The sequence below is a fragment of the Arthrobacter sp. 18067 genome (assembly GCF_902706295.1).
Lineage (GTDB): Bacteria > Actinomycetota > Actinomycetes > Actinomycetales > Micrococcaceae > Arthrobacter.
In genome coordinates this window covers 114,352-165,906 of record NZ_CACSJJ010000011.1, presented here as the reverse complement: position 1 = coordinate 165,906, position 51,555 = coordinate 114,352, and the positions used below count along the sequence as shown (strand labels likewise).

Annotated in this window: 48 protein-coding genes and 1 pseudogene (1 of these 49 only partly in view); 20 read left to right on the top strand and 29 right to left on the bottom strand. The window is 63.9% G+C overall.

From position 1 onward, the window contains the following. Nucleotides 1-186: 186 nt before the first annotated feature. From GVL04_RS12860 to GVL04_RS12850, 3 genes are read right to left on the bottom strand one after another with little or no spacing between them, the layout of a single operon-like run. Nucleotides 187-600: a hypothetical protein gene (locus tag GVL04_RS12860; protein WP_159704937.1), complete on the bottom strand. Its 414-nt coding sequence runs from the start codon at nt 598-600 to the stop codon at nt 187-189. Continuing rightward, nucleotides 597-1,496, bottom strand: coding sequence for a TIGR01777 family oxidoreductase (locus GVL04_RS12855; protein WP_159704934.1), 900 nt, complete (start codon nt 1,494-1,496; stop codon nt 597-599). Before GVL04_RS12855 ends, GVL04_RS12860 begins: the two co-directional genes overlap by 4 nt. Continuing rightward, a complete protein-coding gene (locus GVL04_RS12850; protein ID WP_159704931.1) occupies nt 1,493-2,155 on the bottom strand; it encodes a TetR/AcrR family transcriptional regulator in 663 nt (220 codons plus the stop codon). Before GVL04_RS12850 ends, GVL04_RS12855 begins: the two co-directional genes overlap by 4 nt. A 302-nt stretch (nt 2,156-2,457) precedes the next feature. On the opposite strand from GVL04_RS12850, the gene GVL04_RS12845 reads away from it, so the two are divergent. After that, nucleotides 2,458-3,168 (top strand): queuosine precursor transporter, encoded by a 711-nt coding sequence (locus GVL04_RS12845; protein ID WP_159704928.1) that lies wholly within the window; start codon nt 2,458-2,460, stop codon nt 3,166-3,168. A 37-nt stretch (nt 3,169-3,205) separates the two neighbouring features. Here the strand turns inward: GVL04_RS12845 and tgt are convergent, their stop codons facing one another. From tgt to GVL04_RS12805, 8 genes are all read right to left on the bottom strand, one after another. After that, on the bottom strand, nt 3,206-4,516 hold the full coding sequence (gene tgt / locus GVL04_RS12840; protein ID WP_159704925.1) for a tRNA guanosine(34) transglycosylase Tgt: 1,311 nt from the start codon (nt 4,514-4,516) through the stop codon (nt 3,206-3,208). A gap of 47 nt (nt 4,517-4,563) precedes the next feature. Continuing rightward, nucleotides 4,564-5,274 carry an SRPBCC domain-containing protein gene (locus GVL04_RS12835; RefSeq protein ID WP_159704922.1) on the bottom strand — a complete coding sequence of 237 codons (711 nt, stop codon included), beginning with the start codon at nt 5,272-5,274 and terminating at the stop codon, nt 4,564-4,566. Nucleotides 5,275-5,324: 50 nt separating this feature from the next. Further along, nucleotides 5,325-6,341, bottom strand: a complete 1,017-nt coding sequence (locus GVL04_RS12830; protein WP_159704919.1) for a DUF6707 family protein — start codon at nt 6,339-6,341, stop codon at nt 5,325-5,327. Nucleotides 6,342-6,414: 73 nt separating this feature from the next. Then, nucleotides 6,415-6,954 carry an NUDIX hydrolase family protein gene (locus GVL04_RS12825; RefSeq protein ID WP_091465301.1) on the bottom strand — a complete coding sequence of 180 codons (540 nt, stop codon included), beginning with the start codon at nt 6,952-6,954 and terminating at the stop codon, nt 6,415-6,417. 77 nt (nt 6,955-7,031) lie between these two features. Further along, complete coding sequence (locus GVL04_RS12820; RefSeq protein WP_159704916.1) at nt 7,032-7,640, bottom strand: RraA family protein; 609 nt, start codon at nt 7,638-7,640, stop codon at nt 7,032-7,034. After that, nucleotides 7,637-8,059, bottom strand: coding sequence for a RidA family protein (locus GVL04_RS12815; RefSeq protein ID WP_159704913.1), 423 nt, complete (start codon nt 8,057-8,059; stop codon nt 7,637-7,639). Before GVL04_RS12815 ends, GVL04_RS12820 begins: the two co-directional genes overlap by 4 nt. Then, on the bottom strand, nt 8,056-9,423 hold the full coding sequence (locus GVL04_RS12810; RefSeq protein ID WP_200846839.1) for an MFS transporter: 1,368 nt from the start codon (nt 9,421-9,423) through the stop codon (nt 8,056-8,058). Before GVL04_RS12810 ends, GVL04_RS12815 begins: the two co-directional genes overlap by 4 nt. Before the next feature lie 155 nt (nt 9,424-9,578). Beyond that, the gene (locus GVL04_RS12805; protein ID WP_159704910.1) at nt 9,579-10,790 is read right to left on the bottom strand and encodes a CdaR family transcriptional regulator; all 1,212 of its coding nucleotides are present in this window, start codon (nt 10,788-10,790) and stop codon (nt 9,579-9,581) included. A 136-nt stretch (nt 10,791-10,926) separates the two neighbouring features. Here GVL04_RS12805 and GVL04_RS12800 point away from each other — a divergent pair, with 136 nt between their 5' ends. Genes GVL04_RS12800 through GVL04_RS12780 form a run of 5 tightly spaced genes read left to right on the top strand, consistent with a single transcriptional unit; the run spans nt 10,927 to nt 18,306 of the window. Next, complete coding sequence (locus GVL04_RS12800) at nt 10,927-12,258, top strand: MFS transporter (RefSeq protein ID WP_159704907.1); 1,332 nt, start codon at nt 10,927-10,929, stop codon at nt 12,256-12,258. Further along, nucleotides 12,255-13,877, top strand: coding sequence for a thiamine pyrophosphate-dependent enzyme (locus tag GVL04_RS12795; RefSeq protein ID WP_159704904.1), 1,623 nt, complete (start codon nt 12,255-12,257; stop codon nt 13,875-13,877). The genes GVL04_RS12800 and GVL04_RS12795 overlap by 4 nt, the downstream gene beginning before the upstream one ends. A 12-nt stretch (nt 13,878-13,889) precedes the next feature. Continuing rightward, nucleotides 13,890-15,296, top strand: coding sequence for a gamma-aminobutyraldehyde dehydrogenase (locus tag GVL04_RS12790; RefSeq protein WP_159704901.1), 1,407 nt, complete (start codon nt 13,890-13,892; stop codon nt 15,294-15,296). An 8-nt stretch (nt 15,297-15,304) separates the two neighbouring features. Next, a complete protein-coding gene (locus GVL04_RS12785) occupies nt 15,305-17,041 on the top strand; it encodes an amidohydrolase (RefSeq protein WP_159704898.1) in 1,737 nt (578 codons plus the stop codon). Nucleotides 17,042-17,049: 8 nt separating this feature from the next. Then, nucleotides 17,050-18,306, top strand: a complete 1,257-nt coding sequence (locus GVL04_RS12780; RefSeq protein ID WP_159704895.1) for a M20 family metallo-hydrolase — start codon at nt 17,050-17,052, stop codon at nt 18,304-18,306. On the opposite strand, the gene GVL04_RS12775 is transcribed toward GVL04_RS12780, so the two are convergent. Further along, nucleotides 18,303-19,028: a hypothetical protein gene (locus GVL04_RS12775; RefSeq protein WP_159704892.1), complete on the bottom strand. Its 726-nt coding sequence runs from the start codon at nt 19,026-19,028 to the stop codon at nt 18,303-18,305. The genes GVL04_RS12780 and GVL04_RS12775 overlap by 4 nt on opposite strands. Nucleotides 19,029-19,129: 101 nt before the next feature. Between GVL04_RS12775 and GVL04_RS12770 the strand changes: the two genes are divergently transcribed. Further along, entirely contained in the window at nt 19,130-19,735 is a 606-nt protein-coding gene (locus GVL04_RS12770) for a YdeI family protein (protein ID WP_159704889.1), read from the top strand. Here GVL04_RS12770 and GVL04_RS12765 read toward each other — a convergent pair. Then, nucleotides 19,732-20,892, bottom strand: coding sequence for a glycoside hydrolase family 76 protein (locus GVL04_RS12765; protein WP_159704886.1), 1,161 nt, complete (start codon nt 20,890-20,892; stop codon nt 19,732-19,734). The genes GVL04_RS12770 and GVL04_RS12765 overlap by 4 nt on opposite strands. 84 nt (nt 20,893-20,976) lie before the next feature. Here GVL04_RS12765 and GVL04_RS12760 point away from each other — a divergent pair, with 84 nt between their 5' ends. Further along, the gene (locus GVL04_RS12760) at nt 20,977-21,771 is read left to right on the top strand and encodes an SDR family NAD(P)-dependent oxidoreductase (protein ID WP_159704883.1); all 795 of its coding nucleotides are present in this window, start codon (nt 20,977-20,979) and stop codon (nt 21,769-21,771) included. Continuing rightward, complete coding sequence (locus GVL04_RS12755; protein ID WP_159704991.1) at nt 21,771-23,042, top strand: acyl-CoA dehydrogenase family protein; 1,272 nt, start codon at nt 21,771-21,773, stop codon at nt 23,040-23,042. Before GVL04_RS12760 ends, GVL04_RS12755 begins: the two co-directional genes overlap by 1 nt. On the opposite strand, the gene GVL04_RS12750 is transcribed toward GVL04_RS12755, so the two are convergent. The 3 genes from GVL04_RS12750 to GVL04_RS12740 all read right to left on the bottom strand — a co-directional run bounded on the left by GVL04_RS12750 (nt 23,039) and on the right by GVL04_RS12740 (nt 26,033). Continuing rightward, complete coding sequence (locus GVL04_RS12750; RefSeq protein WP_159704880.1) at nt 23,039-23,869, bottom strand: DUF1684 domain-containing protein; 831 nt, start codon at nt 23,867-23,869, stop codon at nt 23,039-23,041. The genes GVL04_RS12755 and GVL04_RS12750 overlap by 4 nt on opposite strands. 282 nt (nt 23,870-24,151) lie before the next feature. Beyond that, complete coding sequence (locus GVL04_RS12745) at nt 24,152-25,405, bottom strand: Ig-like domain-containing protein (protein WP_159704877.1); 1,254 nt, start codon at nt 25,403-25,405, stop codon at nt 24,152-24,154. Between the two features lie 94 nt (nt 25,406-25,499). Continuing rightward, entirely contained in the window at nt 25,500-26,033 is a 534-nt protein-coding gene (locus GVL04_RS12740; RefSeq protein WP_235036270.1) for a hypothetical protein, read from the bottom strand. A 383-nt stretch (nt 26,034-26,416) separates the two neighbouring features. Between GVL04_RS12740 and GVL04_RS12735 the strand changes: the two genes are divergently transcribed. The 4 genes from GVL04_RS12735 to GVL04_RS12720 all read left to right on the top strand — a co-directional run bounded on the left by GVL04_RS12735 (nt 26,417) and on the right by GVL04_RS12720 (nt 31,710). Then, nucleotides 26,417-27,973 (top strand): sigma-70 family RNA polymerase sigma factor, encoded by a 1,557-nt coding sequence (locus tag GVL04_RS12735; RefSeq protein WP_200846838.1) that lies wholly within the window; start codon nt 26,417-26,419, stop codon nt 27,971-27,973. Between the two features lie 26 nt (nt 27,974-27,999). Further along, the gene (locus GVL04_RS12730; RefSeq protein WP_159704871.1) at nt 28,000-28,368 is read left to right on the top strand and encodes a hypothetical protein; all 369 of its coding nucleotides are present in this window, start codon (nt 28,000-28,002) and stop codon (nt 28,366-28,368) included. A 130-nt stretch (nt 28,369-28,498) separates the two neighbouring features. After that, nucleotides 28,499-31,297, top strand: a complete 2,799-nt coding sequence (gene ppc / locus GVL04_RS12725; RefSeq protein ID WP_159704868.1) for a phosphoenolpyruvate carboxylase — start codon at nt 28,499-28,501, stop codon at nt 31,295-31,297. A gap of 107 nt (nt 31,298-31,404) precedes the next feature. Further along, nucleotides 31,405-31,710 (top strand): hypothetical protein, encoded by a 306-nt coding sequence (locus GVL04_RS12720; protein ID WP_159704865.1) that lies wholly within the window; start codon nt 31,405-31,407, stop codon nt 31,708-31,710. Nucleotides 31,711-31,720: 10 nt separating this feature from the next. Here the strand turns inward: GVL04_RS12720 and GVL04_RS12715 are convergent, their stop codons facing one another. Then, nucleotides 31,721-32,365 carry a DedA family protein gene (locus GVL04_RS12715; RefSeq protein ID WP_159704985.1) on the bottom strand — a complete coding sequence of 215 codons (645 nt, stop codon included), beginning with the start codon at nt 32,363-32,365 and terminating at the stop codon, nt 31,721-31,723. A gap of 54 nt (nt 32,366-32,419) precedes the next feature. On the opposite strand from GVL04_RS12715, the gene GVL04_RS12710 reads away from it, so the two are divergent. Further along, nucleotides 32,420-32,989, top strand: a complete 570-nt coding sequence (locus tag GVL04_RS12710) for an O-acetyl-ADP-ribose deacetylase (RefSeq protein ID WP_200846837.1) — start codon at nt 32,420-32,422, stop codon at nt 32,987-32,989. Nucleotides 32,990-33,081: 92 nt separating this feature from the next. Here the strand turns inward: GVL04_RS12710 and GVL04_RS12705 are convergent. Continuing rightward, nucleotides 33,082-34,278: pseudogene (locus GVL04_RS12705) on the bottom strand (amino acid permease); the annotation flags it as partial. Nucleotides 34,279-34,451: 173 nt separating this feature from the next. On the opposite strand from GVL04_RS12705, the gene GVL04_RS12700 reads away from it, so the two are divergent. Continuing rightward, the gene (locus GVL04_RS12700) at nt 34,452-34,946 is read left to right on the top strand and encodes an Lrp/AsnC family transcriptional regulator (RefSeq protein WP_235036269.1); all 495 of its coding nucleotides are present in this window, start codon (nt 34,452-34,454) and stop codon (nt 34,944-34,946) included. Between the two features lie 16 nt (nt 34,947-34,962). Here GVL04_RS12700 and GVL04_RS12695 read toward each other — a convergent pair whose 3' ends face one another. Together GVL04_RS12695 and GVL04_RS12690 are read right to left on the bottom strand one after the other, a co-directional pair. Continuing rightward, nucleotides 34,963-35,619, bottom strand: coding sequence for a hypothetical protein (locus GVL04_RS12695; RefSeq protein ID WP_159704859.1), 657 nt, complete (start codon nt 35,617-35,619; stop codon nt 34,963-34,965). A 76-nt stretch (nt 35,620-35,695) separates the two neighbouring features. Then, nucleotides 35,696-36,625: an RluA family pseudouridine synthase gene (locus tag GVL04_RS12690; protein WP_159704979.1), complete on the bottom strand. Its 930-nt coding sequence runs from the start codon at nt 36,623-36,625 to the stop codon at nt 35,696-35,698. A gap of 94 nt (nt 36,626-36,719) precedes the next feature. Between GVL04_RS12690 and GVL04_RS12685 the strand changes: the two genes are divergently transcribed. Both GVL04_RS12685 and GVL04_RS12680 read left to right on the top strand, forming a co-directional pair. Continuing rightward, entirely contained in the window at nt 36,720-37,370 is a 651-nt protein-coding gene (locus GVL04_RS12685) for a helix-turn-helix domain-containing protein (RefSeq protein WP_159704856.1), read from the top strand. Continuing rightward, the gene (locus GVL04_RS12680) at nt 37,363-38,055 is read left to right on the top strand and encodes an SRPBCC domain-containing protein (protein WP_159704853.1); all 693 of its coding nucleotides are present in this window, start codon (nt 37,363-37,365) and stop codon (nt 38,053-38,055) included. The genes GVL04_RS12685 and GVL04_RS12680 overlap by 8 nt, the downstream gene beginning before the upstream one ends. 9 nt (nt 38,056-38,064) lie before the next feature. Here GVL04_RS12680 and GVL04_RS12675 read toward each other — a convergent pair whose 3' ends face one another. Continuing rightward, nucleotides 38,065-38,640, bottom strand: a complete 576-nt coding sequence (locus tag GVL04_RS12675; protein ID WP_159704850.1) for a TetR-like C-terminal domain-containing protein — start codon at nt 38,638-38,640, stop codon at nt 38,065-38,067. Nucleotides 38,641-38,730: 90 nt separating this feature from the next. Here GVL04_RS12675 and GVL04_RS12670 point away from each other — a divergent pair, with 90 nt between their 5' ends. Beyond that, a complete protein-coding gene (locus GVL04_RS12670) occupies nt 38,731-39,225 on the top strand; it encodes a DUF4188 domain-containing protein (RefSeq protein WP_159704847.1) in 495 nt (164 codons plus the stop codon). On the opposite strand, the gene GVL04_RS12665 is transcribed toward GVL04_RS12670, so the two are convergent. Further along, entirely contained in the window at nt 39,222-40,676 is a 1,455-nt protein-coding gene (locus GVL04_RS12665) for a PLP-dependent aminotransferase family protein (protein WP_159704844.1), read from the bottom strand. The genes GVL04_RS12670 and GVL04_RS12665 overlap by 4 nt on opposite strands. 61 nt (nt 40,677-40,737) lie before the next feature. On the opposite strand from GVL04_RS12665, the gene GVL04_RS12660 reads away from it, so the two are divergent. Continuing rightward, a complete protein-coding gene (locus GVL04_RS12660; protein ID WP_159704840.1) occupies nt 40,738-41,367 on the top strand; it encodes a YitT family protein in 630 nt (209 codons plus the stop codon). 81 nt (nt 41,368-41,448) lie between these two features. Here the strand turns inward: GVL04_RS12660 and GVL04_RS12655 are convergent, their stop codons facing one another. From GVL04_RS12655 to GVL04_RS12625, 7 genes are all read right to left on the bottom strand, one after another. Further along, on the bottom strand, nt 41,449-42,279 hold the full coding sequence (locus GVL04_RS12655) for a DNA-formamidopyrimidine glycosylase family protein (RefSeq protein ID WP_159704837.1): 831 nt from the start codon (nt 42,277-42,279) through the stop codon (nt 41,449-41,451). Beyond that, nucleotides 42,272-47,209: an ATP-dependent helicase gene (locus GVL04_RS12650; protein ID WP_159704834.1), complete on the bottom strand. Its 4,938-nt coding sequence runs from the start codon at nt 47,207-47,209 to the stop codon at nt 42,272-42,274. The genes GVL04_RS12655 and GVL04_RS12650 overlap by 8 nt, the downstream gene beginning before the upstream one ends. A gap of 55 nt (nt 47,210-47,264) precedes the next feature. After that, the gene (locus GVL04_RS12645; protein ID WP_159704831.1) at nt 47,265-47,897 is read right to left on the bottom strand and encodes a DUF4232 domain-containing protein; all 633 of its coding nucleotides are present in this window, start codon (nt 47,895-47,897) and stop codon (nt 47,265-47,267) included. A gap of 104 nt (nt 47,898-48,001) precedes the next feature. Then, entirely contained in the window at nt 48,002-48,739 is a 738-nt protein-coding gene (locus GVL04_RS12640) for a YcnI family protein (RefSeq protein ID WP_159704828.1), read from the bottom strand. A gap of 121 nt (nt 48,740-48,860) precedes the next feature. After that, nucleotides 48,861-49,481 (bottom strand): hypothetical protein, encoded by a 621-nt coding sequence (locus GVL04_RS12635; RefSeq protein ID WP_159704825.1) that lies wholly within the window; start codon nt 49,479-49,481, stop codon nt 48,861-48,863. 150 nt (nt 49,482-49,631) lie between these two features. Continuing rightward, nucleotides 49,632-50,189, bottom strand: coding sequence for an SRPBCC family protein (locus GVL04_RS12630; protein WP_159704822.1), 558 nt, complete (start codon nt 50,187-50,189; stop codon nt 49,632-49,634). Nucleotides 50,190-50,354: 165 nt separating this feature from the next. Continuing rightward, nucleotides 50,355-50,666, bottom strand: coding sequence for a hypothetical protein (locus GVL04_RS12625; RefSeq protein WP_235036268.1), 312 nt, complete (start codon nt 50,664-50,666; stop codon nt 50,355-50,357). A 326-nt stretch (nt 50,667-50,992) separates the two neighbouring features. Between GVL04_RS12625 and GVL04_RS12620 the strand changes: the two genes are divergently transcribed. Beyond that, nucleotides 50,993-51,555 carry the 5' portion of a hypothetical protein gene (locus GVL04_RS12620; RefSeq protein WP_235036272.1) on the top strand. Its footprint extends 133 nt past the window's final position, so the window shows 563 of its 696 coding nt (coding positions 1-563); the start codon lies at nt 50,993-50,995; the stop codon falls past the right edge of the window.

Sequence of the window (51,555 nt, the reverse complement as noted above, 5' to 3'; positions counted from 1 at the left end):
GAACGATCCGAGGACAACACCAACTGCACCGCTTCCTCACGAAACGCGGCATCATATTTTCTTCTGGGACCAGTCATTCTGTAGTCGATCTCCCATCAACCTGTCTCAGAAAACCATACGACCGCAGTGAGTGAGGGTCTTGCCGAAAGGACCATGAGGTGAGAGAGCGTTGGTCTGAAGGTGCGATTAGCTGATAGAGGGTTGGTCGTTGATGCGGACGAGCTTCCAGATCGAGAGCCGGGCGATTCCGGCGGCGACGGCTATGGACAGGGGGTAGGCCCAGGACTGGGAATTCCAAAAACCTCCGAACGGGACGCAGATGAGTGCTCCCGCAGCGAAGAACGCCGCGATATGGATCCACTGGTTGCGGACGCGCCTCAAGGCCAGACCCAGCAGCGAACCAACGGCCGCGGCAACTCCCCACGTTGGCGGCGCACTGAAGATGAACAGGGCAGTGCCCCAAAGGGGGTCGGACAGGGCCAGAAACACACCAAAAACCAGGTGCGACACCAGGATTCCCACCACCAGGCCCTTCCAGCCCAGCATTACTCGATCGCTCGGGTCGTAGGGCCAGACTGCCGGGGGACTGACCGGGTTCATCGCTTCCCCTGGGCGATTTCGTTGAGGGCACCGGTTAGAGTGGCATACTCGAACGCGAACCCCGCATCGAGCAACTTCCCGGGCTCTACCCACCGGCTCTTCAGCACCAGTTCTGTCTGCGTCCGGATCAGGACCGCGCCAGCTTCCAGGAGCCAGGAGGGCGTCGGAATGCCAAAGGGGACGCCCATGCTTTGCCGGACCAGTGACATCAGTTCGCGGTTGTCTACGGGGTAGGGCGTCGCCGCATTCACCGGACCCCTCAGCTCACCGTGACCGTGGACGAACAGGACAAGACGGAACAAGTCCTCCACATGGATCCAGCTGAACTTCTGCGTCCCCGGTCCCATGTGCCCGCCCAAGCCGAGCCGGGCAAGGTTCCGGAGAGGGCTCATGACGCCCCCGGCCCCCAAAACAATCGCAATGCGCAGGGGCACTCTGCGGGTGCCCGGCACGTCAGCTGCCGCCAACTCGTCCTCCCAAGCGCGGGCGACGTCTACGGAGAACCCGCTGCCCAGTTCTCCCGAGGCTTCCGACTGTGGGTGGTCTTCCGCATGCCGGTAGATGGTTCCAGTGCTGGAATTGATCCAAGTCCCGGGCGGTTCGGCGCACCCTGCAACAGCCCTACCCAAAGCGCGGGTCGTGAGCACCCGGGAGTCCAGAATCTCCCGCCGGTGCCGTTCGTCGTATCGGCAATTCACGGAGCGCCCGGCGAGGTTCACCAGCAGATCGGCGCCGTTCACGACTTTGGTGATGGCGCCGTCGTCGTTCCATTGCGCGTCAGCCGGGGCGTCCCGCCCAACCGTTCGGACCTGCCAACCCTCGTCAAGAAACCGGCGCGTGAAGTAGGTGCCGATAAACCCGGACGCACCCGCAACCACCACGGTCCGCGGCTTCACGAGTCTTCCTTGACGGTGCGGACGAGTCCCAGGACGTCGTCGAACACCTTGCTCACGCCGGGAATCTTGGCCAGCGACAAGCCGCGAGCCACCAAAGGTGCGGCACCATCGATCAGCTTGCGGGTGCGTCGTTGGCCCTCGGATTTGTCGTAGACCCAGAACAGCGCGACGCCCATGTACGCCAGCCACAGCAACTCGGGCAGGTCACCGCGAAGCTTCTTCGCAACGGAGGGGGAGGAGCCTTCGACGGCGGACCGTAAGATCGCGAGCGAGGCCTCGCGGGCGGCGGTGGACGCCTCGCCGAAAGGGTTGACGGGCGACGACGGCCGGATCGCCGTTGCGATGAAGTCGGAACCGAACTGGTGGTACGGCGCCATGACGTCGATGCCCGTGTGCAGCACTGCCTTCAGACGGCCCGCGAGATCCTGGACGCCGTCGAGTGCCTTGGCGGCGACCACTGCATGTTCGTCCTGGACCTGGATGTACAGCTCTTGGACGAGCTCGTCCTTGGAAGAGAAGTAGTAGTAGGCGTTGCCCACCGAGACTCCCGCTTCCTGGGCAATGGCCCTCATGGTGGTCTTTTCGAAGCCGACCTCACGGAACATTTTCAGTGCGACGTCGGCCACCAGTTGGCGGGTCTGCTCACTCTTCGCTGCCATGCGCTGCTCCTCGAACTAAGTTTTGAACGTGTTCAAGAATGAGTATTGCACATTTCTGAACGTGTTCAAAAGTGTTTGTGAGAGAGCGTTTGATTCAAGCATGCGGGAGGTGAGTGAGCGTTGCTGGAAACGGCTTGAAAGGTGAGAGAGCGTTGCTGGAAACGGCTTGAAAGGTGAGAGAGCGTCGGCAGGTGGGAGAATGGAACCGGTGCCGGGCGGTATGCCCCACCAACCACAGTGCTAATACAGCGGGGCAGCCTCACCAAGGAAGCCTGCGCGAACCACTACGAAATGGATGACCCATGCCCTCGCCCTCCGGCTCCAGTACCCTGAGCAAGCCCGCTCCGCGCTTCGCCTCCATCGGCTCCCCGTATTTCGGCATCATGCTGGCCGTCATGGCCGTGGTGCTGATCCTGTCCAACATTGGCGCGTCCAAAGGCGTGGTGCTCGGACCAATCATCACCGACGGCGGGTTCTTCCTGTTCCCGCTCGCCTACATCCTGGGCGACGTGATGAGCGAGGTCTACGGCTTCAAAGTTGCGCGCAAAGCCATCATCACTTCGTTCGCGCTCTCGGTGTTTGCATCCCTCTGCTACTGGATCATCATTGTGCTTCCCGGCTTCAGCGACGAGTACGGCACCGCCAAGCAAGCAGCCATCGAGGGCGCACTGGGACCCGTCCCGCAGATTGTCCTCGCCTCGCTGCTGGCCTTCCTTGCCGGGCAGACCATCAACTCCTGGATCCTGGTGAAGATGAAGGCCCGCACCGGTGAAAAGAGCCTGTGGGCACGCCTCATGGGGTCGTCCGTGGTGGGCGAATTCGTGGATACCCTGATCTTCTGCAGCATCGCGGCGACGGTCATTGGCATCACGGACATCGGTATGTTCGCTAACTACGTGCTGGTTGGCTTCGTCTACAAGACCGCTGTGGAGTTCCTGTTCGTCCCTGTCACCGTGCTGGTTGTCGGCTGGATCAAGAAGCGCGAGCCCAGCTACGGAGTGGCCGCAGCCTAGGCCCGCACGCTTCCGGCGATCTCGACGCGAGAAGCGCCTACGAGTAGTACCGGCCCAGCGTCTCCGCCTTGAACTCGAAGAAGTCCCCGGATTCGATGGCCAAGCGGGCGTCGTCCACCATCTTCACCACGAAGCGTTCGTTGTGGATGGAGATCAGGGTTGCCGAGAGCATTTCCTTGGCCTTGAAAAGGTGGTGGATGTACGCCCGCGAGTAATTCACGCACGTGTAGCAGTCGCAGCCATCCTGCAACGGCCCGAAGTCAGTCTTGTATTTAGCCCCGGACAGATTGAACCGGCCATATGGCGTGTAGAACGCAGAGTTCCGGGCCACGCGGGTGGGGGAGACACAGTCAAAGGTGTCGGCACCGTTCTCGATTGCCGTGAAGATGTCGTCCGGCTCGGAGATGCCCAGCAGGTGCCGGGGCTTGTCCTCGGGCAGTTCCTCGTTGCACCATCGCACGATCGTGCCCAGGTTTTCCTTCTCCAACGCACCGCCGATCCCGTACCCGTCAAAGGGCATGGCACCGAGGTCCTGGCAGGCTTTGCGGCGAAGGTCCTCGTATTGGGCACCCTGGATCACGCCGAACAACGCCTGGTACGGCTTACCCACGCGGGAAGCAGTCAAGGAAGCGTGCTCCTCCAAGCATCGCAGCGCCCACAACCGGGTGCGTTCCAGGGACTCCTCCTGGTACGCCCGCGAGTTCTGCAACGTGGTGAGCTCGTCGAAGGCGAACATGATGTCCGCGCCGATCTGGTGCTGGACCTGCATGGAGATCTCGGGGGAGAAACGGTGCCGGTCCCCGTTCAGGTGCGACTTGAACCAGACTCCGTCGTCGTCAATGTGTGCCAGCCGTTCCTTGCCCGGCGCCACAGCGTCGTCCGGACCGGAGCTGTCCACGTTCTTCATGTCGATGACCTTCTTGAACCCCGAGCCCAGGCTCATCACCTGGAATCCGCCGGAGTCGGTGAAGGTTGGCCCGGACCAGTTCATGAACGCGCCCAGCCCGCCCGCGGCATCGAGGATCTCGGGTCCGGGCTGCAGGTAGAGGTGGTACGCGTTGGCCAGCACAGCTTGGGCGCCGAGGTCGGCGATGGACTCGGGCAGCACGGCTTTCACGGTGGCTTTGGTCCCGACGGCGATGAACGCCGGCGTCTGGATGGTTCCGTGCGGCGTGGTGATTGTTCCGGTGCGGCCCAGGAAAGCGCCGCCGTTGGCCTGTACCTGGGGGTCCGACGGCGAGCAGGTTTCAGTCAGGCGCTTGCCCACCGAAAAGGAGAACTCGGATTGCCGGTGGGACAAACCGGGCAGCGCAGGGGAGGATGCAGGGGCAGATGAGGAAGCTGGCACGCTACCAAGTGTGCCAGCTTTACCCCAAGTAACCTGCCCAGGAAACCCTAGGCCCCGTACTTCTCAGCTTTCCAGTTGTCCCACGATGACCTGACATCCGCCAAGGTGTGGGCCCCCAAATCGTACGTCGAGGCAATCACCATGGACCCGCCGTCGGGCCTTTTCTCCGGAATCGGCAGCTGCTCCGCGACGATCAGCAGCCCTTCACCGTGCTCGGCGTAGCTGTGGACGGTGAGGCCTACCTGGTGCCGGCTCTTGAACCAGACCTTTCCGGAGATCTTCTCGCCCGTGGAAAGTGTGAGCGAATACTCTTCGCCGACGGGCGGCAAATCCCCGAGCCCCAGCTTCTCGATCGCCGGTCCGCCCTTGCCCGGGAGGGAAACGAAGTGCGTCCGCCGGTGCCCGTGCGGGTGCCGTTCCAGGGCAAAACGAAGTTGATGCAGGAACGTGAGCCATCCCTGGGTGATGTCCTCGTCCCAGTCAGCCCACTCGGAATCGTGGTCCAGGGCCGCCCGCGTGATCCTCACTTCCGTGCCCCCGGAGACAGGATGGAGTTCAAAGACGTCGCCGCCGTTGACGGTCAGGCTCGTGTGATCAGGCCCTTCCACAACATCGGTGTTGAAGTAGATCTGCTTGATTTCGGCAGTGAGATCATCGGCTTCCCAGCCATGCCATTGGGCCACCAACGACGGTTCACGCAGCATGGTCCAAACCTGCTGTGCATCGGCATTAACCACAACGCTCAGATTGTTCGTCATGGCCCCGAATCTACCGCCGTTCGCGCCCACATAACAGTCTTGAAGCAGCGTTAGGCGCGCACCGATTCGAGCTCATTGCCGATCCGTCGGGCCAACTCTTCCTCGCCGATGGTCTTCGAGCCGCCGTGCGCGCGCAGGAACATCAGCGCTTCGAGGCGCAGGAACCGCCATTCGCGCTCGGCTTCGTGGTTGCCGTTATCGATGGCGCGGAAGATTTCCTTGTCATACAGATTGGGTTCGTTGAGCGAGCGCTGGCGGACCCTGGCATTGATCCGGGCCTTGAACGGGTCCTCTTCCTGGGACTCGGGTGCGCGCAGCAGTTTCTCGTAGACTGCGGCCCGTTCGGTTTGCCCGGCTTCGCGGCAGATGAAACTGGACAGCGCCAGCCCTCGTTCGATCGAAGCCCAGCGATCCAGGTTTCCATCGAACGGCAGCACGTTCAGGAGGTCCGCAACAGCCAAGGCGTGGTCCGGATCGCGCAGCACGATGCAGAGGTCGAACGCGAGGTCGCTGAGGTCCCGGAGGCAGCTTCCGGACTTCGTATTGATGCCCTTGGCGAGCCGTTCGGACAGGACTTGCACGCCGTTCTTGCCCTTGTGGTTGGCGGCCGCGGCACGCACCACGGCTTCGGGGGTTCCGTCGGGCTCGGGGATGAGGGCCAGTTCTTCGGCGCTGGGGCCTGTGTACGTCGGGGGCGTTTCCGGGCGCGGAGGTACGACGACGGCGGGTCCAGCGGAAGCGTCGGCGTCGGCTTCCGCTGAGGTGCTCGAGTCTGAGGCGCCGGAGTCTGAGGCGCTGGAGTCAGGGGCGGCTTCAGGGGGAGCATCACCGGAACCAGCCGGAACTCCGTCACCCACAGGAACACTGGACCCGACAGCGATCCGCACCGTGCCGCCGTCGACCATTGTCACCAGCAGCAGCGCGGCCACGCCGTAGTCGTCGTGCTGCACCTCGATGCTGCTGATTTCGGCGGCTGGCCCGTCGCCGGGCGGATAGACAAAATCTCCGGGCAACAGGTCCCCAGCCTGCTTCTCTCTGTATTGCTGTGTGGCTGGGCTGTGAGTCATCGGAAGTCCTTTGGTTCTCTTGGGGTCCGCCGTCCAGTCTACAAAGACCAGCCGGCGCGGGGGCGGGGACCCGCTAGAGAACGATGCCCGAGAAAGCCAGTGCCTGCCGCACGAGGTTCCCGCGGCCGCCGTCGAATTCCTGCTGGACGTTCTCGCTCAGCACCTCTTGGGGCGTCATCCACGTGAGTTCCAGGGCGTCCTGGCGCGGTTCACATTCGCCGGTCACCGGAATGATGTAGGCCAGCGAGACAGCGTGCTGCCGGTCGTCCGTGAAGCCGGTCTGGGACGGGGCCGGGAAGTATTCGGCCACAGTGAACGGGACGGGGCTGATGGGCAACTGCGGGAAGGCCAGGGGACCGAGGTCCTTTTCCATGTGCCGGAGGAGCGCCGCGCGGATCGTTTCGCGGTAGAGAACGCGGCCGGAGACGAGGTAGCGGACCATGTTGCCGTCGGCGTCGCCCTGCAGGAGCGTGCCGACTTCGTTCACGTACCCGAGCGGATCCAGCCTGACCGGAACGGCCTCCACGTAGACCATGGGGAGGCGGCCGCGGGCTTCGAAGAGGTCTTCATCTGAAAGCCAGCCTGGATACGGGTCGGGTGTACGTACGCTCATGGTTAAGTTCTACCCCATCCCCAGCCGAAGTTCCTTGGTGGCGTCCCGGTGGCCGGACGGTTACGCTCTCGGCAGTATTACAGGGCCAGGATCGACTCGAGCGGTTCCCCGGATGCTATGCGCGCAAGGATGGCTGGCTCCGCTGCGTCCGATGCGAGCGCTTTCCCCAGCACCTCGCGCGCAGCTTCGGGCGAGAGCACGACCAGCCCGTTGTCGTCGCCGAGGACCAGGTCGCCCGGATTGACCTCCACTCCTCCACAGTGCACTGGAACATTGACGGCGGAGCCAGTCCCGTACAAGCGCTTGGTGGTCAGGCATGACGTCCCGCGGGCGAACACCGGAAGGCCGGTCTCCCTCAGTTCCAACACATCGGTGGCCACGCCATCAACCACGACGCCGGCCGCTCCTTGGGCGAGCGCCGCGGCTGCCGTGACGGCCCCCACGGGCGCGTGCTGGTGGTCGCCGCCCATGTCCACCACCAGCACGTCCCCGGGTTGGAGCGCGAGCAGGGCGTGGTTCATGGCGATGGCGTCGTGGTCCTCGATGCGTACGGTGACGGCGGGTCCGGCGATTTTCACGTTTGCCAGCAGCGACTGGATGGCAGGGGAGACGAAACCGTCCTCGAGGAAGTGGCCGATGGTCGGGTAGCTGACGTCGGTCAGGTCCTGCAGGAGAGTTGGGCTCACTGGGTTACCTCCGGTTTCCGGGCGCGGACCTTCTGGGCAACGACAGCCACGCATTCGATTTCCAGGGACACGCCCCACAGGCTCACGCACACGGTGGTCCGGGCCGGTTTGGCAGTGCCAAAGTACTCCACGTACACGCGGTTGTATTCCTCCAGCTGGTCCTGGCTGGTCAGGTACGTGTTGACCTTGACCACGTGTTCAAGGCTGGACCCTGCGGCTTCCAGCACACCTGCGAGGTTCTGGATGGTTTGCCGGACCTGACCTTCGAAGGTGTCCGGCTGATCGTCCAGGCCGGTGATCGCGGGGATCTGGCCGGAGGTGAAGACAAAACCGTTGGCAATGACCGCTGGGGAAAAGGGCCCGACGGCGGGCGCTTGGCCGGGGATACCGGCCAAGCGCCCGATGGAGGGGACGGTCACTTCGCTGCCGCGGCTTCGGTGGAGCCGGCAACAGCCGGGGCTTCATCGACGGCGTCGATGTTGCCGTACCGGGTCTCGGTCAGCAGGAAGAGGGCTACGAGTGACAGTCCGGCCGCGGCCATGATGTACCAGGCGATCGAGGAGCTCTGTCCCGTCATGCCCAGGAGCCACGTGGTGACGAACGGGGTGGCGGCGCTGCCCAGCAAACCGGAGAGCATGTAGGCCACGGAGAGGCCGGAGTAGCGGACCTTGGAGCCGAAGAGCTCGGCGAGGAACGTGGCGATGGGGCCGTAGTTGGCGCAGAATGCCGTCATCATGGCCAGGTAGGCGACGAAGAGCAGTGCCACGGATTTGGTGTCCATGAGCCAGAACATCGGGAAGGCGAGTGCTGCCTCGGCGGCAACGCCGGCGAAAATGATTGGTTTGCGGCCGAACTTGTCGGAGAGCTTGCCGAAGAACGGGATGAGGAACAGTCCCAGGATGCAGGAGGCCAGGACCACCCAGAGCATCAGGCTCTCGGAATGGCCCAGTTCCTTCTTGCCGTAGGAGACACCGGAGGCCACCAACAAGGTGAACGTGCTGCCCGTGGACAGGGTTGCGACGCCGCCCAGGACAACCTGCTTCCAGTACTTGGCCATCAGTGCGGCGAACGGCATCTTTGCCTTGGCGCCAGCGGTCTTGACTGCCTGGAAGGACGGGGTTTCCTCGATGTGCAGCCGGATGTAGATACCCACACTGACCAGGAGGACAGATGCCAGGAACGGGATACGCCAGCCCCACGAATACAGGGCTTCGGTGCTGACAGTGGAGGCCACAATCAGGAAGGCCACGTTGGCGATCAGGGTGCCGGCGGGGACGCCAACCTGCACCAGTGAACCGTAGAAGCCGCGGCGGGCGGGAGGAGCGTGTTCAACCGTCATGAGGACGGCGCCGCCCCATTCGCCGCCGAGGGCCAGGCCTTGGATGACGCGGAGGAACAGCAACAGGAGCGGGGCCATGATGCCGATGCTGTTGTAGTCGGGCAGCAGGCCGATGGCGAACGTTGCCGCGCCCATGGTCAGGAGGGAGACCAGCAGCATGGACTTGCGGCCCAGTCGGTCACCGAAGTGCCCGAAGATGATGGCGCCCACCATGCGGGCAATGTAGGCGGAAGCGAACGTACCGAAGGCCAGCATGGTGCCGACGATCGGATCAAAGCTCGGGAAGAAGATCTTGTTGAAGACAAGGGCCGACGCCGTCCCGAAGACGAAAAGGTCGTACCACTCGACGGTGGTGCCAATAACGCTGGCGAGGGCAATCTTGCGCATCTTTGCCAGGTCAAGCCTGGACGATGATGCGGAGGCAGTATCTACCGTGTGGGCCATCAGATTCTCCGGATGGGGTGCGGGGACGAATGTCCGGTGCAAGGTAGCTACAACTATGGTGTGTGCCCGATCACACCATCAATGGCATAAATTCCATCAAAACGGAGCCTGGGATGTGAGAACACACATCGGCGCATCCGGGCATGCGAAGCCGGCTACGCCCAGGCCACCACCAGCCTTGCGGTCTTCGCGGGAACGGCAAGGTCGATTCCCGTCAGCTCCTGGAAGCGGTTGAGCCGGTTGAGGATGGTGTTGCGGTGGCAGAACAGCTGCTCGGAAGTGACAGTGACGTTGCCGGTGGCCAGGTAATTACGCACTGTTTCCAGCAGGCGCTCGCGCTCGCCGCCCCGGCACTCCGCCAAGGCTTCCTCGAGTTCCGCTGCCAGGTCCAGCCCGGCGTCCTGCAGGTTTTGCTGGGCCAGCCGTGCCCAGGCCGAATCGGCCGAAAGCGGTCCGGCGTCGCGGGGACGCAGGAGTGCCGCGAGGCTCTCGGCTGTACGGGCCGCTGTTGGGAGCGCGCGGAGGCCAAGGACCTCGGGCACGTAGCCGCAGGGGACATTCACGACGCCGGGTGGCAGCTGCTGCGTGTCGGCTTCGGTTCCGTGCCCCTCACCCCAGGGTTCAGGGCCGCGGGTCCGAACTGCAGGCAGCGCCCAGAAAACGTAAGTGTTGCCACCCGATTCATGGAGGAACAACCTCTGCCGGGTGTGCTGCCCCGATCCGAACTGGGACGTTGCTGCCCGTAGTCGTGCGCCGGGTTCGCCGCTGGCTGCTACCAGGGCGAAGCGCGACTCGGGGTTGATACCCAGCGCCGAAGCAACTTGCGCGGAGGTTTCCAGTGAGGGGCTGCTCTGGTTGAACAGGCGGGCGATGAACTCGCGTTGAATGCTCGATTCTTCCTGGGCCATCCTGACCCGCTCTGTGAGGTAGCTGGTGTGTGTGCGGGTGGCGAACTCGTCAACGACGCTCCACACCTGGTCCACCCGTGTAGCCAGCAGGGCGGCGTCCGCGGTGTCGGCGATTTCCAGCAGTTCAGCCCACAGAATGCTGAAGTCAAGGCGCACGGCGGAGGTGAGGGACTCCGGCGGAATGCCGGCCCTGGCTCGCTTGGAACCGAGGTCGGAGGCGAAGTCGAGCAAGCCATCACTGCTGTCCGTCTTGCCATTCCTGAGGCCGCTGATCAGGCGTCGGAAAGTCTCCCGTGCGGTCTCCTGGATTTCCAGGACCGTCACCTGGCTTTCGCCGTATTCGGGGATCTCGCGAACCCTCGTAGTGAAGGCCTGGGCCAGGGTGTCCAGCCTGCCCTCGAGCTGTTCCACCAGTTCAGTCCAGCGAGCAGCATGCCCGGATGTGTCGGAATTGTGCATTCACACATTCTAGCGCCATGATTCCGTGGTGTATCGCTAGTCTTTTTGGGGAAAACTACTGGCACTATGGATTGAGTCACACAAATTTGCCCGGACACCCCCAGCGTCCGGTCCCGTTCGCACTCATGGAGCAACTATGGCAAGCACGGTCAGCGGAGCCACGGACGCCAGTCCCACGGCAGCACGCGTCGTCGATGAAAGCGTCACCAAGAAGGTAGCCCTGGCTGCCCTGGTGGGCACGGCGCTGGAATGGTACGACTTCTTCCTTTTCACGACGGCCGCTGCGCTGGTTTTCAACGCACAGTTCTTCGTCTCCCAGGACCCCTTCGTTGCAGCCATGGGCTCCTTCGCCACCCTGGCCGTCGGCTTCGTAGCCCGCCCGATCGGTGGCTTCATCTTTGGTGCCCTCGGCGACAAAGTTGGCCGCAAGAAGATCCTCATGGTCACGATCATCGGCATCGGCATTGTCACCGGCCTCATCGGCCTGCTGCCGAACTACATGACCATTGGTTTGGCCGCCCCTATCCTCTTGGTTGCCCTGCGCATCGTCCAGGGCCTCGCTGTCGGCGGTGAGTGGAGCGGCGCGGTGATTATCGCCGTCGAGAATGCACCGGTAGAAAAGCGTGCACGCTACGCCGCCCTGCCGCAGATCGGTTCCCCGATCGGCACCATCCTGTCCTCCGGTGGCTTCTTCGGCATGCTGTTCCTGGTGGGCCAGACGAACTTCGACGCGTGGGGCTGGCGTATCCCGTTCATCGCCGCCATCCCGCTGCTGGCCATCTCGCTGTGGATCCGCAGCCGCCTCAGCGAATCGCCCGAATTTGAAGCCCTGATGGAGTCCGGCGAAACGGAACACGCTCCCATCCGCGGTGTCCTGAAGAACAGCTGGCGCCAGATCCTGGTGGGCATGTGCTCCGCGCTTCTCGGCATCGGTGGCTTCTACCTCATCACCAGCTTTGTGGTCTTCTACGGCACCAAGGTCCTCAAGCTGCCCTCTGAACTTCTGCTCATGGGCACCCTGCTGGCTGCAGCACTCGAAATCGGCGCCCTGATCTGGGCCGGCCGCTTGGGTGAAAAGTTCGGCGCCAGCAAGGTTATCCTCTGGGGCGGCGTCGCCTCGGCCATCATCGCAGTTCCGGTTTTCCTGGCCATCGACTCCCGCAACCCCGTCCTGGTGATCCTCGGCATGATGATCGGCGTCGCTGTCCTCTCCATCCCGTACGCCGTCTCCGGCACCGCGCTGACTGCCCTGTTCGCCACGAAGGTCCGCTACACCGGCGTCGCCATCACGTCCAACACCGCAGGCGTCATCTCCGGCTTCGTGCCGCTGATCGCCACCGCCTTGGTAGCAGCCAACAATTCCTTCTGGCCGGGCGCCATCATCCTGCTGGTGGTTTCCATATTGACGGCACTGTCCGGACTGTTCCTCCCCGCCCTTTCCATCGAAGAAGAAGGAATGAAGCATTGAGCACCACTACCGCCGGCCACTTGATTGTTGGCCAACTCGAACGGGCGGGCGTCAAGCGCGTCTACACCGTCCCTGGCGAGAGCTTCCTGGACGTCCTTGACGGACTGCACGGCTCGCCGATCCAGAACGTAGTGGCCCGCCAGGAAGGCGGTGCCGGGTTCATGGCACTCGCCGAAGGCCGCCTGACCGAACTCCCGGGCATCGCCATGGTGACCCGCGGTCCGGGTGCAGCCAATGCCTTCATCGCCATCCACACCGCCTACCAGGACGCCACGCCGCTGATCCTGTTCGTGGGCCTGATCCCGGTAGCAGACCGTGGCCGCGAATCCTTCCAGGAGTTCGACATCAACGCGTGGTTCGGCAGCACGGCCAAGAAAGTGGTCACGCTCGACGACGCCGCTTCCGCAGCCCGCGTGGTGGACGACGCCATCTTCACCGCCCTCAGCGGCAGACCCGGCCCCGTAGTGATCGGCCTCCCGGAGGACGTCCTCGTGCATGTCGTCGAGGACGCCACCGTGGAACCCCGCAAGGTTGCCCGTACCCGGCCGGCTGTCGCGGACATGGATGAGCTGAACCGGAAGCTGGCGGCGGCACGCAAGCCGCTGATCGTCGTCGGGGGTGAAGGCTGGACGCAGGAGTCCGGCGAGCAGTTGGCCGCCTGGGCGAGCCGTCACAGCGTCCCTGTGGTGGCCGACTTCCGTGCCTACGACGCCGTCCCGCACCGCAGCGACGCCTACGCAGGCTTCCTGGGCTACGGCCGCAGCGACGCAAACGCCCAACGCCTGGACGACGCCGATCTGATCGTCTTTGTCGGATGCGTCCGCGGCGACGTCCTCTCCGATGGCTACAAGCGCGGACTCAACGCCGAAACCGTGGTGGTCAACGCCGACGCCAACCTCCTGGGCCACTTCAGCCGGGTGGACCAGCACATCATCGCGGATGTCACCGCGTTCGCTGCCTCCCTCCCCGCCACGGACGTCGCGGTCAACCGCGAGGAAGGCTGGTTCGCCAGCGCCCGCGCCGATCAGCTCACGTTCTCCACACCCCGGCCCGACGGCGGCATCGGCGTCGACCTGGGCGTCGCCATGGAGGTCCTGAAGAAGGAAATGGCCGAGGACGCCGTCCTCACCTTCGGCGCCGGAAACCACGCCCTGTGGCCCGCCCGGTATCTGGACCACAACTCGGCCAACTCCTTGGCCGCTCCGCGCAACGGCGCCATGGGGATGGGGATTCCCGCAGCCGTGGCAGCATCGCTGGCATACCCCGGGCGCCAGGTCATCTCCGTCGCCGGAGATGGCTGCTTCATGATGAACGGCCAGGAAATCGCCACGGCCATGGGCTACGGCGCCGCGTTCATCGTCCTGGTGGTGGACAACGGCATCTTCGCCACCATCCGCGAGCACCAGGAAGCGCACTACCCGGACCGCCCTTCCGGCACGCACATGACCAACCCGGACTTCGCCGCACTCGCCCGTTCCTACGGCGGTTACGGCGAGCGCGTGGACCGCACGGAAGACTTCGCAGCCGCGTTCCGCTGCGCCGTCGACTCCGGACTCCCTGCCCTGTTGCACCTGCCGCAGGACCCCACAACGCGTTCCCCCAAGACTTCAACGAACTGACCGGAGCCTCCTGTGATTCAGCTTCAGAACATCATCAACGGCGAGTCCGTGGACGCCGCGGCCAGCCTGCCGTTCTTCGACCCCGCCACGGGCCAGCAGATCGGCACCGCCCCGGACAGTGAGGCTGCCGTCGTCGACTCCGCCTTCCAAGCTGCTGCCGCAGCGTTCAAGAGCTACAAGCGCACGACGCCGGGAACGCGCCAGTCGCTGCTGTTGCAGCTGGCCGACCTCATCGAGGCGAATGTTGACCGTCTGCTTGAGGCCGAGGTGGCCTGCACCGGCAAACCCGCCGCACTTACCAAGGAGCTCGAAATCCTGCGCGGCGCGGACCAACTGCGCTTCTTCGCCGGGGCGTGCCGGGTGGTTTCCGGCACTGCCCAGACGGAGTACGTGGAAGGTTTTTCGTCCACCATCCGGCGCGAGCCCATCGGTGTGGTGGCCCAGATTACGCCGTGGAACTACCCGTTCATGATGGCTATTTGGAAGATCGGTCCGGCCCTCGCCGCGGGCAACACCTTGGTCCTGAAACCGGCCGACACCACCCCCTGGTCCACCGTGGTGCTGGGCGAACTTGCCCAGCAGGTCTACCCGGCCGGTGTAGTGAACATCGTCTGCGGCGGTCGCGAGGCCGGCGCAGCGATGGTGGACCACGACATCCCGGAGATGGTCTCCATCACCGGTTCCACCCGTGCGGGTGCGCAGGTCATGTCCGCTGCGGCCAAGACCCTCAAGGACGTCCACCTGGAGCTTGGCGGCAAGGCCCCCGCTGTGGTGTTTGCCGACGTCGATATCCAGCGGACCGCCGGCGAAATCGCCCTGGCTGCCTTCTTCAATGCCGGGCAGGACTGCACCGCGGTGACCCGCGTGCTGGTCCACCAGGACATCCACACGGAGTTCGCGGCGGCCCTGGCAGATGCCGCTTCCGCCCTGAAGGTAGGGGGCGACGAGGCTGATCTTGGCCCGCTCAACAGTGCCGCCCAGTTGGAGCGCGTAGAGGGGTTCATGTCCCGCCTGCCCGCCAACGCCCGCGTCCTGTCCGGCGGCAAGCGCACCGGAACGGGCTTCCACTTTGAGCCGACCGTCATCGACGGCGTGTTCCAAACAGACGAGGTGGTGTGCGACGAAATCTTCGGTCCCGTACTGACGGTCCAACCGTTCGCCACCGAGGAAGAGGCCATCGAGCTCGCCAATGGCACCAAGTACGCCCTCGCCTCCAGCGTGTGGTCCGAGAACCACGGCGTAGTCACCCGCGTATCCAACGAACTCGACTTCGGGGCCGTCTGGATCAACTGCCACCAAGTGATCCCGGCTGAAGCACCGCACGGCGGCTTCAAACACTCGGGCACCGGCAAGGACCTCTCCGTCTACGGCCTTGAGGACTACACCCGCATCAAATCCGTCACCACCTCGCACCGCTAGAACCAGCCATGAAACTCGACCTCCTCCTACGGAACGCAGACATTTTCACCATGGATCCGGACCGTCCGGTGGCCAGTTCGCTGGGCATCTGGCAGGGACGCATCGTGGGCCTGGACGAAGAATTGGATGGGCTGGACGCCGTTCAGGTACTCGATCTTGGCGGTGCCACCGTCACTCCGGGCTTCATCGACGCCCATTGCCACACCACGTGGTTCGGGCTGGGCCTGGCGGAACTGGACGTGTCCGGTGCGCGCGGCCTGGAGGAGCTCTATGAATTGCTTCGGGGCGCTGCCACCAACGCAGTGGCCGACGGCGATGCGTGGCTTTTCGCTACGGGTTTCAGCCAGACCCAGCACGGCGGTTCCTTCCCGGACATCGCCGAGCTGGACCGCATCACGGGGGAACGGCCGCTGTTCATGCGGCATAACTCCGGGCACATGGCCGTGGTCAACACCGCCGCGTTGCGGCTGGCAGGTGCGGAGTCGCCGTCGTTCCCCGATCCCGACGGCGGAGCGATCGTCCGCGACGCAGCGGGACGGCCCACCGGACTCGTCCAGGAGACTGCCCAGGAACTGATCCAGCAGCTGATCCTGCCGTATTCGTTGGAGGACATTGAGGCCGCCCTTGAACGGGCCACGCTGTACTACGCCTCCGAGGGCATCACGAGTTTCACCGAAGCCGGGGTGGGCGGCGGCTGGATCGGGCACAGCCCGGCCGAGCTCGCTGCCTACCAAAGCGCTGCCGCCACCGGTCGGCTGCACGCCAGGTCACAGGTGATGCCGGTGCTGGATGTGCTGCACGGACTCAACGGGCATGCCTCGGACAGCCCCGGCGCCGCTCCGGCCGGACTGGATCTTGGCATCACCAGCGGATTCGGGAACGAGTTCCTCTCCCTGGGACCGGCCAAGGTTTTCCTGGATGGCTCACTTTTGGGCGAGACCGCAGCCGTGAGCCACGAGTTCTGCAGCCACGGACACAAGGACAACAGCGGCAATACCGGCTACTTCCAAGCGGACCCCGCCCAACTGCGGGAACGCATCGAGGCCGCCTACGCCGCCGGCTGGTCCATTGCAGCGCATGCCATCGGGGATCGGGCCGTGGACCTCGCCGTGGACATCATCACGGATTGCCAGGCTGCGTATGGGCCCCGCCGGGTGCCCAACAGGATCGAACATGCTTCCATGACCCGCCCGGAGCAGCTCGAGAGGCTAGCCGACGCCGGCATCGCCGTAACACCCCAGGCAAGCTTCTTCCGCGATGGTGGCGACGGCATGACCGCTTCGCTCGGACCGGACCGTTTGCCGTGGGCTTACCGGGCAGCCAGTTTCCTCGAAGCCGGAGTTGTTTTGGCAGGTAGCTCGGACCGGCCCGTCGCCGACGGGAACGTACTTCGCGGCATGCAGGCGTTCGTGGACCGCCGGACGGAATCCGGTGCCGTCTTTGGAAACCCCGCGGAACGCCTCACCCCGCAGCAGGCCCTCGCCGCCTACACGTCCGGAGCCGCAGCAGCCACAGGGTCACTTGGCGAGAAAGGCACCCTGACACCGGGAAAGCTCGCCGATTTCGTTGTCCTTTCCGCCTCACCGTTGACGGCACCGGCCATCAGCGAACTGCAGGTCCTGGCCACCGCCGTCGGAGGCCGCTTCACCTACCAATCAACCGACTTCCACGCGGCACTTTCCCCGGAAAGTCCGTTCGCGGCCCCTGTTTCAGCGGGCCGTGTTTCAGCGACACAGAGCTCATAGGGGAGACCATGACAACCACCACAAGTTTCACCACCCAGGACACCGCCTTCGTCCAGGACTTCCGGACCATGAGCGCCTTCGGTGCCACCGAGAACGGCGGTGTGGACCGCCAAGCGGCAACGATTCCCGACGGCGAACAGCGCCGCTGGCTCGCAGGCCTCCTCGAAGAGCACGGCTTCACCGTCAAGTTCGACCACGCCGGCAACCAGTGGGGCCTCTACGAGTCAGTGCCCGGTGCGCCGTTCGTGGTGGTCGGATCGCACATGGATTCACAGCCGACGGCGGGCCGTTACGACGGCGCGTACGGCGTCCTCGCCGCGGCCCACGCCGCGTTCCGCCTGGCAGCCCGCTGGGAAGCCGGCGCCACGGCACCCAAGTTCAACCTCGCCGTCGTCAACTGGTTCAACGAGGAAGGCAGCCGCTTCAAGCCGTCCATGATGGGCTCGTCCGTCTACACCGGCAAGCTGGAACTTGAAGACGCCCTCAACACCAAGGACGCCGCCGGGGTCACCGTCCGCGATGCCCTGGACGCAATCGGCTGCCGCGGCACGTTTGAAGGGCCGGAAGCTGCGTACTGCGCGGAAATCCACATCGAGCAAGGCCGCAGCATGGAACGCGAAGGCGTCACCATCGGCCTGGTCAGCTCCAACTGGGCAGCGAACAAGTACGAGTTCGTGGTCCACGGCGAGCAGGCACATACGGGTTCCACTGTGATCGCAGACCGCAAGGACGCGCTGCTAGGCGCCTCGATGCTGGTGGTTGCCGCGCGCGAACTTGCCGATCGCTTCCCCGGTGCCCTCCACACCTCCGTGGGGCAGCTGAACGTGTACCCGAACTCGCCCGTGGTGGTGCCGTCCCGCGTGAACCTGCTGCTGGACCTGCGCAGCGCCGACGAAGCCGTCCTGGCCGAAGCCGACGCCCTGCTGCACGCCCGCATCACGGAAATTGAACGACTGGCCAACGTCTCGGTGGAGAAACACCATTCACACTCCTGGGCCGTCACCCCGTACCAGCCGGAGGGCGTTGAGCTCGCGGCAAAGGTGGCCGCCGACCTGGGACTGTCCAACAAGGAAGTCATGACCCTGGCCGGGCACGACTCCACCAACATGAAGGACCTCGTCCCCACCGTCATGCTGTTCGTGCCCAGCGTGGACGGCATCTCCCACAACGAGCACGAATACACCACGGATGAGGACATCGTTGCCGGGCTGACCATGCTCACCGAGGTTGTCGGCCGGCTTTGCGACGGGGTGTTGGAGGACTAGCTGTTTGGGCCCGCCGGCGCCTGGTGGGTTGGTTCAACCACAATCGACGCCGGCGCCGCGCCGCCCACAGCATCCGGGTTGGCGACGTACAGGACGCCTTCACTGATCCTGGCTTCAATTTTCGCTTCGGTGAGCCGGTGCAACAGAGGTTCCAGCCCGCCGTCGTACTCAAACGCGAGGTCGCCGTGGGTGCTGTCTGCGCCGTGGATAGCTCGCAGGATTCCGCCGTTCTTGGTGGTGAACGTGGCCGATTCGTCGTCCTCGGACGCCGGCCGGGCACCGATGTTGCGGAGGTCGTTGGCCGCAAGGCCCACGAAAGGACTGACCCACGTGGCCACCACTGTGACGGCCGGGTCGGCCTCGGTTGACGTTGCCCAAGTGCCATCCGAGGCACGCCGGGCTGGGAACGCGAAGAACTCGAACCCGTCCTCAGTGGAGATTCGCACGGTGGTTCCGTCGGGACTCTCGTGGATTTCCGCCTGGGTGCCGGCTTCCTCGGTGCGCCGCGCAAACTCCTCAAGGTTTCCTACCTCGACCCCAAAGATCGTGGATCCGTCCAGCGGGTGGCCGTGCACCACGTGGCCCAGCGCGAGGCGACCCGAACCGGCGTCGTATTCCCGCCAGTCGCCCTCATCCACAGTGGTGACCAGCCCCAGTGCTTGAAGGAGCGCGTCCCATTGCTCGCGGCGGGACGTGTAGTGGGTTGGGCGGGATCGCAACATTGGTCCTCCTGGGGTGGGTCCTGCAGGTACGGCGGAGTCAGTTCCCAGCCTATGCCGCGTGGCCATGTGGGGGACCGCCTGTTTCGCAGCAGAATGAAACCATGCCCATTGAGCTTGAAGAACTTCTTGTCCGAGACGGCGCCGAATGGCGTTCGTGGTTGTCAGCGAACGCCGCCGCATGCCCCGGCGTGTGGCTGATCCTGCACAAAAAGGGCGGCAACGTCACGGACCTGGACTACGACGCCGCGCTGGACGAGGCCCTGTGCTTTGGTTGGATCGACGGACAAGCGAGAAGCCGCGACGCCGGCAGCTACTTCCAGCGGATGACGCCGCGTGGTCGCAAAAGCATCTGGTCCGCACGGAACGTGGGCCACATCGCCCGACTGGAATCCGAGGGCAAGATGACCGACGCAGGCCGTGCCGCCGTCGAGGCCGCCAAAGCCGATGGCCGTTGGGAGGCCGCTTACGCCGGCCCGGCCGATTCCGTAGTCCCGGATGACCTCGCAGCTGCGATCGCCGAAGTTCCCGAGGCCCAAGCCATGTTCGACGTCCTGACGTCCCAGAACCGCTTCGCCCTGGTCCATCGCACCAACGGGGTCAAACGGGCAGAAACCCGGGCGCGCAAGATCGCCGGATTCGTCGAGATGCTTGCCCGGCACGAAGCGCCGTACCCGCAGAAGAAACGTCCAGCCTCCGATCCCGGCTAGAGGGTCGCAGCGGCCTCCAACGTCATCCACGCCTGCAGCTGGGTGGAAAGTTCGACGGCGGCACCCACCGGATACGTCTCGCTCGCCGGGCGCAGGGGATTGGGAGAGAAGACCAACGGCGTCCCGCTCTTGCCCGGCATCAACTCGGGCGCTTCACGCCGGCTCAGCCAGAAGGCTTCAGCCGTGGCGTGCACCAGTGCCCGGGCTGTTTCCCGTGCCGCGGGGGGCAACCGTTCATCGGTGGCGGACAGGGCGAGGTAACGGACCAGGATGCCCGCGAAGAGGCCGCCATCGCCGGTGCCATCACCATGGATGACATGTGTTCCGGGGACCGTTAATTCCCTGGACACTGCCTCAACCAAATGCGCAGCCCTTTCCAGGTTCTCCTCGCCACCAAGTTCCAGCAAGGCACCCAGAACCGGGCCTTGGTTGTAGGTATAGATTGCTTCTTCCAGGACGGCCTCACCATTCCTGATCCTCAGCCCATCCTGATAGACACCCCGCTGGGGATGCAGGAGCCTGCTGTTGAGCCAGTTCACCAAGGACTGCGCCCGCTCGCGGTGATCAGTCCGTGCAAAGTAGAGAGCAACGGGAGCTGTGGCCGGTGTGTTCTTGAAATCCCTTGTGGTGCTCCAGAACGTTCCGCCGCCCAGATCGTCCGTGGAGGCCGAGTCGAACTGCAGCGTCAGCTTCCTGCGGACATAGGCGTTGCGCCGGCGGCCCGGGTTCCTGGTTTCCTCCGCCAGCTTTTCGAGCCTAAGGGTTGAGAGGGCGAGCCAGGCCATGTCGTCGTAAAAGTGGTTCTCAAACCTGAACAGGTTCCTCAACCGGATGGTGGTGACCAGCCGCGAAGCGAGCCTGCCCGCACTGGGGCGGGAGTCGCCGTCGAACTTTGTTTGGGTGGAAAGTTCACGGCGACCGGCATCCACCAGGCAATCGACGTAATGCGCCTGCCACCAATAGTGCCAAGGGCCGAAGACGCTGCGGGCGGTCTTTGTTGGAATGCTGACCGCACCGATGTGCGTGCCGGGCAGGAAAAGAAGGCGCCGGCCGAAAATGCGCGTCACAGAGCGGGCCGCTTGATTGGCCCGCGCCGCCCACTCTTTTCGGTCCGTGAAGGAGAGCGGCTGCTCGGCAGGAGAAGTGTCGGCTGGCATGTCCCCAGCCTACCGAGGGTGCGCTGGCTCACAATTCCAGTTAACATGCATTAACGGATTTTGAGTCTGCATCAAGGAGGATGGATGGACATCAAGGGCACGGTCGCGCTGATCACCGGCGGGGCGTCAGGGCTGGGAGCCGCTACCGCAAAGCGCTTGTTCGACGCCGGGGCTTCGGTGGTCCTTGTGGATCTGCCGCAGTCGGCGGGGGAGGCCTACGCGGCGGAGCTGAATGCCGCCGGAGTTTCCGGGCCGCGGGCGGTGTTTGTCCCCGCGGACGTCACCAACGAGGCACAGGTACAGGCCGCCGTCGATGCCGCAACTTCCCTTGGCCCGCTCCGCATCGTGGTCAACTGTGCCGGCATCGCAACCCCGGGCAAGGTCCTGGGCCGCGACGGCGTCCTGCCGCTCGAGACGTTCAACAAGGTCATCCAGATCAACCTCGTGGGGACGTTCAACGTGATCCGCCTCGCCGCCGCAGCCATGGTTGAAACCGAGCCGGTTTCCACTGAACTCGGAGGGCCCGAGCGCGGCGTCATTATCAACACCGCCTCCGTCGCCGCATTCGAAGGCCAGATCGGGCAGCCTGCCTACGCGGCGTCGAAGGGGGCCGTAGCGGCCATGACCCTGCCGCTGGCGCGTGAGTTTGCGCGTTCGCTGATCCGGGTGGACACCATCGCGCCCGGCATCTTCGAAACGCCCATGATGGCTGGACTTCCGCAAGCCGCCCAGGATTCCCTGGGACAGCAGGTGCCGCATCCTGCCCGCCTCGGCCGTGCGGCTGAGTACGCCAACCTGGCCGCTCATATCGTGGAGAATGCCATGCTCAATGGGGAGACCATCCGGTTGGACGGCGCTATCCGCATGGGGCTCAAATGATGGGCGACTACAGCGGCGGTTCACTATCCTCAGGTTCTGCAGCTTCTGTTCCGGCTTCTGTGGCAGGTTTGCCCACCGCGGACTTTTTCGATTTTGAGTCCCTGCTCAGCGTCCAGGAGCAGCGGAAACTCAATGAACTCCGGGCATTCCTTGCCACGGAGATCGCTCCCTACGCGGGGCAGTGGTGGGAAAAAGCCGAATTCCCCGAACATATCCTTCCCAAACTCGCAGCCCTGCGGCTCAGTGCACCGGCCCAGCGTGGATATACGCACCTGTTCGCCGGCCTGGTCATCGCCGAGATGACGCGCGTCGACACCTCGATTGCCACGTTCTTCATGGTCCATCACGATCTCTTCGTCGAATCACTGTACGACTTCGGCAGCGACTCCCAACAGGACCGCTACCTCGACGACGCGTCCAACCTCCGCACCACCGGAGCCTTCGCGCTCACCGAACCGGACCATGGGTCCGATGTTGCCGGCGGAATGGAAACCACCGCGCGTCGGGTTGAGCGGTCAGAGCACGACGGCGGTGACTACTGGGTGATCAACGGCGCAAAACGCTGGATTGGCAACGGGACGTTCTGCGACTACATGCTGGTGTGGGCCAAGGACGAAGTGGACGGAGCAGTGCGTGCGTTCATCGTTGAGGCTTCCTTGCCGGGCATCACACGGAGCCGTATCGAGAACAAGATCGCCCTGCGGACGGTTCAGAATGCGGACATCCTGTTCACCGACGTCGAGGTTGCCGAGGCAGATCGCTTTGCGGGGATCAGCAGCTTTGCGGACACCAACCACCTGCTGCGCGGATCCCGGATCATGGTCGCCTGGCAGGCAGTGGGCCAGCAACTGGCAGCGTTCGACGTCGCCCGGCAGTACGCCGTCGAGCGCATGCAGTTCGGCAAGCCGCTCGCCAAATTCCAGCTCATCCAGCAACACTTGGTGGACATGCTGGGAAACGCAGTAGCCAGCATGGGGATGATGGTCAGGATCGCGCAATTGCAGGAAGACATCTACACGGACGCCCAAGGCGTGCGGCACGGTGGTGCCGACATGGCACAAGTGGCGCTCGCGAAGGCCTACTGCAGTGCCCGGATGCGGGAGACGGTGGCTCTGGGACGGTCCATTCTTGGCGGCAACGGAATTGTCACCGACTACCGGATCGCAAAGATCTTTGCTGACGCCGAAGCCATCTTCACCTACGAGGGCTCGTACGAGATCAACTCGCTCATCGTTGGCCGCGCTGTGACAGGAGTTTCGGCCATCGCCTAGTCCTGCTGGGGGAGCTTCTCGCCCGCTTCCACCCGGACGTCGATCGAATTGCCGCGGACAGGCATGGGGCATGTGCCGTAGGGCGTGAAGGCGCTGGGGTAGTTGATGGTGCGATTAAAGTCGATCACCACAGATCCGTCCGGGCGGGGGCGGGGGATGAAGACCTTGCGCCACTCGTCCGTGGTGTCGCCGTTTGTCTCATCGTGGAACGTCACGTTGAGGGCGCCCAACTTCTCGGCCTCAGCATGGAGCCGGATTTCGTGGGGGACGCCAGGTACTTGGAAAACGACCTCACCCACGGAGCGATGGATGCCATCAACCAAAGGATTAGCCGTGCCGATGGGTACATCCCTGGGCTCTGCGTAGACCTCGAAACGTCCTTCGATAACCCAGTCCGGGTCGTATTCGTAGGTTGGAACGCCTTTGAACTCCGTGAGGACGGGAGAGCCGTCATCACGGGTGCGGATAGCGTACTTGTCCGCACGCATTGCGAGTTCGACCATCACCTGCTTGCCGTCGGAACCGCCGTACTGGACCCACATCAAGGACTCTTCGTCCTCAAGGACTGCAGTAACTGTTCCTTCGACGGTTTCCCCGGTCTCGACGAAAGTGAGCCCGTCGGCAGCACTCGCCGAAAGGAATACCGTGGTGCCGTCGGTAGACCAGAGGCCGGGAACGAGTTCGACATCGCTTGGGACCGACTCAATCCACTGGAACGAGGTCAGCGTCAACCAGCCGTGTTCCGCTCCCAGGGCTGCATTTCGACCTGCACGGAACCGATCCCATCGGGCGAGCTGGGCGTCGGTTGCTGTGGTGGGCGAGCTCATGGGTCTCCTCGGCTTGTGTTCGCGTCAATTCACGCTCATTGCACTTTCCTCAACTATGCGCCGGGGATGGACATTCCCTGAATTCGTGGCAACGGCACACGGTGCCGCCACGACGTTGGAACGGCCCGCGCCAGCCCCCAACTCATGCCAGCGCGAGCCGCGATTAGTGGACTGCATCGACGGGCCGAGTACCACGTACCCGGCCCATCGCTGCTGTCTTGCTCCTGAGGGGAGCTCCTTCGACGGTCTTCTCGTCCTACCGCGGACTAGTACGATCGCCCGCTAGTGCGACCGCCGCCGAGACCATTTGGCTCCTGCGAAGGCGAGCACGGAACCCACTGCCAGAAGGGCTGCAGCCACAAACACGAACGCCGCTCCTTGGGAACCAGTGTTTGCGAGCTGTTCTGAGGATTCCGCTCGGGCAGGCTCGGATGGTTCCTCCGTTGGCACCACAACTACAGGGCTCGTGGTGCTCGGGCCGGGGGTGGGCGTCGCCGTGGTGGTGGTCGCGCTGGGCGTCGGCTTCGGTGTGGCGGTGGTGGTGCTGGGTGTCGGCGTCGGTGTGGGTGTGGCGGTACCTTCGCCCGTGCCGCTTCCGCTGCTTCGACGTGTCTGGGCCCCGACCGGAGTTTCCTGGCCCGAAATGGTCACCGTTCCGTTGTTTTCGTAGGAGGCCAAGGACGCATCCGTCACCTCCGTTACGACGAAAAGTTCCACGTGCTCGCCTTCGGGAAGTCCCGTCCAGGTGACCGTGAGTTCTTGGGGGCTGCATTCGATGCTTGCCGGGTACTCGTCGTCGTCATAGGGCGTGACAATATTGCCGGCGTTTCCCACTCTTTGGCCGACCCGCGGCGTCACACGGCTGCAATCGATTTCCATGCCGGGAGCCGGGGTATCGGTAACCACAACATCGTTGGTCTCCGAGACCATGGGGGGCATATAGAAGACTGATTCAAGTTCTGTCTGTCCAGCGTCCGACCACCACATGGACTTACCCACAGATGTCGGCACTCCCGGATCGCAGTCCGAACGGCAAGGCTCGATGACCACGGGTACGCGAACCACGCTGGAGCCTACAGTGAAGGTCAGCTCTTGGGTTTCACCGTTCGCCGGTTTCACCGAGTACTGGGTAGTGAAGGAACAGGTTCCCCCCACGTCAAGGGGATGCGTGCCTACAAAATCCGTGAGGGTAAAGACAACCAGGCCGGTGTCGTTTGCCACGGCTGTCGCAACGGTGTCGCCCGCGGAGTTATCCAGATCGAAGGAAGCAGCCCCAAACCAGCGCAGCTCCGAGGGGAGCTGGATGCTGAAGGTGTCACCCGGCTGCGAGTTGTCCGGCACGGACCATGCGCATGTCAGATCTACTTGGTCCCATTGACTGGAAACAACTGATTCCGTGCTCAGGGTGATTTCCGCGTCTGCCAGCTCTGCAGCGTTGGCTGGCAGCGCCGACATGCCTAGCCCCAGAACGGCCATGACGGCCGCCAGAAGCGCGGCCACCAATGACACGGTTTTTAGATGGATCTGATTTTTCATGTGCTGGATGGTCCTTAGAATCCGTGGTGGAATGTTCCGTCACAGAATGAGTGCTCGGGCCAGGTGGTTCGTGACGCCGTGAGCAGGTGGCCGCCTATTTCGTTTCGAAGGCAGAGTCATGAGCCGCTGTTGTCGTGGTAGCCGCTGCCATCGAGGTAAGAGGATAAAACTTCATGCGCGCAGGGCTCAGGGCGCCATCGCCCAGAGCATCGAGTGTGGCCCTGCATTCCACCAGCCGGCACAGATTGCTTTCGCTGAAGGGGAAGAGAACGTGGACGGCGGAGTTTTGATACATGGCCATGGCGCCGGTGCCAAGCAAATGCCCTGTGACGGCTTCCCCGAGCTTGGCCAGCAGTGTCCAGCAATGGCTGCGGCTCTCGCGCGGCCCGGCGACAGAGATGATTGCCACGGCGTGCGCAGTCGTGCACCCAGGGCCGGATCCCACCGCCGAGACTTCGTGGATCCGTCGCTGGAAGTGGGCTTGCGTTGCCAGTCCTGTGTAAACATCCGTACACGAGATCGGAGGCACGCTTTCGGCAACTTCGGCCCAACCCTCCGCCAGTGATTGAAGGGCGTCGACGTCCAGGGTCCGTTCCGCCGCCGCAAAAAGGGCCCGAAAATCGGTCATTGTCTCACTGATGCTGACACCGTTCCTCGCACGGGCAGCGCCGAGCGATTTGGCTGTGGGGGGTGGGACCTTTGCGCTCGTTGCGAGCGACGCTACAACGGTCCGGACCTCGGGCAGGAACCAGTCCGCCCGGAAGCGCCAGCCCGTTTGGTAACTGGTGGTCTGCCATCTACGTAGCAAAAGGTGCCGCGAGAACGTGCATTCTGCGAATGATTTTGTCCGGAACGATGTCATATCCGAACAGTGCCCCGGGACGTCGTTTCGTGACGAAACTGGCCCGGAGAATGATTGCTAAAGACAATGTATAAATCGCGTCACGACTTGCCGCCTACCTGCACTCCATATACATGGGCAGGTTTATTAACGGTTTGAGGGTGCCTTAAATGGCACACAGGTCACAAGCGGGCAGCGACGTGGACGTCGATAGCGACGGTCACCTTATTGGGTTGGTCCGCAGCGGCGAGATGTCTGCGTTCGATGGACTCTATGAGCGCCACTTTTCCATTGCCTCCAACGTCGCCAGGCGCAATGTGGACAACCCCAGCGACGCCGAAGACGTTGTGGCTGAGGCGTTCCAATCCGTTCTCCAAAGCCTTGTGGCCGGGAAAGGACCGGATACCTTCTTCCGTGCGTACCTGCTGTCCACGGTTACCCGGTTGTCCCATCAGCGGAATCGAAAGGCCGGGAAGGTCCTGCCCAGCGGTGACGAATCTGTTCTGGACCAAACATTGGCCGACTCCGATCCCGCCATCAGCGCTTTCGAATCACACACGGTGGCCAAAGCGTTCCGCGCGCTGCCGGAACGTTGGCAGGCTGTGTTGTGGTACTTGGATGTAGAGCGAATGAAGCCGGCCGCGGTCGCGCCGATTCTTGGGCTGTCCTCGAACGCCGTTTCCGCACTGGCTCTCCGTGCGCGTGAAGGGCTGAGGCGGCAATACCTTCAGTGCCACATCGCGGATCAATCCGATGAGGGATGTGCCCAGTACGTATCGAAACTCGGCAACTTTCTCCGGGGTGGACTCTCCAGCGCGACTGAACGCAAAGTTCGCGAGCACCTGCATGGCTGCTCCAAATGCACGGCGGCACTGGCGGAACTGAATGATGTCCAGGGCAGCATGAGGGCTGTGCTTCTCCCGCTGGTGACAGGAATCCCTGTCGCACTGTGGGCGGGAAAGGGCGCGGGACTGGGTGTCCTTGGCGGGATGGCGCCGGCCAAGGCAGCCCTGGTCATCCCGGCCCTGGCGAAGCCGGCTGTAATGGCCATCATTGCAGCGGCAGGCGTCGGGCTTGTTTTGGGAGCGGTCGGAATAGTTGACCACCTGACTCCGGATGCCTATATGGAGGAGCGGACGGTGGAAACTGTCGCCCCTCACGTGGAAAACGATCCAAAATCAGCCACACCAGCACCAGCACCAACGCGAACAAGCGCACCCTCTCCTTTGCCCACCCTTCAGCCGCCGCCAGTGGCAGCCGCGCCACCAGACCCTGTGCAAGAACCTTCTCAGGAACCGATTGAGACGGCTGCGCCGGTTCCACAACCCACAACCACCCCAGACCCCACGCCCTCCGCCGTTCATTCCACACCGGCTCCCGCAAAAGTCACAGGCTCGGCACGGCGGACCCGAAGCGGAGGCTACAGCGGCACCACCCTCGACGTCGATTTCACTGCCTCCGGCACCCAGCCCTTGGGAAACGGCAAGGCTGTTTTTTCGGTGAATCAGAATGCCTGGCTTGTGGAGGACGGAGTTCGCGCCCCGGATGGGTGGACCTGCACCTTGGAAAGCCGGAGTGTGCTCAGTTGCGTCACGGAATCGGTACGTCGGGACGATCTTCACTTCCACGTTGTAGCCGGCTCCAAACGAAATCGCGATGACCAGGTCCTGACCTACACGCTGAGCGGTCCAGGCATCGCTCCCAATGATTTCTCCTACAGCTACTGATGGTGAATCACTGAGCGGATCCCGGATTGCGTCAGGAACTTCCAACTGGGCTGAACACGCTGGGATACGCCTTCCGCGGGGAGTACCCTGACCGCATGGGGATGGATGCAGTGGTTGCAATAGTGGTCAGTGCCGCCTTGATACTTGGCTCCATTTGGGCCGGCACCCGACTTGTCCAACGTGGCGTCCCGGCGAAGGGCGCAACGGGCACGCTGGGAAGTGTCTTGTCCATGGTTGAGCCCGCCACCGGTGCACCAACCAGGGTGGAGGCGGCTGCTGCGATCGAAGAGATGCGGCAGCGCAGGCACGAGAATCTCACCGCGGGCCCTGGTCCGGCACATGATGAGCTGGAGAGCGGAAAAATGGTCCTGCCCGGCCCGCCGACCCAAAAGTGAAGCCAAAATCTGAGACGCATTCCATGGGGCGAGTTCGGTGCGGGTAAGATCCCGTAGGAAACATTAGTAATCCGGCTCACAGTATCCAGCGCAGTGTACGGGCCAAACCAGATCCTGAAGGTATGCATCCATGGTTCACACTGCCCATCAAGACACCGATCTCGCTGCCGAACTGCGGGCTGACGTCCGCCGCGTTTCCACCCTCTTGGGCGAATCACTGGTTCGTCAGCACGGCCCCGAGCTCCTTGCACTCGTGGAGCAGGTTCGCCTGCTGACCAAGGAGTCCAAGGAAGCCGCCAGGGGCGGCGCGGATGCGACTGGTCCGTGGAGCGCGCACGACGTCGTAGCCCAGGTCCGCGAGTTGCTCGCCTCCCTGCCGCTGGACCAGGCGACGGACCTGGTGCGGGCCTTTGCGTTCTACTTCCACCTCACCAATGCGGCGGAACAGGTCCATCGTGTCCGGGGACTCCGCACCCGGCAGGAGAAGGACGGCTGGTTGGCCAAGGCCGTCTCCGAGATCGCAGGCCAAGCGGGTCCCCAGGTCCTGCAGGACGTGATCAACGAACTCGATGTCCGCCCCATTTTCACGGCACACCCCACGGAAGCTTCACGCCGTTCCGTGCTGGACAAGGTCCGCAAGCTGTCCGATGTCCTTGCCGAGCCCACGGCGGAAGGAACGTCCACGCGTCGTCGACAGGACCGGCAGCTTGCCGAAATCATCGACCAGATGTGGCAGACCGATGAATTGCGCCAAGTCCGCCCTACGCCCGTGGACGAGGCACGAAACGCCATCTACTACCTGAACAGCATCCTGACCGACGCAATGCCGGAAATGCTGACGGACCTATCGGAGCTGCTGGCCGAGCACGGTGTCACTCTTCCGGCAGCCGCCGCGCCGCTGCGGTTCGGTTCGTGGATCGGTGGTGACCGAGACGGCAACCCCAACGTCACCGCCGCCGTCACCCGTGAGATCCTGCAGCTGCAGAACCAGAACGCCGTGCGCATCAGCATTGCGTTGATCGATGAGCTCATTTCGGTTCTCTCCAATTCCACGGCACTTTTTGGGGCCGACCAGGTGTTGCTGGATTCCATCACTGAGGACCTCAAGAACCTTCCGGGCCTGGACAAGCGCATCCTTGAACTGAACGCGCAGGAGCCCTACAGGCTCAAGCTGACGTGCATCAAGGCCAAGCTCATCAATACTGGACGCCGCGTTTCTGCATCGACCTATCACGAGCCTGGCCGCGACTACGCCACCACCTCCGAGTTGCTGGCAGAGTTCGGGCTGCTCGAAGACTCGTTGCGCAACCACTCGGCCGGATTGGTGGCAGATGGGGCCCTGGCCCGCGTTCGCCGCGCAATCGCAGCCTTTGGCCTGCACCTGGCAACGCTGGACATCCGCGAGCATGCCGATTACCACCACGACGCTGTTGGCCAGCTCGTGGACAGGCTCGGTACGGAGAAGCCATACAGCGAGCTCAGCCGGGAAGAGCGCTTCACGTTCCTCGGCGCAGAACTGGCCTCCCACCGCCCGCTCTCCGGGCACCCCATCAAGCTTGATGGCACAGCCGACGGCACCTATGACGTCTTCCGGAGCATCCGACAGGCGTTGCACACCTATGGGCCGGACGTGGTGGAAACGTACATCATCTCCATGACCCGCGGCGCCGACGATGTCCTGGCGGCAGCGGTCCTGGCCCGCGAGGCCGGCTTGATTGACCTTTTCGGCGGTAAGCCACGCGCCAAGATCGGGTTCGCTCCGTTGCTTGAGACCGTGGAGGAACTCCGCGCCTCGGCTGAGATCGTGGACCAGTTGTTGTCCGATCCGTCCTACCGGGAACTGGTCCGCCTGCGCGGCGATGTCCAGGAAGTCATGCTGGGTTACTCCGATTCCAACAAGGAATCCGGCGTGATGACCAGCCAGTGGGAAATCCACAAAACCCAGCGCAAGCTGCGCGACGTGGCCGCCAAGCACGGGGTCCGCGTCCGCCTCTTCCACGGCCGTGGTGGTTCCGTGGGCCGCGGTGGGGGACCGACGTACGACGCCATCATGGCGCAGCCGAATGGCGTGCTCGAAGGCGAAATCAAGTTCACTGAACAGGGCGAGGTCATCTCCGACAAGTACTCCCTGCCCGAGCTTGCACGCGAAAACCTTGAGCTGTCCTTGGCCGCGGTCATGCAGGGCTCGGCATTGCACCGGACTCCGCGCACATCCGATGACGAGCGTGAGCGCTACGCCAACGTCATGGAGACCATCTCTGATGCAGCGTTCGACCGTTACCGCACACTGATCGACGACCCCGAACTGCCGGCCTACTTCCTCGCCTCCACCCCGGTGGAGCAGCTGGGCTCGTTGAACATCGGGTCGCGGCCGTCCAAGCGTCCGGATTCCGGTGCAGGCCTTGGCGGTCTCCGCGCCATCCCGTGGGTGTTTGGCTGGACCCAGTCCCGGCAGATCGTTCCGGGCTGGTTCGGCGTGGGTTCCGGCCTGAAGGCCGCCCGGGAGGCAGGCGACACGGACCAGCTCCTTGAAATGATGGACCGCTGGCACTTCTTCCGCTCAGTCATCTCCAACGTGGAAATGACGCTGGCAAAGACTGACATGGAGATCGCCGGACACTACGTTTCCTCGCTTGTTCCGGAGGAATTGCACCGACTGTTCCACATGATCCGCGACGAGTACGAGCTCACAGTGGCCGAAATTGAGCGGCTCACGGGAGAGATCGAACTCCTCGACGCCCAGCCCACGCTCAAGCGTTCCCTTGAAATTCGTGACCAGTACCTGGATCCGATCAGCTACCTGCAGGTTGAGCTTCTCCGCCGCGTGCGCGAAGAGTCAGTCTCCGGAGCCGAGATCGACGAGCGGCTCCAGCGAGCCATGCTCATCACGGTCAACGGCGTAGCCGCCGGCCTCCGCAACACCGGCTAGCAAACGCTCTATCACCTACCGTGGGTTTTTACGGATCCCTCTCTCATCTGGTGAGAGAGGGATCCGCCCACGGGCGCGGGAGGTGAGAGAGGGTTTAGGGTGGTGGGATGCCGTCGTTCCAGACCAAGTTGAAGATCACTGGCCTCAAACCAGGCAACGCACCCGAATCGGTGATGGCTGCGGCCGTGGAAGCGCTGGAAACCCGGCACCACGTCGAATCCAACCAGCTGGACATCGTGGGCGGCGTCCCCCAGATCAGCCTCCGGTTCACGGTAGGCGACCGCGATTATTCAGGCGAGAATGACGAAGCCCGGACGTCGGCAGCCATGATGCGTGACGCCGTCGAACGTGTTGCCATCACGGGGAGCTTGTACGTGTTGCGCCGCAGCCGCGGCCGCTGGGCCCCGGTCTAAATCAGGGAAGCTACTCGGGTTGTGGCACGTCGCCGGGCTGGTCGGCGTCGTACGGTTCATCCACAGGTGAGCGGCTGCCACGCCGCCGCGTGACGATCAAGCCAACCACCACACCGATCACCAACCCGACGCCCACGCCGATCAGCGAGCTGGCCCAAAAAGGGAGTTTGGTGGTGGAGCCGGTGAAATAGCCCAGGCCGACTTGCCAGACCGCCCAGAGAATTGCGCCCAGACCTGCGCAAAGGCTGAATCCGCGCGCGGATACGTTGGCGATGCCCGCCGCAGATGATGTTGCCAGCCTGCCGCCGGGGATGAACCGCGCGCCGATGATCGCGCCGTATGTTGAGGAACGGCCGGCTTTGGCAATTGCCTCGTGAATGCCTCGGTGAACCCGGCGGCCCCATGACCAGCGGTCCAGGACATGGCTGATGCGCCGCTTGAACAAGAGAAAAACCAGAATGTCGCCCAGCCACGAGGCGAAAGCGGCAAGGAAGAGGATCAGCCAGAAGTTGGCGTGGCCGTCAGCGGCCAGGGCGCCGCCGGTGATCACCACCATTTCGGAGGGGATCGGCGGGAAGATGGCGTCGCCCAGCACAATGGGAACGATCCACAGGTAGATCGCGGATCCCCATGTCTCCGGGGCGGTGATGTCCATGGGCACAAGGTACCGCACTTGCCGCTCCTGCCGCTCCGGCGCCAGACTGGCGCCATGCGAATCGAAATTCTGCAAGGTGACATCACCACGCGCACGGTGGACGCGATCGTCAACGCCGCCAACTCGTCATTGCTTGGTGGTGGGGGTGTTGATGGTGCCATCCACAGGGCCGCTGGCCCGGAACTCATCGAGGCGTGCCGCGAGCTGAGGGGCACCGAACTGCCGGACGGATTGCCGGTGGGCGCCGCCGTCGCGACCCCAGGCTTCCGGCTTCCCGCTCAGTGGGTGGTGCATACGGTGGGTCCCAACCGGCACGCTGGGCAGACGGATCCGGCGCTGCTCGCCTCGTGCTTCCGCGAAAGCCTGACGGTGGCGGCCGGGCTGGGAGCCCGGACCGTTGCCTTCCCCGCGATCAGCGCCGGAGTCTATGGATGGGACGCCGGTCAGGTGGCCGAAGTAGCGTTCGACGCCGTGAGGTCGTTTTCGTCGTCGTCTTCAGCCGGTGCCGCGTCAGGCAGTTCTCTGAAGGTGGTGGAGTTCGTGCTGTTCTCGGAGGATACGACGGCGGTGTTCCGGACTGTGTTTGATTCCTCACCGGGGTTTGAATCCAGGCCGGACGACTGACGTTTGCGTCGCTGCACCACAAAGAACAGGACAGTGACAAGGGCCAGGGACGGAAGTCCAAAGATCAGCGTCATGTTGAAGGCCGAGGTGCCCAGGGTGCTGATGCCGATTGCGAGCATCAGCACGGCGCCGAGGATGGTGCCCACCGGGTAGAACCGGGTCTTGTAGGAGAGCTCAGTGCCGGTGCGTTTCAAGCTGCGCCGGAAGAACCAGTGGGTCACGAAAATCATGAACCACGTGAACATGGCCCCGAACATGGAGATTGCCATCATGAAGGTGAAGGCTGTCTCCGGGAACATTGCGTAAACCACCGTGGCGATGGCGATTCCGGCAGTGGACAGGATCAGCGCATTGACCGGGGCCCCGTTGGAACGCAGTTTTCCGAATACGGCCGGTGCATCCCCGCTGCGGGAGAGGCTGAAGATCATTCGTGTTGAAATGTAGAGCTGGCTGTTCATGGCGGAGAGCGCAGCAATGATCACCACGAAAGTCAGCAGGCTGTCGGCGAAGGGGATGCCGAGGTTCTGCATCACGGTGACAAAGGGGCTGCCGCCGGCCAGGATCTGACTGACCGGTGCGATCGCCAGGATGAGCGCCAGGGTGACGATGTAGAACAAGAGGAGCCGGGCGATGGTGGTGCGGAATGCCTTCTTGACTGCTGTTGCCGGGTCTTTGGCCTCGCCTGCCGCGATGGCGATCATTTCGATGCTGAGGTAGCTGAAGATGGAGACGATGACGGCGAACCAGGTGCCGGACAAGCCGTTGGGGAAGAAGCCGCCTTCGGCCGTGTAGTTGTGGAAACCAGTGCCCTCGGTGCGGGCGCCGAACACGATGTATGCGCCGAGCACGATGAAGGCGATGATGGCGAAGACCTTGATGCTGGAGAACCAGTACTCGAGGGTTCCGAACACCTTCACGTTCATGGTGTTAACGCCGATGAGCACGGCGGAGAAGAAGATCACCCAGAGCAGTGATGGCACGTCAGGGAACCACAGCTTCATGTATTCACCCACGGCGGTCACTTCTGTTCCCACAGCCAGCACAATGCAGGACCAGTACATGTACTTGACCAGGAACCCGGCCAGTGGGCTGACGTAGTGCTCGGCAAAAGCGCCGAATGAGCCCGACGTTGGGTGTGCCACCGTCATCTCGGACAGGCTGCCCATCAGGAGCAGTGCAATCAGCCCGCCAATCGCGTAGCTGATGATGACGCTGGGGCCGGCGAGGCCGATGGCGAACTTGCTCCCCAGGAACAGTCCTGTGCCGATTGCACCGCCCAGCGCGATCATGGTCATCTGCCGTGAGGTGAGCTGCCGTTTGAGCCCACCTTCACGTTCCTGGATCTTAGCGAAACTGGCCATCGCGACCTCCTCGTCGATTCTGCAAATCGCTTCAAGATAGAATCCAGCTCAGGGAAGAACCAGGGATTTCGAAGCATCGCGAGAATATTGGAGAAGTGTTCGTGTCCGATTCACCTATTGCCCGTACACAGGGGTCCGTTCCGAACCGGGTTCGGCTCGATGAGACTGACCGTTTGATCCTCAAGGAGCTCATGGCCGACGCCAGGATCCCCAACAACGTGCTCGCCTCGAAGGCAGGCATAGCTCCGTCCACGTGCCTCGGACGGGTCCGGGCGCTGCGTGACGCCGGGATCATCCGGGGCTTCCATGCGGCGGTGGACCTCGAGGCTCTGGGTTTGCTGGTCTACGCACTGATTTCAGTGCGCGTGAATTCCCAGGCGAGGAACAAGATGCTTGCCATCGGCCAGCGGTTGCGGGCGCTGCCGAACGTCCAAAGTGTGTTCTTGCTGGCCGGAGACCAGGACTTTTTGGTGCACGTTGCCTGCGGGACGCCGAAGGAACTACGGGACTTCATTGCCATCCATCTCGCATCGGATCCCGCAATCGCCAACACCCAGACGAATCTGGTGTTCGACCACCTGACGCCGGGGGACTGACGTCGCGGCCGACCGCTTAGGCTGCCGCAGCCGCGCTGCCGGACACGCCAACCGTGCGCCGGTGACCCAGGAACTTGCCTGCCTTGAAGTACCAATAGGGCCAGGCGATCCAAGCGGATGCCCCTGCGGCGATGCCAAGGCCCATCGCTGCAAATCGCAGCCATTCAGGCCCGGGGACAAGGAAACCGAGGCCGGCAACAGGAAGCCCGATCAAAAGTGCTCCGCCGATAAAACGGCCAAGCTTCGCGAGCCCGTTCGGGTAGTCCCCAGCGTGGAGCAACCTGCTGTTCGCCACCAGGAACCAAACCCCTTGGATGACAATGGCCGCCACGGAAACTGCCGTGGATGGCCCGAAGTCCAGGACTTTTAGTACCAGCAGCGCCGAACTCGTGGCTCCGGCTGCAGAGGCTGCGACGGTTACCCATTTCAGTGGCTCGGTCCACGCTGCCTTTGGAAGGCGTTTGTGGACTTGGAGGATCACCGGGATGACCAGCAGGTTGAAGACGGCGCCAGTGGCATCGTTGATTGCCCCAAACACGAAGGGACCGCCGCGGGGAACTTCCACGGCGTACATGGCCCCGAGCGTCAGGACCCCGGCGACGCCCACCGCCGCAGCAGAGTAGGCGAAGGCCGATGCCGTCTTATCGCCCGGAATTTCAGTGATGTGCTCCATTGCCACTCCCCGGATTCTGCCCAGCACACCAATGCTAGTCCTACCGGGTTACGGAAGAAACGGTCCCCCGGAAGGGTCAGGTGCGGGCTTCGCTGAGCTCCAACCGGCTGCGGTATTCCACGGGTTGCTTGCTGATGGGATCGACAAACCGGATGCCGCGGGCCAGGAGTTGGAGCGGCTTGCTGTAGTCATCCGGCGCCTTGTCCAGCAGGTCCGGGTAGAAGGCATCGTTGATGATCCCCAGCCCCAACGAGGCCATGTGCACGCGAAGTTGATGGGTTTTTCCGGTGTGGGGTTCCAGCCGGTACAGCGCGCGCTGGTGAGTGCCGGCGTCGAACGTTGTTGTTTGTTCGATGCGCGTTTCCGCGTTAGGTTCGCCGTCGATGACTTCGGCCAGCAGGTAACTGCGGGACTTGGTCATTCGGTTGCGGACCACCACTGGGAAGTCGACGGCGGGAAAACCTTCAGCCGGCATCGCGGCGGACACGCACTCGTATTCCTTCTGGACCTGGCGCTTCTCGAAGAGCACCTGGTACTTGCCGCGCGTCTCCGGGTTGGTTGAGAGCAGCAGCAGCCCGGCGGTCATGCGGTCCAGGCGATGCATCGGGATGAGGTCCGGGAGGTCCAGAAGGTTCCGGAGCCGGACCAGCGCGGATTCCTGGATGTACGTCCCTCCGGGCGTGGTGGGCAGGAAGTGCGGCTTGTCCACCACCAGGATGTGGTCGTCCTGGTGCAGGATGTTGATCTCGACGGGCAGGCGCGTCTCCGGTGGGAGGGTGCGGTAGTACCAGATGAAGGTGTGGTCCTCCAGCTTGGTGCTGCGATCAAGCGGTACGCCGCCTTCGCCCACGATCTCGCCGGCGTCGAAGCGGTCCTCGATGCCCTGGGGGTCGATGTGTCCCCAGCGATGCATCATGTAGTCCATTGCGGTGACCCACGGACCCTCCTCCGGGAGGCGGAGGCGGGTCGCGTTCACGCCGTCGCGCACGGGGAGGGGGGATTGCATCACCGGACAATTCTACTGTGGGCCTCCAACAACATCCGTACCGACGATAAAAAAGTTCTTGACAAGAAAAGTTGTCGGTGAGCATACTGGAAGCATGTTGGACATCGAAGTGATCGAGGACCCGGCCGCGGCGGAAGCGTCGCTGGACCCGATCCGCACACGCATCCTCCACGAGCTTTCCGAGCCGGCGTCCGCCACGCAGCTGGCCGCCAAGGTTGGTCTGCCGCGGCAGAAGGTGAACTACCACCTCAAGGCCCTGGAGCGTCATGGCTTGGTGGAGCTGGTGGAAGAGCGCAGGAAAGGCAACGTCACCGAGCGCGTACTGCGGGCGACGGCGGCGTCTTACCTGATCTCCCCGGCCGCCCTGGCATCTGTGGCACCGGATCCCCGACGTTTCGCGGACCGCTTTTCGGCCTTCTGGCTCCTCTCACTTGCCTCGCGAACCGTGCAGGAGATGGGCAAGCTCATCGCCGGTGCTGCCGTGGCCAAGAAGAAGCTGGCCAGTTTCGCGATCGACGGGGAAATCGCCTTCCGCTCTGCCGCGGAACGCGCAGCCTTCGCCGAAGAGCTCGGCGTGGCGGTGACCCAACTCGTGGATAAGTACCACGACGGCGGTGCTGCCGCAGTGGCGGGCGGGGCGCGCAAGCACCGGCTCGTCGTCGTGCTTCATCCCGCACTGAAGACCCCTTCAACGGACAAAGCCTCCTCGGAGCAATCAGCAGAAAAGGACCAGAGCAATGACTGACAACCGGAAATTCGAAATCGTGGCGGACGCCGAACTGCCCGGCACTCCTGAGCGGGTGTGGGAGGCCGTCACCAAGGACACGCCGGCTTGGATGTTCCCCACGGATCAGTGGCCGGACGTAAAAACCGTCCAGGAATATCCCACCCACCTGGTGTCCCGCATGGATGGTCCGGATGGCTGGTTCAACCAGCTGGAACACGTCCTGGAGCCACTCGAAGGCGGCCGCGCCAAGCTGCACTACGTCCACAGCGGGATCTTCGCCGACAACTGGGACGAGCAGTACGACGGCGCCAGCAAGCACACCGAGTTCTACCTTCACACGCTGGGCCAGTACCTGCAGCACTTCGACGGCAAGCCAGTGGTGTTCACGGACGTCCAGGCGCCAGCTACTTCACAAACCCCAGATGGTTTCGTGCAGCTGAAGCAGGCCTTGGGTGTCGATGGCGTCGCTGCTGGTTCGACTTTCGAGGCGGACGTCGACGGCGTGGGGCGGCTCAGTGGGGAAGTCGACTTCTCCAACGGGAACTTCCTGGGCCTGCGGACCGGGGATACTCTCTACCGGTTCTTTGGGCGCAATGCTTTCGGCGCGCCGGTGGGCATGACGGTGCACGAGTTCAGCGGCTCGGGCGACTCCGAACTCACGGCGAAGGCCTGGGGCGGATTCCTGGAGAAGCTGTACGCGTAAGGGGCGACTCTACGGCGCCCAGGCGCGCGCGACGGACTCGAGGGCGGTTTCGTAGATTCCGGCCCAGTCCGTCGCGGGGTCGTTCATCTGCGCCAGCTCGAGACTGACCAGGCCGTGGACCTGTCCCCAAATGGCCATGGCCACCACTGCGGGGTTCCCGGTCCGGACCCTCCCCGCTGCTTGGGCCTCGGTGACCGTCTCCACCAAGGGGAGCATTGAGTCGGAGGCGACTTCCGGCGTCGGGCTGCAGTCCACATAGGCGGCCAGCGCGCCACCGAACATGAGGCGGTAGAGGGCCGGGTGCTCCAATGCCCAGGCGCGATAGGCCCGGCCGAGCGCCAGAAGCCCATTCGCGGCGGCATCCCGTTGGGACTCACCGAAGGTGCGGAAACCGTCGTCGACGGCGGCCGTCAACAGTTGCGCTTTGCCGCCGAAGAGCGAGTAGATCGCGGACGTGGACGTATCTGCCGCAGCGGCCACATCCCGGAGAGTTACGCGTGCCGGTCCTTCCCGGTCTACGAGCTCGGCGGTTACCGCCAGAAGCCTCTGCTGGACGAGCTGATCATGAACGATGGGTCTTGCCATGTCTCCAAGTGTTTCATAACATTGTTTCATAACGACGTTATGAAACCGGAAACCCAGGAACCCTGAGGTTCCCTCCATCGAAGGATTCACATGGCACAGGAGATTTTCCCCGGCCGCTTCACCGCGGACATTGGGCGCGACACCGTGACCGTTTTCCTCATTGGGATGCGGGCCAACAGGTGGTGGAAGACCGGGCGCGTGGCCAAGGTGGCGGCGGCCATGCCCACCATGATGCGGCACCTTGCCGCCAACCCGGAGGCTGGCCTGCTGGGCAGCGAGCAATGGTTTGGGCGGACCACCATCCTGCTCAGCTACTGGGAAAGCCCCGAGCATTTGAGGCGCTTTGCTGCGGACCGCGACTCGCCGCATCTGGGCCCGTGGCGGAAGTTCATGAAGGAGATCGCAGGCAGTGGGGACGTCGGCGTGTGGCACGAGACGTATCAAGTGCCGGCGTCGGGCATTGAGGTGGTCTACAACGGGATGCCGCTGTTCGGCCTGGCCAAGGCGACCTCGCACGTTCCCGTCGGTCCCGGCAGCAACACGGCGAGGCAGCGCATGGGCTCAGCCGCCCGACCGGCCCATTAGGCAACCGCGACGACGGGCGGCCGCCCGGTCTTGAGGGTCCGGCGGAGGTGGGGCGAGGCGTCGAGCTTGTCCTGGGCGGCGCGAAGCGCGCGGACGGCGAACTCCAACTGCTCCGGCGGCAAGGTGTAGGGCACGCGCAAATAGTGTTCAAAGGCGCCTCCCGCCCCGAAGCGGGGCCCGGCTGCCAAACGGAGCCCGAAGTCCGGCGCCAGAACGGTCAGGGCCGTGCTGCACGGAGAGGGGAGGCGGCACCAGACGGTGAGCCCGCCGCGGGGGCGCTCGGCCTCCCATTCCGGCAGGTGCTCCGCAAGCAGTCCCAGCAACGATTCCCGGTTATGGCGGAGCTCCTCAAGGCGGGCGTCCAGCGGCTCGGCGAACGATCTGACCAGCCGCGCTGCGGCCAACTGCTCAACCACAGGCCCGCCCAGGTCCATGACGGTCCTTGTGGCAATAAAGCGGGCAATCAGGGCTTCATCAGCGCGGATCCACCCGGTCCGCAAACCCGCCCAATGGGATTTGCTGAGTGAGCCAATGGACACCACGGCGGGACTGAAGGCCGACATCGGCGCGGTGCGGACGTCGTCGAGGTTCAACCCCCGAAGCGTCTCATCCACCACCAGCACAGTCCCGGACGAAGCTGCCGCACGCACTAAACGCCGCCGCTGCAGATCCGACATGATGCGACCCGTGGGGTTGTGGAAATCGGGGACGAGGTAGGCCATGGCCGGGCGTTGCTGATTCATGGTGGCGACCATCGCGTCGATGTCCCAGGCCGGTGATGTGCCGGCGGGCAAAGCGACCGGCACCGGCTTGCAGCCGGCAGAACGGATGGCATCCAGTGCGTTGGGATAGGTGGGGTGCTCCACCAGGACCCGGTCCTGCTTTGCAGCCAGGGTCCGCAGCACGATGTTGAGGGCGTGCTGCGCACCGGAAGTGACCAGGATCTGGCCAGCTGAAGTGGGCACGCCCTCGGCCGTGTACTTTTCCGCGATGGCTTCACGCAGGGCGGGTACTCCGACGGCGTCGTACCCAAAACCCGGCAGGAGCGCAGGCAATTCGGTCAGGGCGTCCGCGAACGCCCGATGCACCACCTCGCCTGCTGCTGGCAGTGACGCATAGGCAAGGTCCAACAATCCGTCCGGAACCGCGAGCCCGGGCGCGCTGACCGGCGCAGTGCGGTGCGGGATGCAGGTCCGGCCGCGGCTGCCCTGCCCGGCGGTCAGGAACCCCTGCTCGCGCAGGCTCGCATACGCGGCGGTGACGGTAGTGCGACTGAGGCCAAGTGTCTGCGCCAGCGCGCGTTCGCTGGGCAGTGCGACGTCCAGCGGGATGCGGCCATCCATCACCAGCAAACGTACGACGTCGGCCAGCTCGCGGTAGGCGGGCAGGGCGCCGGAGTTCCATTTGCCCATGAGACGGGCGAGTGCAGTGGGATTCAATGAGCCGGACATAAGACCAGTATTCCAAACTGGCTATGGAATACAAGGCCAGTTTCCTTGGAAGATGTACTCCATGATGACCCGAAGAATCACACAACTCCTGATCGGCCTCGCGATGTATGGCATCTCCCTGGCCATGTTCATCCGGGCGGGCCTTGGCTTGGACCCCTGGGACGTGTTCCACCAAGGCGTGTCCCAGAAGACCGGTTTCAGCATCGGCGTCGTGGTCATCGCGGTAAGCTTCCTCGTCCTGCTGCTCTGGATTCCGTTGCGGCAGATGCCGGGCATTGGAACCATCGCCAACGCTGTCCTGGTGGGGCTCTTTGCCGATCTTGGGCTATGGCTCATCCCGGCGTTCTCCCACCTCGGCGGACAGATCGCCATGCTGGCCGGCGCCGTAATCCTCAACGGCATCGCCTCCGCTTGCTACATCGGCGCCCGACTCGGTCCCGGTGCCCGCGACGGCCTGATGACGGGCCTGGTCCGCCGCACTGGTTGGTCCGTCAGGCTGGTGCGCACGGGAATCGAAGTGGTGGTCCTGGCCGTGGGCTTCCTGTTGGGAGGCTCAGTTGGCGTCGGAACCGTTGTGTATGCCCTCGCTATTGGCCCGATCGTTCAGGTTTTGCTGCCAAAATTCATGGTGCCGGAAAAGGCCAAGGCAACGGCCCCCACGGAAGTCGTGGAGGCCGCGCCCGCCGCATGACCGCAGGATGGCGTAAAAGCGACCGACGGCGGTGAACAACCGTGCGCGGGCCGTTGGACAACTGCTGGGGAGGCTGGGTGATTACGGGGCCGGCTGGCATCGCGGACAGAAGTAGATATCGCGTTCCTCGGTTCCGTCCGGGGCCGCCAGAAGCCCGCGGCGAACAGTGGTTCCGCATCGTCTGCACGGTTGGCGTTCCCTGCCGTAAACCCAGTACCCGGGCCTCATGGCACGCGGTCCAAGAGTGGTCCGCCGTCCAGGACCCAGGTTTTCGCCGAGGAGGCGTTTGGCGTCGGTGACCGTCTTGGCCAGATCGGGAACTTCTCTGAGGGGCAAGGCGGGATGGATGCCGGAGAGGAAGCACGCCTCGCAACGGTAGATGTTGCCGATGCCTGCCAGCTTCCGCTGATCCAACAGTGCGAAGCCCACGGTGACGTCCGGCTCGGTCTGCAGCCTGCGCAAGGCTTCTTCCTCGTCCCAGTCCGGGCCTAGCAGGTCCGGCCCGAGGTGTCCCACTACCTTGTCTTCCTCTGCGGTGGGCACGACTTCCAGGATGCCCAGCGAGAATCCGACGGCGTCTGCCGAGGCTGTGCGGAGCACGCACCGCGCTGTGTGGCCGGGCTTGGTCCAGCGGCCACCCGGCGGATAGATCATCCAGTTGCCCTCCATCTTCAGATGGGAGTGGATGGTCAGGGCCCGGGGCTTGCTGCTGGCACCAGGTTCCTCGTCCACGGGGCCGGTCAGGCGCATCAGCAGGTGCTTGCCCCGCGGGACCACTTCGGTCATGGTCCACCCCGCCAGGTTCAGGGTGGCGAAACGGGGCACACGGAAGTCGGAGGCAGTGATGGTTTGCCCGGCCAAGGCCTCGTTCAGACGCGAGGCGGCGCGCCAAATGGAATCACCTTCAGGCACGGATCCGGAGTCCCTTCGGAGTGGAGTAGGCGCCGGCAGCCGCAAGGGCAACGGCAATAGGGGTTTCGAGGAGGTCGTGTCCGTTGACCTTCTCCATGAAGAGCTTGTCCACGGCACCGCGGCGCACCACATCCACCAAGGCTTGGGCCGCAAGCGTCAGTACGGCGTCGTCCTGGCTGAAAGTGAGCAGCGTCTTGCCGCCGCGTTCAACGTAAAGGACCAACGCGCCGTCGACCATCACCACCAGCGCTCCGGCCTTCCGCCCCGGGCGGTGCCCGGACCCGGCGTCGACTGACAAGGCAGGCCAAGGAAGGGCGGCGCCGTAGGGGTTGGCCGGATCTGTTGCGGCAAGCGCCAAGGCCGAAGGCTCTGCCTTGGAAATACGGGCATCCTCCGTGAACGATCTCAGCCTGTCCACCGTCGCGGGGACAGCGAACTGGGCAGCCCCGAGATGCTCGATGAAGTAGCCGCGGCGGCACCGACCGGCTTCTTCCAACCGGGCTAGCACTTTGTACATGAGCCCGAAGCCGCCGATGATGTTCTCGGCCATGACAGAGCCACGGGTCACCACGCCGTACCTGTCCAGCAGCAGTTCAGCCGTCCCTCGGGCATGGATGGTAGGGTCCAGTTCCGGTGCAGGCAAGGCGGACCAGCGGCCCACAGCCGACGGCGGTGCTGGGGCAATACCGCTTGAGACTGAGCCGTAGCGGCCCCCAGTGAGTCCGGGTGAGCCCAGAAGGCCTGTTCCATGCGAGCGGCCCAGCCTGCTGAGGCGCGGAGCCCGCGCCCTCGGTGCCTTGGCCACCTGCCGGTGGGCGGTTTTACCGCCGGCGATCATGGCACGCACGGGAGCGAAAGTATCTCCCGTTACCCGGCCGGCCCAGACGAGGTCCCAGAGCGCAGTCACCACGGCGTCGTCGCTCAACACCGAATCCATACCGCCTGCCACGTCCGTGAGTTGCCGGAAGAAATAGCCACCACCCGCGCCGAAATGCTGCAAGAGCCGCTGTTGGGCATCGCCGGGTTCGAAGTCGGGGGAGGGGTTGAGCGTCAGCTCAGCGGAATCGGCCACGTGAAGGCTGATCCAGCCGTCGTTCCCTGGCAAAGATCCCGCCCCGGACCAGAGGAGCTCGCCGGCAGCCATCAGTTCGTCGAGCATGGCCGGTTTGTAGTCCGCCACCCGGCTCGCCAGCACCAACGGCTCCCAGGCTGATGCGGGGATTGGTACGCCGGAGAGTTGGTCCACGGCCGTGATGATGCCGTCCAGGCCGCGCAACGCCTGGCTCCTGGACTTGCCGGGCGCGGTGACGTTTTGCCAGGCCGGCAGGAACCGACCGTAAGCGGCGGTGTCCACGGGTTCCACTTCGGCCCGGAGCGCAGCAAGAGAACGACGCCGCAGCTTTCTCAGGACCTCGGCATCGCACCACTCGCTGGACGGCGGGGCCTCCAGCGTCATGAGCTCGGGATCTGCGCCCTCAGCCGTGGCCTCAGCGGCGACAGCGTGCGGACGGAACTCGCCCTCAACTACTCGACCATCCCCGGCAAGGCGTTTCAGCGCAGTATTGACGACGGCGACGCCAAGGCCCAGCCTGGTCGCAGCTTCCGATGCCGTGAAAGGCCCGTGCGTGCGGGCATAGCGTGAAACGAGGTCGCCCAGCGGATCATGGACCGGCTCGATAAAGGCCAGCGGCACACCCATGGGCAACGGAACGCCGATGGCGTCGCGCAGCCGGGCCGCGTCCTCAATGGCAGCAAAACGTTCGACGCCGCCGATGGTGACTTTCAGGGCACGGTTGGCTTTCTGGAGGGCGGCGAGGTGGGATCCGGCATCGGTGACCGTGCCTGGCGGCGCGGACGGCGGGACTTCCTCCACGTGTTCTGCGCCGTCGAGCTCAGTCTGCGGCACCCCTTCCAGCCGTTCCGCCACTTCCTCAACGCTGAGCGGACCGAGGAGTCGCAGAAGATCAGCGACGCCCTCCATCCCACGCACGCGCCTGTCAGCAGCCAGCCGCTGCAACTCCATTTCCGTGGAGTCGATGACGGCCGCGTCCAGCAGTTCGCGCAGTTCCACGCGGCCCAGGAGCTCGTTGAGGAGAGTGGAGTCCAAGGCGAGGGCAGCAGCCCGGCGTTCCGCCAAGGGGGAGTCGCCCTCGTAGAGGAACTGGGCCACATAGCCGAACAGCAGGGACTTCGCGAAGGGGGAGGGCTGCTGGGTTGTAGTCTCCACGATCCTGAGTTCACGGCGCTCCACGGATGCCGCAATGTCTTTCAGCGCTGGTAGATCGTAGACATCCTGCAGGCATTCACGCACCGTTTCGAGCACGATGGGGAATGACGGGTATTTCCGGGCGACGTCCAGCAACTGGGCTGAACGTTGCCGTTGTTGCCACAGTGGCTGGCGTTTGGCCGGGTTTTGACGGGGCAACAGCAGAGCCCTGGCCGCGCACTCGCGGAATCGTGAGGCGAACAGTGCGCTGCCGCCGACTTCTGCAGTGACGATCTGTTCCAGTTCCTCCGGGTCGAACAGGAAGAGCTCAGCTCCGGGCGGCTCGTCTTCCATCATGGGCACGCGTAGCACGATGCCGTCGTCGGCAGCCATTGCAGAGCCGTCCAGACCGTACCGTTGTTGGAGCCGTTGGCCCACGGCGAGTGCCCACGGAGCGTGGACAGGCATACCGAAGGGGCTATGGAGGACAACCCGCCAGTCGCCCAGCTCGTCATGGAAGCGTTCGACCACCAGCGTTCTGTCGCTTGGCACAATCTCGGTGGCGTCCTTCTGTTCCCTGAGGTATTGGAGCAGGTTGCTTGCTGCGAAGGCATCCAGGCCGCTGGCCTGGCAGCGTTCCATGGCAGGAGCCTCGTCAGCGGCGGAGAGTTCGCGGATGAAGGCACCCAAGGCCCGGCCGAGGTCGACCGGGCGGCCGAGGGAATCGCCCTTCCAGAAGGGGAGTTTGCCGGGCTGGCCAAAGGCAGGGGAGACCAGTACGCGGTCGTGGGTGATGTCCTCGATCTTCCAGCTGGTGGCTCCGAGTGCGAAGACGTCGCCCACCCTGGACTCGTACACCATCTCTTCATCGAGCTCGCCAACGCGGCGTCCGCCCTTGGCAGCGCGAGCCGACGCTGTGGGTTCACTTCCGTCGGTGCTGCCTGGGGAGGATGAGCCCTCAACCTCCGTGCCGATGATGTACACGCCGAACAGTCCGCGATCCGGAATGGTGCCGCCAGAGGTCACCGCAAGTCGTTGGGCGCCGGGCCTGCCCTCAATGGTTCCTGCGTGCCGGTCCCAAATGATGCGCGGCCGGAGCTCAGCGAATTCGTCTGACGGATACCGGCCCGCCAACAGGTCCAGTGTGGCCTCAAACGCCGACCTCGGCAGGCTCGCGAACGGTGCTGACCGCCGCACCGTGCTGAACCAGTCCTCGACATCTATGCTCCCCAAAGCAGTTGCCGCCACAGTCTGCTGGGCCAGGATGTCCAGGGGATTGGTGGGGATGCTCAAGCGTTCAATCTGCCCGCTCAACATGCGTTCCACGGTGACACTGGTGTGCAGGAGATCAGCCCTGTGCTTGGGGAACAACACGCCCTCGGAAATCTCGCCCACTTGGTGGCCTGCACGCCCCACGCGTTGCAGGCCACTGGCCACCGACGGCGGAGACTCCACTTGGATGACCAGGTCCACGGCACCCATATCGATGCCCAGTTCCAGTGACGAGGTTGCCACGACACAGCGGAGCCTGCCGGACTTGAGGTCATCCTCGATCATGGCCCGTTGATCCTTGGAGACCGAGCCGTGGTGAGCACGGGCAAGCACGGGATCTGCGCCGGTAGTGCTGCCGGCCTGCGCCATCATATGAGCCGGGGTGGCGGTGGACGCCGGAACGCCGGGGTTCGTCCCGGGGCCAGCCCAATCTCCGCCGCCCACCGCCATCAACTGGCGTTCCGCGTAGATTTCATTGAGCCGTGCCGTGAGGCGCTCGGAAAGACGCCGGGAGTTGGCGAAGACAATGGTGGATTGCTTGGACAGGACCAGGTCAACGATCTGTTCCTCAACATGAGGCCAGATGGAGGCCTGGGGCTGCAGGCCGGACGCGGGTCCGGAATCGAACGCTCCGGCCGCCCCCTGCAGGTCCGACATGTCCTCCACCGGAACAGTGACAGTAAGGTTCCAGTTCTTCTTGGACGGGGGTGCCACGATCTCCACTGGCGCCTGGCCTGCCAGGAACTGGGCCACCAATTCACGGGGTTGGACGGTAGCTGAGAGTCCGATGCGCTGCGCAGGCTTGGGCAGCAGGGCATCGAGGCGTTCCAAGGAAACGGCAAGATGTGCCCCGCGCTTGGTGCCGGCCACAGCGTGCACTTCGTCGATGATGATGGTGTCCACTTCGCTGAGCGTCTCCCGGGCACGGGAGGTCAGCATGAGGAACAGGGACTCCGGTGTGGTGATGAGGATGTCCGGCGGGCTGGTCAACAGCGTGCGGCGATCCGCCGCCGTCGTATCTCCTGAACGGACGCCGACCGTGACCAGCGGTGCTGGCAGCCCCAAACGCTTGGCGGTCTGCGTGATGCCGATCAGAGGTGCGCGCAGGTTGCGTTCGACGTCTACGCCCAGCGCCTTGAGCGGTGAAATATAGAGGACGCGTGTCTTGGTTTTGGGGCGTCTGGCGCGGCCCTTGCCGTTGGCCGGGACGGATTCCAATCCCGGCAGTGCATCTGACGGTGTGGAATGGAGCCGATCCAGGGCCCACAAGAAAGCCGCGAGGGTTTTACCGGAACCGGTGGGGGCTACTACAAGTGCGTGTGAGCCTGACGAGATCGCGTTCCATGCCCCGTCCTGCGCGGGTGTGGGCTCGGAAAAAGCGCCGAGGAACCATTCCCTGGTTGCCTGGCTGAAACGGCTGATGGCGCCATCCGACGCCTGCGGCTCCTGCATTCCTCCATCATGCCCCACGGCCCCGACAGAATAAGCCGGGGCCGTAGGGAGAAGGTCAGACTGCCTGGAACGCGGTGATGGTCAAGAGCTTGATGCCGGCGTTGCTGCACGCGTCGTGGGGCTCGGCGATGAACAGCGATGCGGTGTCGTTAGGCGGGTAGATACGGAAGCCGGCCGCTGGGACCTTGGTGCAATCGCCGTAGTTTCCGGCCTGCGTGTAGCGGATTTCAGCCCACGCCGACTTGCCCGGGGCCAGCTCGATCTTGGTGACAGGGGTGGTGGTCTCGCGGGTTGCCGGTTCGCCGATCGGCTCACCGCTGGCATCGGCGGTCAGCGAGACACCGGCGAAGCCCTCCAGGATGCAGGCGGTGCTCCCGGAGTTCGTGAGGATCAACTTTTCGTAGATGCTGCCGGCCGCTCCGCCGCCGGTCGAGTCGGTGGCCACAGTCAATGACGCAGCTTTGCACAGGGCGGAGTCTGCGGACGTGGCAGTGGCCGACGACGATGGCGTCGTTGTAGCCGTTGCAGAAGGTGAACTGGGCGTCGCCGAGGCCGACGGAGTCGAAGAGGTGGGCGGGGCACTACTCGTTCCCGCCGGGCTGGGGCTGGGCCCGCAGGCCGCTAGAAGCAGCAGTGAAGCGGCTGCCGTCGTCGTCACAAGTCCGGTTTTGATGCGCTGAGTCCACATGGGCACCAGCCTTGCCTCGGCCGTGGCGTGAGTCAATTGAGCCACGGCGAAGAGCAAGGATTGGCGCCCGGATCGTGATCTTCCGGGCGCCAATCCTGAATTTGCTACTTGGTGTCAGCCTTGGCCGCGGCTGGCTTGGCGGAACGGCTGCGGAAGAATGCAGCACCGCCCAAGCCCAAACCAGCGATGCCGGCGATCAAGCCTGCCCAGCTGCGTGCCTGCGAGCCGTCGTCGGTGACCGCGGAGGCCTGCTCGGTGGAGACTGTTGTGGCAGCGTGGTGGTCGCCTTCCGCGGCAGCGGGGGTGATGGTGACCGACGGTGCCGGGGCCTTGAGCTCGTGCTCATCCTGCCCTTCCTTGGCGATCTCGGACCAGTCAGTCTGCCCCTGCTCGCAGGTCTGCAAAGTGGGGAAGTAAATGGTCTTTCCCGCTGCATCCGGCAGCTTGACCGACAGGACCAGTGCATCGCGCAGGTGCGGATCCAGCGGTGCCTTGGCCGTGTACACGATCTGGCTGGTCCGTTTGGTGATGGTGGTGCCGTCATCCAGCTTCTTGGGTTCGGCGAGGGTCTCTGTCACCTTCTCTACGGTCCAGTTCGGGTTGACAGTCGGCTGGGCGTCGTTCAATTCCTCGGGCAGTGAGATGGCTACTTTGGTGGTGCCGAAGGTATCGCAACCGTGCGGGATGCCGAACGTGACCAGCGCGTAAGAGTTTGCAGCAGTCTTGTTGGGATCTGCCCCAACATGCGCTGAGGCTCCGGCCAGGCCGGCCATCATCAGGGCGGCAGTTCCACCGGCAACGGCGGTGGCGGAAAGGGTACGACGGAGGGTGGACTTTTTCATGGGATTGCCTTTCGGGGGCGCCGGTTGTGCGGCGCGAGGGTACGGGTTTGGGGCCCGTCACCATGCAAAGGCTTTGCGTTCAGGGCGCGCATCGTTGGCGCGCCTGGGGTGCCGGGCGGAACTAAGGAAGTACGACGACGGCGGGCGGGCCGCGCCGGCTGTCCTGCCGTAGGTTCCGCCAAGGGCGGGGGATGAAGACGTCGGGCGTGCCTGGTGCGACAGGCGAGGCGCCGGCGTCGGGCCTGAACACCAAAGTGGGCAGGGCGAACAAGGGCCGCAGCCAGGCTGCGAGCTGCCAGAGGGCGTCCTCGCCCTTGGTCAGAATGACGGCAGAAGCAACGGTAGCCAGGACGTGGCCCACCAGCATCATGGCGCCAAAAGCTGTCCCGAGCTCATGGGTGTGCGTCGTTGCGATATCCACACCGGGGCTTAGGGATTCGCCGCCGAGGTGGTGGTTTGCTCCCGGGCCGATGGCCGTGATGGGGGTCAACGCGGTGAAGGCCTCGTGAAGAGCCAACTGTCCCCCGCCAAGGAGGCCTGCCATGGCAACGAGGTTCAGCTTGAATCGGGTAGCCAGTGTGGCAACCAGGGCCGTCAGCGCTACGAGCGCCAGCAGGACCGGAGCTGTGGGCAGAGTTCCTCCACCCACGACGTGTGCGCCTGCAGCGAGGAGAACGATGACAAGGGAGATGGCACCCGACCGCAGCGCATGGAAAGGAGCCCGGGTCCGCGATGTGCGCACTGGTCCTCCCTCAGTTCCATAGCTGCTTGATGTTGGCGTCTTGATTCTATCGGGAGTTCGGGGCCGAGCGGGTCTCGGATGGGTGGCTATGTGAATACTTGCGCCGAGGGGCGGGATCTCGGGGCTTTGGAAAAGCCAAAGGGTCGGGAGCTAACCCTTCGAAGGCCGGACGAACGTGGGTTTCGGCGGCTCGGGGACTTTCGCTCCTGCCCCTGCACGTCGACGGCGGAGCTCAAGTTTGAGGCTCTCCTCGCCGCTCGCCATAGCCCAATGATGGTTGGCAGAGAATGCCGGTTTGAAGAGCCAGCTCAGCCTCCGCAGCAAGGGCTTGGCTGCGCTGACCCGCCAGTCGTAGGTGATGACAACCTCGGGACCGTCGGTTTCAAAAGTCCAGCGGCCCGTCCCGTTGAGGTCACCTTGGGCGGAGAGTGCGAAGCCGTCGAGGGTCACAGGTTCGGTAATGCTGAGTCGCCATCTCAGTGTGTAGGGGAGCCAGCCCTTGGTGTGGAGGTCGAAAGAGGCGCCAACACCGTCGGGGCCGCCCTGGGCCACGGGCGTCACTGTGAGATAGACGGAGGGCCACCATTGCTTGAGCGTCGCGGCGTTGCCGAGGACGCCCACTACCTCTTCACGCGTCCCGGCCACGCGCCACTCAGTGACGAACGCGTAGTCGGTGCTTTTGGTTGTCTTTCGTGTTGACCCGGCCATTGTTGCCTCCGCGGTCCTTGCTTGTTCCGAGGGTGTCGTGCGGCATCCGGGGCTAATCTACTCCTGGCTGCGCCGAGGGGTTAGATCTCATGCCTTTGAAAGTGCTGGGATCTAACCCCTCGGCGTTTCTGGGGCGTGGAATCCAGCCCCTCGGCGGTGGGAGGGTTACTCGCCCGCGTTCTCCCGGGAGGTAATGCCGAAGGGCGCGGACTGGAGCTCGGTGAAGTTTCCGACACTGGCGCGCACGGTGCACTGTGGCGTGATCTGCAAGGCCGTTACCGTGAGTCCCGAGCTGTCCACTGCCAGCGCCCCGCCACAACCGTCGGCGAACCGCACTCCCTTTTCACCTCCGGTGACCGCGTCGAGCATCTGTGACGGCTTACCTGAGGCCGGGCTGACGTAGAGCGGGTTGAGTTCATCGGCTCCGCCGGCCCATACGGGGACCAACGTTATTTTCAGGGGGCTGGGCGTTACCACCCGGGCGGGCGCCTCAGGCCTATCGAGCACAATTGGCGCAGGCGCCTCTGCGCTGCCGGGGCGGCTTCCGAACCTCACCCAGAATGGTGTGGACACATTGCAGCAGATGCCCTATTTTGCGCCTCGAACCTTGAATGGCATGTTCAATCCCAACCAGACGAATACTGTAGGTCTGTGGAATGGTGGCGCCATGGGTGGCGCCGTTGGATTCGGTGGGGATCTCTTGCAAGGCCGTCTTGGCTGGTGACAAAGGGGATTCAAGAAAGTTGGTAGTTGTGACAAAGAATCGGCGGAGCCCTTGGAGAGGCTTCCTGATCTTCAGTGGGGTGGTCTTGCTGGCCACGCTCTCTGTGATGGTGTTTGTGCCGAACGACAGAGTTCTGCTGGAGGTCGGGTCGTTACTTGTCGGTCTGGCTGCGGGTGCCTCGTTTCTTCGATTTGGCGTACCCCGGCAGTGGATGGGTTCCGTTGTTCTGGTTTTGTTCGTCGTGGTGTGGTTCGTCTTGGGCGTGTCTGGGTATGCCTGGTTTGGCGGCTTCCTCGCGGGAGCGTTAGCAGGTTTGGCATGGGGACGTGCTGCCAGGAGCCGAACGAGGGTCCCGGCGGCTCCTTGGACGGTGGATAAGCGTGGATTTGGTTCAGCGACGGAGGCCTGGCGGGTGGCGGATGAGGCCCTGCATTCCCTGGATGGGGCAAAGCGCGGGCGTTTGACGGTCGAGTACGGCTCAGCGCGTTTTGAAGTGGCTGGTGGTGTTGAAGCAGGAATGGTGTGTCACCGGAATGCTGTTGCTGCTGATGACGGTTCGTGGGTGGTGTTGGTGCATCCCGCTGGACGAACGGACCAGTCCGTGGAGGTTCCCATGGGTGGTTTGAAGGGGTTAATGCCGCT

Coding starts and splice junctions, on each gene's coding strand:
- GVL04_RS12860 (WP_159704937.1), bottom strand. CDS start 600: ATGAACCCGGTCAGTCCCCCGGCAGTCTGGCCCTACGACCCGAGCGAT.
- GVL04_RS12850 (WP_159704931.1), bottom strand. CDS start 2,155: ATGGCAGCGAAGAGTGAGCAGACCCGCCAACTGGTGGCCGACGTCGCA.
- GVL04_RS12845 (WP_159704928.1), top strand. CDS start 2,458: ATGCCCTCGCCCTCCGGCTCCAGTACCCTGAGCAAGCCCGCTCCGCGC.
- GVL04_RS12835 (WP_159704922.1), bottom strand. CDS start 5,274: ATGACGAACAATCTGAGCGTTGTGGTTAATGCCGATGCACAGCAGGTT.
- GVL04_RS12830 (WP_159704919.1), bottom strand. CDS start 6,341: ATGACTCACAGCCCAGCCACACAGCAATACAGAGAGAAGCAGGCTGGG.
- GVL04_RS12825 (WP_091465301.1), bottom strand. CDS start 6,954: ATGAGCGTACGTACACCCGACCCGTATCCAGGCTGGCTTTCAGATGAA.
- GVL04_RS12810 (WP_200846839.1), bottom strand. CDS start 9,423: ATGGCCCACACGGTAGATACTGCCTCCGCATCATCGTCCAGGCTTGAC.
- GVL04_RS12805 (WP_159704910.1), bottom strand. CDS start 10,790: ATGCACAATTCCGACACATCCGGGCATGCTGCTCGCTGGACTGAACTG.
- GVL04_RS12800 (WP_159704907.1), top strand. CDS start 10,927: ATGGCAAGCACGGTCAGCGGAGCCACGGACGCCAGTCCCACGGCAGCA.
- GVL04_RS12785 (WP_159704898.1), top strand. CDS start 15,305: ATGAAACTCGACCTCCTCCTACGGAACGCAGACATTTTCACCATGGAT.
- GVL04_RS12780 (WP_159704895.1), top strand. CDS start 17,050: ATGACAACCACCACAAGTTTCACCACCCAGGACACCGCCTTCGTCCAG.
- GVL04_RS12775 (WP_159704892.1), bottom strand. CDS start 19,028: ATGTTGCGATCCCGCCCAACCCACTACACGTCCCGCCGCGAGCAATGG.
- GVL04_RS12770 (WP_159704889.1), top strand. CDS start 19,130: ATGCCCATTGAGCTTGAAGAACTTCTTGTCCGAGACGGCGCCGAATGG.
- GVL04_RS12765 (WP_159704886.1), bottom strand. CDS start 20,892: ATGCCAGCCGACACTTCTCCTGCCGAGCAGCCGCTCTCCTTCACGGAC.
- GVL04_RS12760 (WP_159704883.1), top strand. CDS start 20,977: ATGGACATCAAGGGCACGGTCGCGCTGATCACCGGCGGGGCGTCAGGG.
- GVL04_RS12755 (WP_159704991.1), top strand. CDS start 21,771: ATGGGCGACTACAGCGGCGGTTCACTATCCTCAGGTTCTGCAGCTTCT.
- GVL04_RS12750 (WP_159704880.1), bottom strand. CDS start 23,869: ATGAGCTCGCCCACCACAGCAACCGACGCCCAGCTCGCCCGATGGGAT.
- GVL04_RS12745 (WP_159704877.1), bottom strand. CDS start 25,405: ATGAAAAATCAGATCCATCTAAAAACCGTGTCATTGGTGGCCGCGCTT.
- GVL04_RS12740 (WP_235036270.1), bottom strand. CDS start 26,033: ATGACCGATTTTCGGGCCCTTTTTGCGGCGGCGGAACGGACCCTGGAC.
- GVL04_RS12735 (WP_200846838.1), top strand. CDS start 26,417: ATGGCACACAGGTCACAAGCGGGCAGCGACGTGGACGTCGATAGCGAC.
- ppc (WP_159704868.1), top strand. CDS start 28,499: ATGGTTCACACTGCCCATCAAGACACCGATCTCGCTGCCGAACTGCGG.
- GVL04_RS12720 (WP_159704865.1), top strand. CDS start 31,405: ATGCCGTCGTTCCAGACCAAGTTGAAGATCACTGGCCTCAAACCAGGC.
- GVL04_RS12715 (WP_159704985.1), bottom strand. CDS start 32,365: ATGGACATCACCGCCCCGGAGACATGGGGATCCGCGATCTACCTGTGG.
- GVL04_RS12710 (WP_200846837.1), top strand. CDS start 32,420: ATGCGAATCGAAATTCTGCAAGGTGACATCACCACGCGCACGGTGGAC.
- GVL04_RS12695 (WP_159704859.1), bottom strand. CDS start 35,619: ATGGAGCACATCACTGAAATTCCGGGCGATAAGACGGCATCGGCCTTC.
- GVL04_RS12690 (WP_159704979.1), bottom strand. CDS start 36,625: ATGCAATCCCCCCTCCCCGTGCGCGACGGCGTGAACGCGACCCGCCTC.
- GVL04_RS12685 (WP_159704856.1), top strand. CDS start 36,720: ATGTTGGACATCGAAGTGATCGAGGACCCGGCCGCGGCGGAAGCGTCG.
- GVL04_RS12680 (WP_159704853.1), top strand. CDS start 37,363: ATGACTGACAACCGGAAATTCGAAATCGTGGCGGACGCCGAACTGCCC.
- GVL04_RS12675 (WP_159704850.1), bottom strand. CDS start 38,640: ATGGCAAGACCCATCGTTCATGATCAGCTCGTCCAGCAGAGGCTTCTG.
- GVL04_RS12670 (WP_159704847.1), top strand. CDS start 38,731: ATGGCACAGGAGATTTTCCCCGGCCGCTTCACCGCGGACATTGGGCGC.
- GVL04_RS12665 (WP_159704844.1), bottom strand. CDS start 40,676: ATGTCCGGCTCATTGAATCCCACTGCACTCGCCCGTCTCATGGGCAAA.
- GVL04_RS12660 (WP_159704840.1), top strand. CDS start 40,738: ATGATGACCCGAAGAATCACACAACTCCTGATCGGCCTCGCGATGTAT.
- GVL04_RS12650 (WP_159704834.1), bottom strand. CDS start 47,209: ATGCAGGAGCCGCAGGCGTCGGATGGCGCCATCAGCCGTTTCAGCCAG.
- GVL04_RS12645 (WP_159704831.1), bottom strand. CDS start 47,897: ATGTGGACTCAGCGCATCAAAACCGGACTTGTGACGACGACGGCAGCC.
- GVL04_RS12640 (WP_159704828.1), bottom strand. CDS start 48,739: ATGAAAAAGTCCACCCTCCGTCGTACCCTTTCCGCCACCGCCGTTGCC.
- GVL04_RS12630 (WP_159704822.1), bottom strand. CDS start 50,189: ATGGCCGGGTCAACACGAAAGACAACCAAAAGCACCGACTACGCGTTC.